51 protein-coding genes and 3 pseudogenes (1 of these 54 only partly in view) are annotated in these 56,400 nt (G+C 71.3%); 28 read left to right on the top strand and 26 right to left on the bottom strand.

The window, feature by feature from the left end:
- On the top strand, positions 1-2,506 hold the 3' portion of the coding sequence (locus GPA10_RS10830; RefSeq protein ID WP_343040653.1) for an nSTAND1 domain-containing NTPase. The gene continues 791 nt to the left of window position 1, outside the view; 2,506 of the gene's 3,297 nt are visible here — the last part of the coding sequence; the start codon falls outside the window, past its left edge; the stop codon is at positions 2,504-2,506.
- 137 nt (positions 2,507-2,643) lie between these two features.
- Here GPA10_RS10830 and GPA10_RS10825 read toward each other — a convergent pair whose 3' ends face one another.
- The 5 genes from GPA10_RS10825 to GPA10_RS10805 all read right to left on the bottom strand — a co-directional run bounded on the left by GPA10_RS10825 (position 2,644) and on the right by GPA10_RS10805 (position 9,461).
- Complete coding sequence (locus tag GPA10_RS10825) at positions 2,644-4,608, bottom strand: pentapeptide repeat-containing protein (protein WP_246259005.1); 1,965 nt, start codon at positions 4,606-4,608, stop codon at positions 2,644-2,646.
- A 49-nt stretch (positions 4,609-4,657) separates the two neighbouring features.
- Positions 4,658-5,353 (bottom strand): HalD/BesD family halogenase, encoded by a 696-nt coding sequence (locus tag GPA10_RS10820; protein ID WP_157165317.1) that lies wholly within the window; start codon positions 5,351-5,353, stop codon positions 4,658-4,660.
- Between the two features lie 304 nt (positions 5,354-5,657).
- Positions 5,658-6,797 (bottom strand): carboxylate-amine ligase, encoded by a 1,140-nt coding sequence (locus GPA10_RS10815; protein WP_157165316.1) that lies wholly within the window; start codon positions 6,795-6,797, stop codon positions 5,658-5,660.
- 97 nt (positions 6,798-6,894) lie between these two features.
- A complete protein-coding gene (locus GPA10_RS10810; protein ID WP_246259004.1) occupies positions 6,895-7,677 on the bottom strand; it encodes a glycoside hydrolase family 113 protein in 783 nt (260 codons plus the stop codon).
- 359 nt (positions 7,678-8,036) lie between these two features.
- Complete coding sequence (locus tag GPA10_RS10805; protein WP_157165315.1) at positions 8,037-9,461, bottom strand: CoA transferase; 1,425 nt, start codon at positions 9,459-9,461, stop codon at positions 8,037-8,039.
- Positions 9,462-9,926: 465 nt separating this feature from the next.
- Here GPA10_RS10805 and GPA10_RS10800 point away from each other — a divergent pair, with 465 nt between their 5' ends.
- Entirely contained in the window at positions 9,927-11,288 is a 1,362-nt protein-coding gene (locus GPA10_RS10800) for a bifunctional o-acetylhomoserine/o-acetylserine sulfhydrylase (protein ID WP_157165314.1), read from the top strand.
- Between the two features lie 5 nt (positions 11,289-11,293).
- The gene (gene metX, locus GPA10_RS10795) at positions 11,294-12,436 is read left to right on the top strand and encodes a homoserine O-acetyltransferase MetX (protein ID WP_425505718.1); all 1,143 of its coding nucleotides are present in this window, start codon (positions 11,294-11,296) and stop codon (positions 12,434-12,436) included.
- Positions 12,437-12,518: 82 nt separating this feature from the next.
- Here metX and GPA10_RS10790 read toward each other — a convergent pair whose 3' ends face one another.
- From GPA10_RS10790 to GPA10_RS43635, 3 genes are all read right to left on the bottom strand, one after another.
- Positions 12,519-13,889, bottom strand: a complete 1,371-nt coding sequence (locus GPA10_RS10790) for an NtaA/DmoA family FMN-dependent monooxygenase (RefSeq protein ID WP_157165313.1) — start codon at positions 13,887-13,889, stop codon at positions 12,519-12,521.
- Positions 13,890-13,910: 21 nt separating this feature from the next.
- A complete protein-coding gene (locus tag GPA10_RS10785; protein WP_343040651.1) occupies positions 13,911-15,146 on the bottom strand; it encodes an LLM class flavin-dependent oxidoreductase in 1,236 nt (411 codons plus the stop codon).
- Positions 15,147-15,223: 77 nt separating this feature from the next.
- The gene (locus tag GPA10_RS43635; RefSeq protein ID WP_343040706.1) at positions 15,224-15,295 is read right to left on the bottom strand and encodes a putative leader peptide; all 72 of its coding nucleotides are present in this window, start codon (positions 15,293-15,295) and stop codon (positions 15,224-15,226) included.
- Positions 15,296-16,076: 781 nt separating this feature from the next.
- On the opposite strand from GPA10_RS43635, the gene GPA10_RS10775 reads away from it, so the two are divergent.
- Together GPA10_RS10775 and GPA10_RS42335 are read left to right on the top strand one after the other, a co-directional pair.
- Positions 16,077-16,481: an SgcJ/EcaC family oxidoreductase gene (locus GPA10_RS10775; RefSeq protein ID WP_343040650.1), complete on the top strand. Its 405-nt coding sequence runs from the start codon at positions 16,077-16,079 to the stop codon at positions 16,479-16,481.
- Between the two features lie 54 nt (positions 16,482-16,535).
- A pseudogene (locus GPA10_RS42335) lies at positions 16,536-16,887 on the top strand (IS982 family transposase); the annotation flags it as partial.
- A gap of 48 nt (positions 16,888-16,935) precedes the next feature.
- Here GPA10_RS42335 and GPA10_RS10770 read toward each other — a convergent pair.
- Positions 16,936-17,736: a bestrophin-like domain gene (locus GPA10_RS10770; protein ID WP_058847065.1), complete on the bottom strand. Its 801-nt coding sequence runs from the start codon at positions 17,734-17,736 to the stop codon at positions 16,936-16,938.
- 3 nt (positions 17,737-17,739) lie between these two features.
- Between GPA10_RS10770 and GPA10_RS10765 the strand changes: the two are divergent.
- Positions 17,740-18,057: pseudogene (locus tag GPA10_RS10765) on the top strand (alpha/beta hydrolase); the annotation flags it as partial.
- Between the two features lie 90 nt (positions 18,058-18,147).
- On the opposite strand, the gene GPA10_RS10760 reads toward GPA10_RS10765, so the two are convergent.
- Positions 18,148-19,326, bottom strand: coding sequence for an FAD-dependent monooxygenase (locus GPA10_RS10760; protein WP_157165311.1), 1,179 nt, complete (start codon positions 19,324-19,326; stop codon positions 18,148-18,150).
- A 178-nt stretch (positions 19,327-19,504) separates the two neighbouring features.
- Here GPA10_RS10760 and GPA10_RS10755 point away from each other — a divergent pair, with 178 nt between their 5' ends.
- A complete protein-coding gene (locus GPA10_RS10755) occupies positions 19,505-19,840 on the top strand; it encodes an ArsR/SmtB family transcription factor (protein WP_058847067.1) in 336 nt (111 codons plus the stop codon).
- 206 nt (positions 19,841-20,046) lie between these two features.
- Here GPA10_RS10755 and GPA10_RS10750 read toward each other — a convergent pair whose 3' ends face one another.
- The 4 genes from GPA10_RS10750 to GPA10_RS10735 form a co-directional block, all read right to left on the bottom strand.
- A complete protein-coding gene (locus GPA10_RS10750; RefSeq protein WP_058847068.1) occupies positions 20,047-20,313 on the bottom strand; it encodes a GlsB/YeaQ/YmgE family stress response membrane protein in 267 nt (88 codons plus the stop codon).
- A gap of 371 nt (positions 20,314-20,684) precedes the next feature.
- Positions 20,685-21,290: a hypothetical protein gene (locus GPA10_RS10745; RefSeq protein ID WP_157165310.1), complete on the bottom strand. Its 606-nt coding sequence runs from the start codon at positions 21,288-21,290 to the stop codon at positions 20,685-20,687.
- Positions 21,291-21,352: 62 nt separating this feature from the next.
- Complete coding sequence (locus GPA10_RS10740; RefSeq protein ID WP_157165309.1) at positions 21,353-22,270, bottom strand: AraC family transcriptional regulator; 918 nt, start codon at positions 22,268-22,270, stop codon at positions 21,353-21,355.
- Positions 22,271-22,334: 64 nt separating this feature from the next.
- Positions 22,335-23,306 (bottom strand): zinc-binding dehydrogenase, encoded by a 972-nt coding sequence (locus tag GPA10_RS10735; protein WP_157165308.1) that lies wholly within the window; start codon positions 23,304-23,306, stop codon positions 22,335-22,337.
- 446 nt (positions 23,307-23,752) lie between these two features.
- On the opposite strand from GPA10_RS10735, the gene gdhA reads away from it, so the two are divergent.
- Positions 23,753-25,111 carry an NADP-specific glutamate dehydrogenase gene (gene gdhA / locus GPA10_RS10730; protein WP_198351564.1) on the top strand — a complete coding sequence of 453 codons (1,359 nt, stop codon included), beginning with the start codon at positions 23,753-23,755 and terminating at the stop codon, positions 25,109-25,111.
- A 70-nt stretch (positions 25,112-25,181) separates the two neighbouring features.
- On the opposite strand, the gene GPA10_RS10725 is transcribed toward gdhA, so the two are convergent.
- Positions 25,182-25,631 (bottom strand): ester cyclase, encoded by a 450-nt coding sequence (locus GPA10_RS10725; protein WP_246259003.1) that lies wholly within the window; start codon positions 25,629-25,631, stop codon positions 25,182-25,184.
- 86 nt (positions 25,632-25,717) lie between these two features.
- Here GPA10_RS10725 and GPA10_RS10720 point away from each other — a divergent pair, with 86 nt between their 5' ends.
- Positions 25,718-26,623, top strand: a complete 906-nt coding sequence (locus GPA10_RS10720; protein ID WP_157165306.1) for a LysR family transcriptional regulator — start codon at positions 25,718-25,720, stop codon at positions 26,621-26,623.
- Between the two features lie 660 nt (positions 26,624-27,283).
- Here GPA10_RS10720 and GPA10_RS10715 read toward each other — a convergent pair.
- The 3 genes from GPA10_RS10715 to GPA10_RS10705 all read right to left on the bottom strand — a co-directional run bounded on the left by GPA10_RS10715 (position 27,284) and on the right by GPA10_RS10705 (position 30,515).
- A complete protein-coding gene (locus tag GPA10_RS10715) occupies positions 27,284-28,012 on the bottom strand; it encodes an amidohydrolase family protein (protein ID WP_157165305.1) in 729 nt (242 codons plus the stop codon).
- 191 nt (positions 28,013-28,203) lie between these two features.
- Entirely contained in the window at positions 28,204-29,634 is a 1,431-nt protein-coding gene (locus GPA10_RS10710; RefSeq protein WP_157165304.1) for an LCP family protein, read from the bottom strand.
- Between the two features lie 122 nt (positions 29,635-29,756).
- Complete coding sequence (locus GPA10_RS10705) at positions 29,757-30,515, bottom strand: DeoR/GlpR family DNA-binding transcription regulator (RefSeq protein ID WP_343040647.1); 759 nt, start codon at positions 30,513-30,515, stop codon at positions 29,757-29,759.
- A 280-nt stretch (positions 30,516-30,795) separates the two neighbouring features.
- Between GPA10_RS10705 and GPA10_RS10700 the strand changes: the two genes are divergently transcribed.
- The 10 genes from GPA10_RS10700 to GPA10_RS43630 all read left to right on the top strand — a co-directional run bounded on the left by GPA10_RS10700 (position 30,796) and on the right by GPA10_RS43630 (position 41,201).
- Positions 30,796-31,614: an endo alpha-1,4 polygalactosaminidase gene (locus GPA10_RS10700; protein WP_157165302.1), complete on the top strand. Its 819-nt coding sequence runs from the start codon at positions 30,796-30,798 to the stop codon at positions 31,612-31,614.
- 124 nt (positions 31,615-31,738) lie between these two features.
- Positions 31,739-33,070 (top strand): ABC transporter substrate-binding protein, encoded by a 1,332-nt coding sequence (locus GPA10_RS10695; protein ID WP_157165301.1) that lies wholly within the window; start codon positions 31,739-31,741, stop codon positions 33,068-33,070.
- Between the two features lie 9 nt (positions 33,071-33,079).
- Positions 33,080-34,033 carry a carbohydrate ABC transporter permease gene (locus tag GPA10_RS10690; RefSeq protein ID WP_157165300.1) on the top strand — a complete coding sequence of 318 codons (954 nt, stop codon included), beginning with the start codon at positions 33,080-33,082 and terminating at the stop codon, positions 34,031-34,033.
- 26 nt (positions 34,034-34,059) lie between these two features.
- Entirely contained in the window at positions 34,060-34,917 is an 858-nt protein-coding gene (locus tag GPA10_RS10685; RefSeq protein WP_425505716.1) for a carbohydrate ABC transporter permease, read from the top strand.
- 104 nt (positions 34,918-35,021) lie between these two features.
- Positions 35,022-35,978, top strand: a complete 957-nt coding sequence (locus GPA10_RS10680) for a carbohydrate kinase family protein (protein WP_157165299.1) — start codon at positions 35,022-35,024, stop codon at positions 35,976-35,978.
- Positions 35,975-37,315 (top strand): alpha-glucosidase/alpha-galactosidase, encoded by a 1,341-nt coding sequence (melA, locus tag GPA10_RS10675; RefSeq protein ID WP_157165298.1) that lies wholly within the window; start codon positions 35,975-35,977, stop codon positions 37,313-37,315. The genes GPA10_RS10680 and melA overlap by 4 nt, the downstream gene beginning before the upstream one ends.
- 127 nt (positions 37,316-37,442) lie before the next feature.
- Complete coding sequence (locus GPA10_RS10670; RefSeq protein WP_157165297.1) at positions 37,443-38,321, top strand: SIS domain-containing protein; 879 nt, start codon at positions 37,443-37,445, stop codon at positions 38,319-38,321.
- Positions 38,322-38,478: 157 nt separating this feature from the next.
- The gene (locus GPA10_RS10665) at positions 38,479-39,369 is read left to right on the top strand and encodes a class II fructose-bisphosphate aldolase (protein ID WP_157165296.1); all 891 of its coding nucleotides are present in this window, start codon (positions 38,479-38,481) and stop codon (positions 39,367-39,369) included.
- A 120-nt stretch (positions 39,370-39,489) separates the two neighbouring features.
- Positions 39,490-40,005: a hypothetical protein gene (locus tag GPA10_RS10660; RefSeq protein ID WP_058847084.1), complete on the top strand. Its 516-nt coding sequence runs from the start codon at positions 39,490-39,492 to the stop codon at positions 40,003-40,005.
- Positions 40,002-41,201 carry a M24 family metallopeptidase gene (locus GPA10_RS43630; protein WP_157165295.1) on the top strand — a complete coding sequence of 400 codons (1,200 nt, stop codon included), beginning with the start codon at positions 40,002-40,004 and terminating at the stop codon, positions 41,199-41,201. Before GPA10_RS10660 ends, GPA10_RS43630 begins: the two co-directional genes overlap by 4 nt.
- A 22-nt stretch (positions 41,202-41,223) precedes the next feature.
- On the opposite strand, the gene GPA10_RS10650 is transcribed toward GPA10_RS43630, so the two are convergent.
- On the bottom strand, positions 41,224-41,847 hold the full coding sequence (locus tag GPA10_RS10650; protein ID WP_157165512.1) for an isochorismatase family protein: 624 nt from the start codon (positions 41,845-41,847) through the stop codon (positions 41,224-41,226).
- A 29-nt stretch (positions 41,848-41,876) separates the two neighbouring features.
- The gene (locus tag GPA10_RS10645) at positions 41,877-42,869 is read right to left on the bottom strand and encodes a GlxA family transcriptional regulator (RefSeq protein WP_157165294.1); all 993 of its coding nucleotides are present in this window, start codon (positions 42,867-42,869) and stop codon (positions 41,877-41,879) included.
- 285 nt (positions 42,870-43,154) lie between these two features.
- Here GPA10_RS10645 and GPA10_RS10640 point away from each other — a divergent pair, with 285 nt between their 5' ends.
- Positions 43,155-44,435, top strand: a complete 1,281-nt coding sequence (locus tag GPA10_RS10640) for a low temperature requirement protein A (RefSeq protein WP_157165293.1) — start codon at positions 43,155-43,157, stop codon at positions 44,433-44,435.
- 87 nt (positions 44,436-44,522) lie between these two features.
- On the opposite strand, the gene GPA10_RS10635 is transcribed toward GPA10_RS10640, so the two are convergent.
- Together GPA10_RS10635 and GPA10_RS10630 are read right to left on the bottom strand one after the other, a co-directional pair.
- Positions 44,523-45,398 (bottom strand): AraC family transcriptional regulator, encoded by an 876-nt coding sequence (locus tag GPA10_RS10635; RefSeq protein ID WP_343040644.1) that lies wholly within the window; start codon positions 45,396-45,398, stop codon positions 44,523-44,525.
- Between the two features lie 179 nt (positions 45,399-45,577).
- A complete protein-coding gene (locus tag GPA10_RS10630) occupies positions 45,578-46,045 on the bottom strand; it encodes a winged helix-turn-helix transcriptional regulator (protein WP_058847089.1) in 468 nt (155 codons plus the stop codon).
- 126 nt (positions 46,046-46,171) lie between these two features.
- Between GPA10_RS10630 and GPA10_RS10625 the strand changes: the two genes are divergently transcribed.
- Positions 46,172-47,413: an MFS transporter gene (locus tag GPA10_RS10625; protein ID WP_157165292.1), complete on the top strand. Its 1,242-nt coding sequence runs from the start codon at positions 46,172-46,174 to the stop codon at positions 47,411-47,413.
- Here GPA10_RS10625 and GPA10_RS10620 read toward each other — a convergent pair.
- Complete coding sequence (locus GPA10_RS10620) at positions 47,383-48,123, bottom strand: SDR family oxidoreductase (RefSeq protein WP_157165291.1); 741 nt, start codon at positions 48,121-48,123, stop codon at positions 47,383-47,385. The two genes, GPA10_RS10625 and GPA10_RS10620, sit on opposite strands and share 31 nt — an antisense overlap.
- A 168-nt stretch (positions 48,124-48,291) precedes the next feature.
- Between GPA10_RS10620 and GPA10_RS10615 the strand changes: the two genes are divergently transcribed.
- The 5 genes from GPA10_RS10615 to ppk2 all read left to right on the top strand — a co-directional run bounded on the left by GPA10_RS10615 (position 48,292) and on the right by ppk2 (position 51,714).
- Complete coding sequence (locus GPA10_RS10615) at positions 48,292-48,786, top strand: RrF2 family transcriptional regulator (RefSeq protein ID WP_058847091.1); 495 nt, start codon at positions 48,292-48,294, stop codon at positions 48,784-48,786.
- Positions 48,787-48,851: 65 nt separating this feature from the next.
- Complete coding sequence (locus tag GPA10_RS10610) at positions 48,852-49,106, top strand: hypothetical protein (protein WP_058847092.1); 255 nt, start codon at positions 48,852-48,854, stop codon at positions 49,104-49,106.
- Positions 49,103-49,975, top strand: a complete 873-nt coding sequence (locus GPA10_RS10605) for an aminoglycoside 6-adenylyltransferase (protein WP_157165290.1) — start codon at positions 49,103-49,105, stop codon at positions 49,973-49,975. The genes GPA10_RS10610 and GPA10_RS10605 overlap by 4 nt, the downstream gene beginning before the upstream one ends.
- Before the next feature lie 187 nt (positions 49,976-50,162).
- Positions 50,163-50,582 (top strand): DoxX family protein, encoded by a 420-nt coding sequence (locus GPA10_RS10600; protein WP_157165289.1) that lies wholly within the window; start codon positions 50,163-50,165, stop codon positions 50,580-50,582.
- 112 nt (positions 50,583-50,694) lie between these two features.
- The gene (ppk2, locus tag GPA10_RS10595; protein WP_079086156.1) at positions 50,695-51,714 is read left to right on the top strand and encodes a polyphosphate kinase 2; all 1,020 of its coding nucleotides are present in this window, start codon (positions 50,695-50,697) and stop codon (positions 51,712-51,714) included.
- Here the strand turns inward: ppk2 and GPA10_RS10590 are convergent.
- A complete protein-coding gene (locus tag GPA10_RS10590; protein WP_157165288.1) occupies positions 51,698-52,945 on the bottom strand; it encodes a glycoside hydrolase family 113 protein in 1,248 nt (415 codons plus the stop codon). The two genes, ppk2 and GPA10_RS10590, sit on opposite strands and share 17 nt — an antisense overlap.
- A gap of 167 nt (positions 52,946-53,112) precedes the next feature.
- Complete coding sequence (locus tag GPA10_RS10585) at positions 53,113-53,844, bottom strand: MgtC/SapB family protein (RefSeq protein ID WP_058847096.1); 732 nt, start codon at positions 53,842-53,844, stop codon at positions 53,113-53,115.
- 538 nt (positions 53,845-54,382) lie between these two features.
- Between GPA10_RS10585 and GPA10_RS10580 the strand changes: the two genes are divergently transcribed.
- Positions 54,383-54,949: a hypothetical protein gene (locus GPA10_RS10580; protein WP_157165287.1), complete on the top strand. Its 567-nt coding sequence runs from the start codon at positions 54,383-54,385 to the stop codon at positions 54,947-54,949.
- Here the strand turns inward: GPA10_RS10580 and GPA10_RS10575 are convergent.
- Entirely contained in the window at positions 54,903-56,051 is a 1,149-nt protein-coding gene (locus GPA10_RS10575) for a hypothetical protein (protein WP_157165286.1), read from the bottom strand. The two genes, GPA10_RS10580 and GPA10_RS10575, sit on opposite strands and share 47 nt — an antisense overlap.
- Before the next feature lie 128 nt (positions 56,052-56,179).
- On the opposite strand from GPA10_RS10575, the pseudogene GPA10_RS43625 reads away from it, so the two are divergent.
- A pseudogene (locus GPA10_RS43625) lies at positions 56,180-56,281 on the top strand (SAM-dependent methyltransferase); the annotation flags it as partial.
- Positions 56,282-56,400: the final 119 nt, after the last annotated feature.

The raw sequence follows: 56,400 nt of genomic DNA, 5'->3' as shown, positions 1-56,400 counted from the left end.
CGGCCCGATGAGCCCGGCCGAACTGAACGACGCGATCGTCCGGCCCGCACAGACAGCAGGACTGATGGTGGAGCGCAAACTGTCTGCCCGGCTCATCGACGAGGTCAAGGACGAACCCGGCAGCTTGCCGCTGCTGTCCCATGTCTTGCTGGAGACCTGGCTGCGACGCCGCGGACGGGTTCTGACGGTGGAGGCATACGAGGCGGCCGGAGGGCTGCACGGAGCGATCGCCCATACCGCCGAGTCTCTCCACACACAGCTGACCGCACCCCAGAGACAGCTGGCCCGGCTGCTGCTGCTCAGGCTCATCACTCCAGGAGAGGGAACTCCGGACACCCGTCGCCCCGCCTCCCGCTCCGAGTTCGGCCTGACCACCGATTCCGGCGACATCGATCAGGTGCTGGACAAGTTGGCCCGCGCCCGCCTGATCACCCTTGACGACGGCACGGTCGACATCGCGCACGAAGCCCTTATCACCGGCTGGCCGCGCCTGCATGGCTGGATCGAGGAAAGCCGCGAACGCCTGCGCTGCCACCGCCGGCTCACCGAAGCCGCCCGCACCTGGCAGGAACTCGACCAGGACCCCGGAGCCCTCTACCGCGGCACCCGCCTCGCCACTACCCAGGAACACTTCCCCCAAGCCCACCATCACCCCGAACTCATCAGCACCGAACGCGCCTTCCTCAACGCCAGCACCACAGCCCGCCACCAGGAACAGCAAGCCGAACACCGCAACACCCGACGACTGCGCCGCTTCGCAGGAGCCGTGTCCGTACTCCTCGTCCTCGCCCTGACCGCCGGAGTGCTGGCCTGGCAGCAGTCCCGGACCAGCGACCGGCAAAGCGACCGAGCCCTCGAAGCGCAGCGCGTAGCACAGTCCAGGCAACTGGCCGCCCGATCCGATGCCCTGCTCACAAGCGATCCGGACCTGGGCTCGCTGCTGGCCATCCACGCCCACCGGACCTCCCCCACACCAGAGGCAGCCTCCAGCCTCTACTCCGCTGCGGGCTTGCCGATACGGCACCGTCTTTCGGGACATGCCGACGAAGTTTCTTCAGTGGTTTTCAGCCCGGATGGAAGGACCCTGGCTACCGGAGGAGACGAAGGGGCCGTACGGCTGTGGAACACGGCGAACGGTAAGGCATACGCCTCTATAACTGCAGCCGAAGGTATGAGTGGCCACGTGGCGTTCAGCCCGGACAGCAAAATAGTGGCCAGCAGTGACGCTGCCAGTGTTGTCCGGCTGTGGGACGTGGCATCGGGCGAGTCACGCTCCGCCCTCACCGGCCACACTGGAGGGATCGCGGAGTTGGAGTTCAGCCCCGACGGTCGGACCCTGGCCACTGGCGGTGGCGATGGGAAAGTTCTCCTGTGGAATGCCGCCAGGGGCACGACCCGCACAGTCCTGAACGGTCACACCGGCAGCGTGACGGGGCTTGTCTTCAGTCCCGACGGTCTGGCCTTGGCCACCGGCGACGACGACAATACGCTGCGCTTATGGGACGTGGCTTCGGGCAAGGCACGCACCCACATCACCGAGCGGACGGATACGGCAGCCTTCAGCCCGGACGGACGAACCATGGCTACTGGCGACTTCGTCGGGGTGGTGCGCCTATGGGACACAGCCTCAGGCACGGTACGGGAGACCCTCCCCGGGCACACCGATATGATCCTGGATCTGGCTTTCGGCCCTGACGGGCGGACTCTTGCCACTGGCAGCGCGGATGAAACGGCCCGTCTTTGGGACATCACAACGCGCGGCGAGCGCACGGTGCGCGCCGGTCACCCCACTGACCATACGACTGTGATCAGCCCGGACGGCCAGACCCTGGCAACCGCCGGCCGGTACGGCGACGAAAGCACGGTGCATCTGTGGGATGCGGCATCGGGCAAGCCCCGTGCCTCCCTCACCGGCCACATCGGAAGGGTGCGCGCCGTAGCGTTCAGCCCCGACGGGAAGACCCTGGCCACCAGCGCCGACGACACAACCGTACGCCTATGGGACACGGGCCATGCCCAAGTCAAGGAAACGCTCACCGGTCTCCCCCGCCCCGTGGCGCTCTTGATGTTCAGCCCCGACGGGCGGACCCTCGCCACCGCCGTATTCGACAAGACCCTGCGCCTGTGGAACACGGCCTCAGGCACACAACGTGCCTCTCTCACCGGCCACACCGGCAACGTGACAGCCACGGCATTCAGCCCCGACGGACGAACCGTGGCAACCACCGCCGACGACAAGTCCCTACGGCTGTGGGACACGGAACTGGGCATCCCCCGCGCCACCTACCCCATCAACAGTGCAGAGGCCACCGCGGTGGCGTTCCATCCGGATGGACGGACGCTGAGCGTCGCAGGGGAAGGCAAGGCACAGCACTGGAGGACCGATCTGCCCACCCTCTCCCGGTCCGTACGCAAGATCTGCAACGCCATCCACCGCAACCTCACCCGCACCGAACGCGCCACCTACCTGCCCGAGAGCCCTGCTCGACCCGCGTGCACCGCGTAGAAGCACCGGGCGTTGACGCGTAGCGATTCGGGCCTTGATGCCTGTGGGAGCAGAATGACGGACCGGCTGGAGCCAGCCGGTCGGTTCTTGTGCAGGATGCGAGATGCCTCGGTTGAGCGTCACAGGTGGTCGATCCCTTATCGCTTCACACGGCCGCGGACGGCGAGAAGTGCCAGGGCGAGCAGGGCGGGTTCGGTCAATCGGGAGGCCATCTCCGTGTAGCGACCGGTGGTGGTCAAGTCCTGGCCGCTGGAGCGGAAGATGACGGAGTTGACGACGACGTCGGCAGCCTTTTGTGCACGGGCGGCGGTGAAGCGGTCGGTGAAGGCTGCGTGCAGCTTCGGGTTCTGCTTGCCGATGACTCTGGCGCCGGGTGGAAAGGCCTCGGCCGGTGTGTCCGGCAGTCCGAAGCCGATCATCAGCACGACGGTGGTGGTCATGGCGGCCAGCAACCAGCCCAAGGCCCGGGAAGCCCGCAGCCCGTAACCGGAGGCCGCCCAGTACAGCCAGAGCAGGAACCGCTCGGCCGGAGGAGTGTCTGTGTCGTGGCGGCGCATTTCCATCTCGCCGTAGTAGAAGTCCGCTGCCCCGGGCTCGTTCTTGCTGTCCTCGAATGCCTTACGCAGTTCTCGGTAGACCGGCGCCAAGGCGGCAGGCTGCAGCGGAGCGTGGCCGGTGGGGGCCGGTGTCCAGCCTTCCCCGGCGCGTCCGCGGGCTGCGCGCCAGTGGTGTTCTTCGACCAGGGTCTGACGGGTGGTGTGCCGCAGGGGCATCACGCCCCGACGGCGGGCCCCCGTCGGGGCAGTGGCCAGGGGACAGCGACCGTGCAGACGCAACTGGTCCAGATGGAAGGTGCCGACGACCCGGCATGTGGTGAGGTCGACATCTCTGAGTGTCAGGTGCGAGGCATCTGTCCCCAGCAGGCCCAGTATCCGCACCGGGCGCCGCGCGATCGCGGACTCGTCCAGTGGCGCACCGTCCCGCCGGGCGAAGGGCAGGGGGTGGGCGGCGACACTCACCGGAGTTTCCAGCACGGCGCCGCTGAGGCCCACTGCCGCGTGCCGCAGTCGCAGCACGGCCGTGGAAGTCCACCGCGTGCGCCAGCATTCCACCCTGCTTGCCGCGATCTCCAACGTCACCGCGCCGGCGAAAACCGCCCGTGAGATGTCCACCGTCCCTCGACATGCCAGCGGTCCGACCATGGAGGCGCGTTCGAAGACCGCACCAGCGAAGTCGGCGGCACCCTGGAAGACCGTCCCGTCGAACCACGCTCCCCGGGAGAACGTCGCACCGCGGAAGCTTGCGTTACCCGTGAACGCGGCCCCGGCGAACCTGGCACTGTCCGCGAACGTGGTTCCGCCGAACCTGGCATCGCCCTTCAAGGCCGCCCCGGCGAACCCTGCGATTCCCTCAAAGGTCGCCCCGGCGAACCCTGTGACACCGTGGAAGACCGCCCCGTCGAACCAGGCGTCGTGGGCAAAGCCCACTCCGCCGAAGTCGGTGACACTGCGGAATGTCGCTCCGCCGAAGGCAGCGTCACCACGGAAGACCGCCCCGTCGAAGGTGGCCGCCGCCTTGAAGGTCACCCATGTGAACCTGGCGCTGTCCGTGAAGGCAGCCCCATCGAACTCGGCGTCGCGTGCGAAGGTCGCTCCTCCGAAGGCGGCCGGGCCGTGGAAGGTTGCCCTGGCGAATCCGGCCTCGCGCTGAAAGGTCGACGTGAACTCGGCAAGGCCCCGGAAGTTCACTCCGTTGAACTCGGCGCGGTCCGTGAAGGTCGCTCCGCCGAACCGAGCGCCGCCATCGAACACCGCCCCGTCAAAACGCGCGGCTCCCAGAGAGGGACGCCCCGTGTCGGGGTTGCGCACGGCACTCAGCAGACGTTCCAGCAAGGCCGCGCTGATAGTGGTACCGCGGTGGTCGAGATCGCTGCCAGGACGCAGGGAGGCCAGGTAGGCACGGAGAGCCATGTCGTCGAGATGCGCCAGACACGACTCATACACGCGCCGCCCTCGACAGCCCACAAGATCCTCGCCCTCCGGCAAGGCGCCATACCCGCAGTACGGGTAGTCAGGGGCCGCAAGCTCCGTGATGGTGGCCATGCCCTCATCGACGCGGTCAGACTGAGGAGGGTTGCCGCGGGGCGAGGATTCAGAAGAGGGCCTGGATGCTTTCGTGGCTGCGTTCGTCTTCAAGGTCGGTCGTGCTGGCGAAGCTGAAGCAGACCATCATGCGCTCGGCCGCGCAGGACAGCGGTGAGACCCGGTGCAGTGCGCTGCCCGCCTTGAGGAGGTAGGCGCTGCCGGCGGCGGGGTGCCTGCGGATCACCGGGCCCGTGGCCACGTACTCCTCGACCCGGGGGTTCTCGGGCTCCCACGGCACGTCCTTGACGTACTCCAGGCTCCCGCCGTGGCCCTCGTCAGGCATTTTGAAGATCCATACCAGCGCCCATGTGTAGTCGTCCCAGTGCCAGCCGTGCACATCGCTCGTCTCGTGCAGCCGCGTGGCGATGTACTGCTCCGGCTCGTAGGGAACCGGCAGGACCTTCTCACCCACGATCTCCTCGAGCGCCGCGCGCATGGCGGGTGAGGCGAAGACCGCAGGGATGACGCTGCTGCCCTGGGCGATGACGTCGCGTGCGAGGGTGTTGAATCTGCGCGGGGTGCCGCCGCTCTGCTCGATGTGCACCTCCCGGCGGTGGCTCTGGTGGTGGAACAGTTCCTCGAGCTCCCGCAGGGTGCTGTGGAAGACGTCGTCCGGCATGAAGGCAGGTATCTCGGCGAAGTCGCTCTGCTGGTAGCTCTGGCGCAGTGCGGGTATCGCGGCGCGGAACGCCTCCGAGGCCACATGGTCCTCAACAGCTTGGTGTACAGGTGCGCTGAGATCTCGCATACCTCCATGAGACAGGTGGTGCCCGTACGCCGCACGGTGAGATGGCCGCGCGGCCGCTACGCCGATCGGGTGAACGCTCGCTCCAGAAGGCGGACGCCCTCTGCGTCTCGTGTTTCTCTCGCCTTCCTCTCGCGCTCGTCTCGCCGTCCTCTCGCACTCGTCTCGCGTTCTGCCGACGTGGGCTCCCCTGGCCGACGTCGCCCACGTACGGCACCCTCGCGGCGCGGGTTCAGGTGCTGCCGCGGGTCTGGTATCGGTGTCAGGGGCGGATGCTCAGGTCGGTGACCACCTGGGGCAGGCCGCCCGCACGGTGCGCCGCGCGTTGGCGGTCTGCGCCGGTGCCGCGGGCGGCCAGGCGGTCGAAGAAGGCGACGACCCTCTCCAGGTCCCCCAGTTCCTGCAGTGCACCGCCGATATGGTCCACCAGCCGCCGGGCGCGTTCAGGTGCCGGCAGCATCGCTCGGGACAGCGCGTCCAGGCCCTGGCCGCTCCAGCCGTCACGCGTGCCGTACCAGTAGGCCCCGCGCAGCAGTTCACCGCCCAGACGCGGCCCGTGGTCGCCCCCTTCCACCAGACGCGTACAGGTCACCACCAGGGCGCGGACGACAGCGGCCACCGCTGCGGAGTCAGCGGGCGCGGCGGGCACGTCCATGCATCTGACTTCCAGGGTCGGCAGGCGCGGGTGCGGGCGGATGTCCCAGAACGGCAGATCGGCGAAGGGCATCGCTCCCGCCGCGGCCAGTGCCGCGGCGGTGCGCCGGTAGTCCTCGAAGGACTCGGCGTACGGCGGCGGCCCCAGAATCGGCAGGCCCAGCCGGATCACCGAGCGCCAGCTCGCGTAGCCGGTGTCGCGCCCGGAGTGGAACGGTGAGTTCGCGGTCATCTCCACCAGCAGCGGCAGCCACGCCCGCAGATGATTGCCGACCCGCACGGCCACGTCCCGGTCCGGCAGGAACACGTGGACGTGCATGGCGCAGACCGCGAAGTCGTCCATCAGCGACCGGTACAGGTCCACACTGGCCCGGTACCGCGGGCCTGCGCTCACCGGGACCGGGAACCCGCCGATCACGGGCGTCGCGGAAGGACACACCCCCAGCCCCTCCTGCGCCGCGCAGGCAGCTACCCCCTGACGCAGCCGCACCAGATGCCCGTGCAGCTCCTCCATGCGCGTGCACGGCGGCGTCCGGATCTCGATCTGCAGACCGGTGAACTCCCCGCTCACCAGATCCCCCAGCACCCGCGCAGCACGGGCGGCCACCCGCGGGCCGGCGTCCACCACGGCACCGCTGCCAGGGTCCACCAGGAAGAGCTCCTCCTCCACCCCCACCGTCGGCGGCCGGCCGCCATTGCCCGCCCGCGCACGCCGCCCGGAACCCGCCCTGCTGCTGGTGTCCTCCATCAGGCCACACTCCCCCGCGCCCGCGGAACCCTCACCGTCAGCTCCGGCAACCGGCCCATCGGAGGTCACCCGGCGGCACCACCCCACGGCTGAAGAATCAGCCGCGTCGGTATCTGGCGGCCATCGTGTGGAAAACCTTCTTCGGCTCCCAGCGTCTCTCGTCGAGCATCCGGACGACGCCGTAGGAGCCGAGGTCCTGCTCCCCGGGTCTGCTGTAGGCGGCGAAGGTGAACCAGAGCGCGGTGTCCACGCCTTCGTCCTCGAAGATGTCCAGCAGTTCGGTCAGGTAGCGCGTCTGCTCGTCCTCGTCCGGGACCGCGCCGTGCGGTACCTGCCAGGCCATGCCACCACGTTCTCCCGCCCCCCGGTACGCACAGGTTCCGTACTCGGTCACCGCGACCGGCTTGCCGTGGACGAGGTGCCCCCGCAGCTCCTGCCGGAAGCTTTCGGCGTTGTAGGCGGCCCGGTAGGCGTCTATGCCGACGAAGTCGAACGCTCCCCAGTCGACGGCCTCCCAGGGGGCCGAGGCGTAGGTGACCTGCCCGCCGAAGTGGCTGCGGACGGTCACGGCTGCCCGGGAGAGGAAGTCGTTGAGGCGTTCTTGCACCGGTCCGAGGGCGGACCACCACTCCATGTCGGCGCCGGCCATGGTCCGCATGCGGTCGCCGTAGGTGTCGCCCGGGAGGAAGCCGCCGCAGAACGCGCTGATCTCGCAGCCGGCGACGAACACCACATCGGCGCCGCCCTCCCGTAGTGCTTCGGCCCGAGCGGCGCAGTCGGCGAAGTACGGGAGCAACTGGTCATGGGGGAGGTCCACGGGAAAGGGGGCGAACCAGACCTCGAGGCCCGCGTCCGCGGCGTGCCGGGCAGCGATGCTCAACCGTTCAGGCTCTCGTCCGGAGACGCGAACGGCGTCACAGCGGAGATCCCCGGAGATCACCGCCATGTCGTGCCGGACCGTCTCAGGGGTGAAGCTCTTGCGGGAGAGTTCTTCCCCCGGGAGGAACCCTGTGTCGTAGTTGATGCCCCGTGCGCGCACTTCCGTCTCCCGTTCAGGTCTTGGCCGGGCAGCCGCCCCGGTGGATGATCCGCCGCTGCGGTGTCGGAGCGAGACCCATGCTATGGGGGCGGGCGCGGCTCCGCCTGGGTCGCTGATCAGCCCCATCGCACAACCGCCGCGGCGTGACGAGCGCGCCGCACTGCCGCGGCGTGACGCCCGCACCGTCCCGGCAGCATTCGTCAGGCGCCGCCCCAGACAGGGGCATCCGTTCCCCAAAGCCCGGACGGGCGGGCCCAGTTCACCGGGCCCCCGTCGTAGGACACCGGTGGCAGCGCGTACCGCAGCCGACCCATGGGGCTGTCGGTCTCGGTCAGCCGACGGTCGGCGTCGAAGCCCTCGTCCTCACCCCCACCCCCACCCTCACCCTCACCCGAAGCGGGTGCCAGCTCGTGGACCAACCAATGCGCGGTCCGTGCCAGGGCCAGGCGGACCAGCCGGGTGCCGCCCGTGCGATGCTGCTCGGTGAGCGCGCGCAGGACACCGGCCGCGAGCAGATAGCCGGTGCCGTGGTCGAGCGCCTGGGCGGGCAGCGTACCGGGCGCGTCCGGTGAGCCCTCCAGCTCGGCGATGCCGGTGGCGACCTGGACCAGGCTGTCGAAGCCGCGCCGCTCGCTCCACGGTCCGTAACGGCCCCACGCGGAGAGCTGGGCGATCACGAGGCCTGGGCGGCGTACGGCGAGCGCCTCGGGCGTCAGCCCGAACCGTTCCAGCGCACCCGGCCGGTAACCGGTGACCACCACGTCCGCCGCTTCGAGCAGTTCCTCGAAGGTCCTGCGGCCGGTGGCCTCTTCCAGGTTCAGAGTGGTCGAGCGCTTGCCCATTCCCGTGTCGTTGTGGGCCTCCTGACTCTCCGGCAGCTGCGGGGCGTCGATCCGCAGCACGTCGGCGCCGAGCAACGCGAGTGTTCGGGTGGCCACCGGCCCCGCCAGTACTCGGGTCAGATCCAGAACGCGCAGCCCCGCGCACGGCAGTGCGGCACCACCGGGCATCATCCGGTACGGGGCATCGTCGATGCGCGCCGCCGTCAGCAGCGGCTGCCCCGCGGTCGCGATCCCCTGCTCGCTCTTCGCCCAGTCCCCGGGGCCGCGTGCCGCGACGGCCAAACCGCCTGCCGCGTACACGGTCTCCTGCACTTCCAGCGCGGTGAGCCCCGCGATCGCCCGCGCCACCGCGCCCACCGCCTCCGCACTGCTCGCGGCGTTCCCCGGCACCCCGAGAGCGTCGAGCAATCGGGCCCGGTGGTGCGGGTAGTTGGCGTGGGTACGAACCCATCCGTCGGTCGCCCGCCAGAACCGGGACAGCGGCGAGAAGGCCGGCCACGCCCGCCCGTCGACCCGCACCAGCCGGTCGCTGAGGAACGCCGTCGTGACCGCCCCGTCATCGACCCGCACGCGGGGCACCGGGCGGCGTCCCATGCGTACGGAAGCGAGCTCGGCGGCCGCGAGCGAGCACACCGCGACGGTGGCCCGCGCCAGCTCCATGACGGGCAGCCGCGCCGGCAGCCCTCCGGACGGACCGCCGTAGGACACCCGGTCGAGCAACGAAGGGTCGGCACCCAGTGCCACCCAAGCCTGCGACGTCCCAGCGGAGATGGGAGAATCCATGCCTACTAATATGGCACCGCGTGCCATCCAAGGAAAGAGGCGCACCCTGCCCCCGTACGAAGCCCCCGCGGAATCAGGGGTGGTGTCAGGGGGGATGTACGCACGTGCGTTCCAGCCGGTGAGACAACTGCCGTGAGACAACTGCCGTGTGCTGGTGCGTGACCATCCCCATATGGTTACCTGACTCCATGACCTTGCTCGTGACCCGTCGCCACGTCGACTACGGGCGCGTCACCACCATGGGTTGTCCTGCCGCGAGCTGAGTCCGCGCTCCGGCACTGACCAGGTCATCTCTTCCCCTCCTCACAGGGCTGACCGCTGACCGCTGCCCGCATTCCCGGGCGCGGCAGGAAGCCCTGCGGTTCTTTCGCGCTTCCCCGTTCCCCGCATCACGGGACAACTCCGCATCACGGCACAACTACGCACCACGGGACAACTCCGCCATCCGCGCAAGGGAGCACCACCATGAGCCAACCCGTCGACTCCGTCACCGCCGGCCACACCCCTGAGGAGCCGTCCGCCCGGCCCGACACCTCGGCCTGGTCGTTCGAGACCAAGCAGGTCCACGCCGGGGCGGTGCCCGACCCGACGACCGGAGCCCGCGCGACGCCGATCTACCAGACGACGTCGTTCGTGTTCCGGGACACCCAGCACGCCGCCGACCTGTTCGCGCTCGCCGAGCCCGGCAACATCTACACCCGTATCCACAACCCCACCCAGGACGTCTTCGAGCAGCGCGTCGCGGCCCTGGAGGGCGGGGTCGCGGCTGTGGCGCTCTCCTCCGGGCAGGCGGCGGAGACCCTGGCGATCCTGACGCTGGCGCGCTCCGGCGATCACATCGTCTCCAGTACGTCGTTGTACGGCGGCACGTACAACCTGTTCCGGCACACGCTGCCGAGGCTCGGCGTCACGGTGTCGTTCGTGGACGACCCGGACGACCTCGACGCGTGGCGGGCGGCGATCCGGCCGGACACCAAGGCCCTGTTCGCGGAGACGCTCGGCAATCCCCGTGGCGACGTGCTCGACGTACGAGGGGTCGCGGACGTGGCGCACGCGGCCGGACTGCCGCTGATCGTGGACAACACCATCCCGACTCCCTATCTGCTGCGGCCCATCGAGCACGGAGCGGACATCGTGGTCCACTCGGCGACCAAGTTCCTCGGCGGGCACGGCACGGCCGTCGCGGGCGTGGTCGTCGACGGCGGAACCTTCGACTTCGGGGCGCACGCCGAGCGGTTCCCGGACTTCACCGAGCCCGACCCCAGCTACCACGGGCTGCGGTACTGGGACGCGCTGGGTCCGGGGGCGTTCGCCGTCAAGCTCCGCGTACAACTGCTGCGCGACCTCGGGCCCGCCCTGTCCCCACACTCCGCATTCCTGCTCCTGCAAGGCGTCGAGACGCTCAGCCTGCGGATCGACCGGCACTCCAGCAACGCACGCGCCCTGGCCGAGTGGCTGGAGCAGCGGGACGAGGTCGCCGCCGTCCACTATCCGGGCCTCAAGTCCAGCAAGTGGTACGAAGCGGGGCGGAAGTACCTGCCGAACGGCGCCGGCGCGGTGGTCTCCTTCGAACTGCGGGACGGTGTCGAGGCGGGCAGGCGGTTCGTGGACGCCGTGGAGCTCTTCAGCCACCTCGCCAACATCGGTGACGTACGCAGCCTCATCATCCACCCGGCGTCGACGACGCACAGCCAGCTCGACGAGGAGCAACTGGCCGCCACCGGCACCTCCCCCGGCCTGGTGCGCCTGTCGGTCGGCATCGAGAACCTCGCCGACCTCAAGGCGGACCTGGAGGCAGGCTTCCGCGCGGCGAAGGCCGCGTCCTGAACACCGTGCTGACACCGTCCGCGGTCCCTCTCCCGCCGGCCTCCGGCGCCTGGCGGGAGGGGGACCCGCCCGGTCGCCGTCAGTGGTACGAGCGCGACGCACCGCTTCCGCTGGAAGCCGGTGGTGAACTTCCGGGCGTGCGGCTGGCGTTCGAGACGTGGGGGCGGCTCGCTCCCGACCGGTCCAACGCGGTCCTCGTCCTGCACGCCCTGACCGGCGACAGCCACGTCGTCGGCCCCGCCGCACCCGGACACCCCACCCCGGGCTGGTGGGACGGGCTCATCGGCGCCGGGCGCGCGCTCGACACGGACCGCTGGTTCGTCGTGGCTCCGAACGTGCTCGGCGGCTGCCAGGGCAGCACGGGACCGGCGTCCCGCACCCCCGAGGGACGCCACTGGGGCGGGGCCTTCCCCCACCTGACGCAACGTGACCAGGTGGCCGCCGAGGCAGGCCTCGCCGACTCCCTGGGCATCGACCGCTGGGCCCTGGTCGTCGGCGGTTCGATGGGGGGCATGCGAGCTCTGGAATGGGCCGTGACGCATCCGTGGCGGACGCGGGCGCTCCTGCTGCTCGCCACGGCGGCCGCGGCGAGCGCGGAGCAGATCGCCTGGGCGAACATCCAGCTCCACGCCATCCGCGGCGACCCCCACTGGCGCGGCGGCGACTACCACGACGCCGGACCCGGACTCGGCCCGCACGCGGGACTCGGCCTGGCCCGTCGTCTCGCCCACGTCACCTACCGCAGCGAACGGGAGCTACAGGGCCGCTTCGGCCGCGCCCCGCAGGGCACGGAGGACCCCTGGCACGGCGGCCGGTACCAGGTGGAGTCCTATCTCGACCACCACGCCGCCAAGCTGGAGCGCCGCTTCGACGCGGGCAGCTACGTCACGCTGGCACAGGCCATGAACAGTCACGACATCGGCCGCGGCCGAGGCGGTACGCGGGCCGCCCTGAGCCGGGTGACGGCCAGGGCCCTCGTGGCGGGCGTCGACTCCGACCGCCTCTATCCGCTGCTCCAGCAGACGGAGCTGGCGGCCGGACTCCCCCACGCGGATCACGTCCGGGTGATCGAGTCCCCGTACGGTCACGACGGCTTCCTCATCGAAGTGGAGCAGGTCGCCGCGCTCGTGGGCGAACTCATCGGCTAGGTCCTTCTCCCCTCCCCCGCTGTCGGCCCCCCGCTGTCGGCGCCCCGCTGTCGGCACGGTGGCGGGGCGGGGGGCCGGAGCGTCACGACACCGCCCGGTCGTCTGCGGAGTCGGGGTGGGCGAGGCCGAGGTGATCGCGGAGGGTCGTGCCCTCGTACTCGGTACGGAACACGCCCTGTTCCTGGAGGAGCGGGACGACCTTGTCGGCGAAGTCGTCCAGGCCGGTGGGTGTGGTGTGCGGGACGAGGATGAAGCCGTCGCTGGCGTCGGCCTGGACGTAGTCGTTGATGGCCTTGGCGATGGTGGCCGGGGAGCCGACGAAGGTCTGGCGGTTGCCGGTGTTGATGACGAGGTCGCGGATGGACCAGTTGTTCGCGGCGGCAAGTTCACGCCACTCGCGGGCAGTGGCCAGCGGGTCGCGGTACATGCGGACCTGGGCGCGGCCCTGGGAGATGTGGTCGGCGCCGACGTCCGGGTCGATGTCGGGCAGCGGGCCCTCGGGGTCGTAGGAGGACAGGTCCCGGTTCCAGACGAACTCCAGGTGCTTGAGGGCGGTGGCGCCACTGACCTGCTGGCGGCGCACCTCCCTGGCCAGTTCCCCGGCCTCTTCGTCCGTGTCGGCGAGGGCGAAGCTCGCAGCGGGCAGGATCAGCAGCTGGTCGGGGCGGCGGCCGTACTTGGCGAGCCGCTTCTTGACGTCCGTGTAGAAGGCTCTGCCCGCCTCCAGGGCGGCGTGCCGGCTGAAGATGGCGTCGGCGGACGCGGCGGCGAACTCACGGCCCTTGTCGGAGTCACCGGCCTGGAAGACGACGGGGCGGCCCTGCGGCGAGCGCGGGACGTTGAACTGGCCGTGGATGTCGAAGTGCTGCCCGCTGTGGACGAAGGAGCCGGCCTTCGCGTCCCGCAGGAAGACGCCGGTGTCCCTGTCGGCGAGGATCTCGTCGCCGTGCCAGGAGTCGAACAGCTCGTTCGCGGTCGCCAGGAACTCCTGTGCCCGGGAGTAGCGCTCCTCCTGCGGGAGGAAGCCGCCGCGGCGGAAGTTCTCACCGGTGAAGGCGTCCCAGGAGGTGACGACGTTCCAGGCGGAGCGGCCGCCGGAGAGGTGGTCGAGGCTCGCGAACTGGCGGGCCACCTCGTAGGGCTCGTTGAAGGTGGAGTTGATGGTGCCGGTCAGGCCTAGGCGCTCGGTGACGGCGGCGAGCGCGGTGAGGACCGTGAAGGTGTCGGGGCGGCCGACGACGTCCAAGTCGTAGATCTCGCCGCCCTGTTCGCGCAGTCGCAGACCCTCGGCGAGGAACAGGAAGTCGAACTTGGCGCGTTCGGCGGTCTGCGCGAAGTGGACGAAGGAGCTGAACTCGATGTGGCTGCCTGCCTTCGGGTCGCTCCACACGGTGGTGTTGTTGACGCCGGGGAAGTGCGCGGCCAGGTGGATCTGCTTCGGCGGCTTGCTCATGGTGGGTGCGGTCCTTCCGGCTCAGGCGGTCGCGGCGTAGCGGTTGGCGGGGCGGGCGAGGCCGAGGAGGCCGCGCAGGGTGTCGGCCTCGTAGGCGGTGCGGAAGACGCCCCGGCGCTGGAGTTCGGGGACCAGGCCGCGGGTGATGCCCGGCAGGTCGTGGCCGACGACGGCGGGCCGCAGCCGGAAGCCGCTCAGTCCCTCGGCCGCCCACTCCTGCAGCAGGTCGGCCAGTCGGGTGGGTGTGCCGGTGAAGATCCGGGCGTCGCTGGTGTATGGCTCCCCGGCGAGGGCGTCGAGGCGTGCGCGGCGGTCCTCCGCGGCGGTCTGTTCGTCGTCCAGGAAGACCACCAGATCCCCGAAGACGTGCAGAGGCCGGCCTGCTCGCCCGGCGGCCTCCTGCTCGGCGCGGATCTCGGCGACGATCGCGCGGGCCTGGTCTGCGTCGTGCGGGGTGGTGTAGCCGATGTCGGCCTGGCGGGCCACGAGCCGGTAGGGGACGGTCTGGTGGGCGAGGGCGGTGACCAGCGGCTGGCCCTGGGGCGGGCGCGGGGTGATGGAGGGGCCCTTGACGCTGAACTGCGCGCCTTCGAAGGCTATGTGGTGCAGCTTGCCCCGGTCGATGAAGCGCCCGGTGGCCACGTCCCGTATCTCGGCGTCGTCCTCCCAGCTGTCCCACAGCCGCCGTACGACTTCCACGTAGTCGGCGGCCTCGTCGAACAGGGGGGTGAGGCGCTCCTGTACGGCAGGGGTCTGGAGTTCCGGCAGGCTGATGGGCGGGAAGGTACGGCGGCCGAAGTGGTCGGCCTCGTTCGGGCTGGCGCTGATCTGGACGCGCAGGCCGGCCCGGCCTGCGCTGACGTAGTCGAGGGTGGCGATCGCCTTGGAGATGTGGAACGGCTCCGTGTACGTCGCTATCACCGTCGGCACCAGGCCGATGTGCCGGGTGAGGGGGGCGACGCGGGAGGCGGTCAGTACGGCGTCGAGACGGCCGCGCACCTGGTCCGTGCGGCTGTCCGGCTCGCCGTACTGCGCGGACTGCGGGCCGAGGCCGTCCTCGAAGGTGACGAAGTCGAGCAGGCCGCGTTCGGCCTCTGCGACCAGATCGGCCCAGTATCCGGCGGTGAACAGGTCCCGGGGGCGCGCGACTTGCTCGCGCCAGGAGGCGGGGTGCCAACCCGTGCCGTCCAGGGCGACGGCGAGGTGCAGGGGGGAAGAGGGACTTGAAGAAGGAGTTGAAGAAGGAGTTGCGGACACGAGGGTGCCTTCCTGGAGGTCCGTAGGGGATCGCCGACCCACGCGAAGCGCGGTGCGGACGGCGTGGGGGAACCGGGTCAGGAACAGGGGCGACAGAGGGCGCCGGCGACGCGCTGGAGGTCGATGTGGGGCCGCCCGTGGAGGCGCACGGCACGCAGGACACATGTCACCCGGCCCACCTCCCAGTCGTCCGCGCCGGTCGCGTCGTCCGCGTCGGCGCGGCACCGATGCCCAGGGTCAGGCCGGCGGTCACCGTACGGGTCCCGATCCGTCGTACCAGCCGCCAGGCGAGGGCCGCGCAGACGTCTCGGCTCGTAGCCGTAGCCCTTGTGCGCGCACCCTTATCGGCGTCCTCAGCGGCGGGCGGAGGGGAGTGCACCGTCTTCATGTGGGGGGTTCCTTCACGACAGGGCCGACGCTGGCACCTCACAGCTGCGTCTGGAAAGCGGCTGTCGGAGGGCGGCAGAAGGCTGCGTACAGAGGAGAGTGGGAGAGCGGGAGGGCGAAATCGCGGGCCGTGGAGCGGCGATCAGCGACAGACCTCGTCGAACTGGTCGGCGCGGCGGCTCACCCAGAACGGGTCGAGCAGCACCGTGTGTGCCGGGCCAGTGGTCTCCATGCCCGGATCAAAGCACACCGGGAAAGACACGTCCACTGCCGGGTGGCTCCGGTGCCGGGTCGGCCCCCGCCCCGGGCGGGGTCGCCGCTCCCGTCTGTGGGTCCCCCGTGGGCTCACGTGCTCCTATGTGTGGGCCTCTATGGGCTCCTGCGGGCTATGGGGGGACCACTGGCTCTTGGGCGCGGAAGGCCTCGTGTCTCACGCAGAGCGGTGGGCCCAGATGATCGATTCCAAGGGGGCAGTGGCCGTGGCAATGTGGGGTGGCCGCCTCTCTTGATCTCAACCGTGCTTGAGGTAGCACCATCGTCCGTGTGAACACGGATTCCACGGCGTACGCCGCAGACATCGAAGCCATAGAGCAGGTCGTTGCAACCGTCGAGCACTCCCAGCAGCACAAGGACCCCGACGAATTCCTCGCCCTCTTCCACCCCGACGCGGTCTGGACCACGCGCCACGGCAAGGTGCTCATCGGCCTCGAAGCGATCTCGGAGTTCACCCGGAAGGTGCTCCCCGCAGCCGGCTGGGACGGCAAGGTCAGCTACGAGGTGGTCCACGTGCTCTTCATCCGCCCCGACGTGGCCGCGGTCAAGGTTCGTCAGCGCTACCTGACCCCGGACGACGAGAGTGAGGGTGCTCCGCTGTACGTGATGACCAAGCAGGACGACGACCGATGGCTGCTGACCGCCTGCCAGAACACGGAGGTCGTCGCCGACTGACCAATTCGGACGGAACGACTGCACGCACGAGGCGAGGGCGTTCAACATCAGTGCGTGACAACAGAGTTGGACACCCTCGCGAGCGCACTCTTGCGAGAACCGATGACCTGCTGAAGGCGTCTGCGCATCTGGCACCGAGGCGACCGACCGTGGGGATCGCCCGCGGCTCACCGACGCCGGACTGGTCACGCTGGCGATGATGCAGGCCATGCCCGGCTTCACCTCCGAGGCCAGGTGGCTCCGGCACGCCCACTCCCACCTGCGGCATCTCTTCCCGTACCTGCCCAAGCAGCCTGGCTACGACAAGCGGCTGCGCAAGGCCGCCGGACTGCTGCGGCGCGTCACCCGGCTGCTGGCCACCGACACCTCCGCCCTGACCGCCGTCGTCTGGCACAACGACCAGAGCGGCCGTCACACGTCCCGGCGGCCGGCAGCCCCAGCAGGGCACGCCGGCTCAGACGGCGCGGCGGTTGCCCTTGTCGTCGCAGGGGATCCGCGCGGCCGGGCTGTGGGCGAGGTAGTCGCGCGTGGCCTGCCGTTCCGCCTCGCTGATCGGTGTCGAGGAGATGTTGATGATGCCGCCGAAGGGCCGGTCGACGTCCCGGATGATGACGAGCATGGTCGTGAGCAGTGCGGTGATCACCGTCAGCGTGATCAGCTGGCCGCGGTTGTTCTTCCGGGGCAGGCAGACACCGAGGGCCAGCACGGTGATGAAGAGAGTGGCGAGCAGGAACCACATGATGACGCCGGGGATGCTCGCGCTCGCCTGGGTGAGGCGTTCCTCGCGCTCCTCGGAGCGCTTGTGGTCGGCCGCGGCGAGCATCCCGAAGACCGGCTTGCCCTCCAGGGTGCGGAACACCTGCCGCAAGTCGGTGGACCACACGCTGGGAGCGGGCGATCCCTTCTCGTCCGACATGGCGGGCCATTCCTGGGTCCGTACGGCGCGGGCGTAGCAGACAGCGTCGGCCTGGGTCCGTGTCCGCTGCGCCTGGGGCGCGTACTCGGCGGTCTCCACGAGCTGGTCCAGGGCCCTGGCCTCGCCGCGCGTGGCAACCTCGGCCTTGCCGTAGGAGCCGTTGGCGGTGACCAGGACGAAGGAGAGCAGCAGGACGGTCATGGTCAGCAGCGGGCCGACGAGGTCCTTGACGGCCATGCCCGTACCGTCGTCCTCGTTGAGCAGCCTCGGCCGCAGGAACCGGTTGGCCGCGAGCCCCGCGAGCAGCGCCACTACTGCGACGACGATGACGAGGACCACGGGGTGGCCGCACCCGCCGCGCGGCTTCCCCGGGCGGCTTCTCCAGGCGGCTTCCCCGGGCGGCGGCCGCCGAGGTACACGGTGTCGCCGCCGAGGTACGCGGTGTCGCGCCTGCCGCCCGGACCGCCTCGCCCAGGCCGCGGCCTCCCGTACGACGGAGCCCGTACGACGGAGCCCGTACGACGGAGAACGCCGCAGCCGCCTACACGGCCCGTACTGCTCGTCCACGACGAACATGACGCGGCCACCCCGCTGTCGGGCGCCGCCGAGCTCCACCGCCGCTTCACCGGATCAGGCATGACCACCGTGGCGGGCGAGGGCGCGCACATCGCCGCCCACACTCCGGGGGGCGCCGGTGAGGCCGCGGGTCATGAGGTCGACCGCCGGACCGCCGCGAGCCGGATGGGGGCATCACTGCGGCGGGGCGGGTTCCGCAGCCGCGGGCGAGTCCGCGGTGGCGGCTTCGCGAGAGGCGGTCCGGTTCGTGCGGGCGACCGCGCGGCCCATCGCGTTGCGCACCGCGAGGCCCGGACGGGTGCGGGGCACCATGAGCCTGGAGAGCAGACCGACGCGTCGCTGCCGCGGATTCACCTCGCGGCGCAGCCGCGACTCGTAGGCGGCGAAGGCGCGGGCGTGGTCACCGGGGTGGGCGGCGAGCTCCTCCGCGAGGGCGTACGCGCCCGCCATCGCCATGCTCGACCCGTCACCCAGCAAGGCTGTCGCCGCCGCCGCGTCCCCGAGCAGTACGACCCGGCCGCGGGACCACGAGGGCACCCGGACGGTGGTCAGGGGGTCGAAGAACGGAGCCGGGTGGTCGAGGAACGCCGCCACGAGTTCCGGTGCCCGCCACCGTACGTCGGCGTAGGCGTCGGCCACGGTCTGCTTGTGCAGGGCGATGTTCTTGCGGTCGTGGGGCGCCGGGTGCGCGGCCCGGAAGGTGAAGATCGCGAGCGGAGTGGTCCGCGAGGGGTGGACGACCAGCATCCGGTCCGGCACGGTCAGCATCGTCATCTCGCTCGGGTCCTCGACGGCGTCGGGTGCCAGCGGCACGGTCGCCCCGTACAGGCCCAGGTCGCCCGTGAACTGCCGCTCGGGGCCGAATACCAGGCGCCGTACGGTGGAGTGCATCCCGTCGGCACCGACGACCAAGTCGAAGCGCCGCGGCGTCGACCGCCGGAAGGTGACGTCGACCCCGGCTGCGTCCTGGTCGAGAGCGGTGACCGTGTCGTCGAACAAGAACTCGGCCTCGGCCCGCGCCGACCGGTGGAGCACCTCGGACAGGTCGGCCCGGGTCACCTCGACCGTCGACGCCCCGTCCGAGGCGAGCGGGAGTCGCAGGATTCGCCTGCCTCGGGGGTCGAGCAGGGTCAGTGACCGATTGCGGGTGGCGAGCCCGCGGAGCTGCGGGAGGACGCCCATGCGGTCGGCCACCGGGATCGCGGGCCCCTTCACGACGATCGCGCTGCCACCTGAGCGCAGTTGCCGGGCGTGTTCGACGACCGTCGGCCGGTAGCCGTTCCGGGAGAGCCAGTACGCGAGTGCGGGCCCCGCAATTCCGGCACCGACTATCAGCACCTCGGGCTTCTTCATGACGATGACCTCTCGGAGTGTCGACGACCAGGCCCCCGGTGAGTGCCGGGGACCCGGTCCCAGGGCGTGGCGGCACGCCCTCCGGCAGCACCGTCGGAGGCGAGGTACGAAATGTTTCGTACCTCAGTGCAGCACATCCTTCAGGTACGATTCAAGTCGTACCTGAAGGGGGTGCCGCGTGACCGGGAAGAACCTGGCAGGGCCGGAGGCCGACGCGCTCGATCTGGGCGCGGTGTTCCGTGCCCTCGCCGACGAGCACCGCCGTTCGGTGCTGACGCAGCTGGCCGCCGATCGCGGCGACAACGAGCGGGGCTGCAACTCGTTCGATCTGCCGATCTCGAAGCAGACCCAGACGCATCACTTCCGCGTCCTGCGCGAGGCAGGTCTCATCGACGAGATCGACTACGGCAACCGCAAGGGGGTCCGCCTGCGACGCGCGGACATCGAGATGAGGTTCCCCGGACTGCTCGCCCTCCTGGAAGCAGAGCCTCCGGGCGATACCGATCCTCGCTGAGGTCGCGCCCCGCGCCCCGCGCCGAGCCCCGCGCCGCGGGGCTCGGCCGCTCGGCCGCTGCGACGACGCGGGCCGCGTGCAGCCGCAGCCGCCGTCGGATCGCGCGAGAGGCAGTCGGACGGCGGTGCCGCCCTGTCCGGTACCACCGCTGGGGCTCTACGCCACCGGGGTGAGCAGCACACGGACGACTGCCACAGCGACGGCGGTCAGCGCGAACGCTGACCGGTGAAGAGTCGGTACAGCAGGAGCACGATCACCGAGCCGACGATCGCGGCGATCCACGTGGAGAGGTGGAAGAAGCCGTTGATGGAGTGCACGCCGAAGATCACCTTGCCGAGCCAGCCTCCGAGCAGTCCGCCGACGATGCCGATGAGCATCGTGACGAGGCAGCCGCCCGGGTCCTTCCCGGGGGTGAGTGCCTTGGCGATGGCTCCCGCGATGAGGCCGATGAGAATCCAGGCGATGATGCCCACGGTGTGTGTCCTTTGCTGAAGATGGTGGTGTGGAGGGGCCGACGGGGTTCCGCCGGGGCCGCCCGCCGACTGCTCCGCGCAGGCGACCGGCGACATACGGATATCCCTGCGTGATCACTCCACACGGGACCAAAGTCCCGTTCCCTCCGACGGACCCACCCGGCTCGCGCCCCGCCGGTCCATCCGGTCGACGGCCGATTCGGTGACGGGCCCGCCTCCCATGGCAGTCGGTCCAGGTTCGCTGTCACACGCCGAGCTCCGGGGGCTCCCCCCTTCGGGAGCCGCACGCCGGCCGAGATACCTGACCAGCGCCGCGCACTGATGCCCAGCCGACAGCGGCAGCTCGGCATCGGCACGGCGGGCGAGGTTTGCTATCCGCGCCAGTCGGGACGCTTGGGCAGGGCTACACGGCGCCGGAACCGCAGGTTGAACGCCTTCCACCCGAACTCGGAGACGAACCTCCGCTGGATGCGCAGCCAGCTCCGCACGCGCCGCTCACGACGGCGGTGCAGTGTTCCGGCCTCCAGGTCGTAGACCCAGATGGTCCGTTCGACGTCCCGGAACTCCACAGCCGCGGGCCGGGACGGCGGCAGGGACCCGGAGCTGTGCTGTTCGCACGGCACGGTGAACGTCACCTGCTTCCCGGCGGGAACGACGTGGGCGAGGTAGTGCCTGCGGTAAACGGCGTTGCTGTCGGGGCCGATCAGCGCGGACAGGTCGAACACGGGCCGGTCGGCCGTGTTGTGCACCCGCAGGAACCTGTACGCCTCCAGGTCCGTGGCGTCGTCGTCGACCTCGTCCCTGTCGAAGATCTCGTGCGCGACGGCCGCCTCGATCCAGCAGGCGACCCGGGCCGCGTCCGTGCGCTGGTCCTTGCGGCGGTCGCGCACGATGATGCCTGCCGTCGCGAGCAAGGAGCCCGTCGTGCCGACGGCGGAGAACCAGGTGGGGACGCTGCCCCAGTCGATGGCAGTCATGTCCTTCACTGTGCCGTGGCGTCGGCCGGAGGGCGGCCCACTTGAGGGCAACCTGAGCCGGGTCACTCGCGAAGCCGGGAGCGGTACGTGCCCGGGGCCGTCCCCCGGGCGCGTCGGAAGGCACGGCTGAAAGCGTGCGGCGAGGCGTAGCCGACCGCGTCGGAGATCGACTCGACCGGCTCGTCGGTATCCCGGAGCCGGACGGATGCCAGGTCGATGCGCCACTGCGTCACGTACGCGCCCGGCGTCTGTCCGAGGGCGGACCGGAAACGTCTGGACAGCGTCGCCCGGGAGACGCTCGTCGCGGCGGCCAGGGTCTGCGTGGTCCAGGGGTGCTGCGGTTGGGCGTGGACACATGCCAGGGCGTCGCGCACGACCGGATCGCGCATCGCTCCCAGCCATGAGCCGGGCTGCTCCTGCGGATGGCGGGCCAGCCAGGCGCGTACGAACTGGACGAGCAGAAGGTCGACGATGCTGTTGATGGCGGCGGTGGTGCCGATCTGCGGCTGTGCGAGCTCAGCAGCGAGGAGTTCGGCGGTCCTTTCGAGCTGCGCGTTCTGGCTGGCTGTGACGTGCATCGGCCGGGCGAGCGAGGTGAGCACCGGTGTGCGCACCTCCGGGTCCTGCTCATAGCGCAGGACGATCACCTCCGTCTGCGCCGGTGGCGAGCCCAGCCGCAGGGTCCGGCCGTCGCCGAAGGCTCGGGCCGCCTCCTCCCGGTCGCAGGAACCCATCGTCACGCCGGCGGCGCCGCCTATTCCGTGTGCGGTGCCCGGCGGCACCAGGACGGCGTCCCCGGCCTGTACCCGGCGAGGTTTCTCGCCTGTGACGTGGAGCCATGCCGTGCCGCGGGAGATCACGTGCAGTGCCGCTCCCGGAGCGGAGTCCAGCCACAGGCCCCAGGTTCCTCCGGCCTCCAGCACGACCCCGAGTGCCCCCCGCGCACCCGAAACACGCAAGACCTCCGCCAGCACGTCCATGGGTCCATCCTCGTCCACCGCCGCGCACCGCCCGCCGGCGACGCATGTGTCCTCGTTCGCGGCTTCAGGCCACGTCAAGAACGATCTTCCCGTGCACCTTCCGCGCGAACAGCGCCTGGACGGCGTCGTCCACGCCCTGCCAGTCGCCGCGCAGTCCGACCGGTGCCCGCAGCCTTCCGGCGGCCATGAGTCCCAGCAGGTCCGTCAACTCCCCGCTGGTCGGCGTCATGTCGCCGTAGGTGGCGACGCTGCGGGGCTCGCCGAAGCCGAACAAGGCCCCCGGCGGGAACGTGGTCTCCTGCCCCGAGGAGTATCCGACCAGGTGGATGGTGCCGCCCTCGGCGAGGGAACTCCACGCCCGAGCCAGCAGCGGCCCGCCGACCGTGTCCAGGACGAGGTCGAACCGGTCCCCGGCCCCGGCCGGGTCGGCCGGGTCGGTCCGGTCGGCCGGGTCGGGCAAGTCGGCCGGGTCGGGCAAGTCGGGCAGGTCGGTCAGGACTCTGTCGGCGCCCAGTTCCCGGAGCCCGGCCCCCCGCTCCGGCGAACCGACGAGCGCCGTCACCCGGGCGCCCGCGAGTGCCGCCAGCTGGACGGCGAAGTGCCCCACGCCCCCACTGGCGCCGGTGATCAGAACGTCGCGCGCCAGCAGGGAACGCGTACGCAGCACCCGCAGTGCGGTGACTCCGGCGATCCCCAGCGCCGCGGCGTCGGCCAGGTCCACGCCCTCGGGGACGGTGCCGAGCGAGGCTGTGCCGACGGCCACACGCTCCGCCCACGCGTGGGGAGCCATTCCCACTGCGACGCGCGTACCCTCGGGCGGCCCCGAGCCGTCGGACGCGGCGCGCACCACGATGCCTGCCGCGTCGTGACCGTGCACAGCGCCGGCAGGCCACTGCTCCACGTAGTTCAGCTCCCCGAAGTTGAGGCAGATGTGCCGTACCTCGACCAAGGCCTCACCGGTGGACGGTACGGGCTCATCGACATCGGCGAACCGGACGGGTCCGGCCTCACTGTGATCGACCACAAGGGCGCGCATATGGGGTGTGCTTCCTTCTCTCGTGGAGGGCATGGACGGCGTGGAGGTGCCTGAACACGCGGCGCGGCAGCAGATCGAGTGCGCGGATGGCGCGCCGCCGCCTTCTTGGACCCTTGAAACCCTACGCAGGACCGGGACAGCGACCAGATCCGTGAGGATCAATCAGTTGACGATCTGTGTCAGTGCCGCTCGCGGCGCGTCGATCCGTGCACTCATGTGCGGGCGTCGCCACAGGGAGGCGCCGCCGCCCTGGGACCGGGTTCCTGGTCTCGCATAGTGGTCACTGTCTGGACCTGAGGGCCAGTCACTGTGTTTACATGCGTGTGATGCTTGCGGTGCGAGCATCCCGCGCGCGGCAACGTCCGAGCGTCCCGACCGCACCGCACCGGAGTGAGCGGCGCCCCTCTGCCGGGTCTCCGGTGCCGGCCGTGCCAGAAAGGGCCCCTTTGACCACGCGACCCGACACGAAGGCAGCGCTCTCGCGGCTGCGTACCGAGATCGAGCACCGCAACCCGGCCCAGCCGGAGTTCCACCAGGCCGTCCGCGAGGTCCTCGAGACCCTGGCGCCGGTCGTCGCGGCTCGCCCCGAGTACGCCGAAGCCGGCCTGATCGAGCGGCTGTGCGAACCGGAGCGGCAGATCGTGTTCCGGGTGCCGTGGCAGGACGACCGTGGTCGCGTACGAGTCAACCGCGGCTTCCGGGTGGAGTTCAACAGCGCGCTCGGCCTGTACAAGGGCGGCCTGCGCTTCCACCCGTCGGTGGACCTCGGTGTCATCAAGTTCCTGGGCTTCGAGCAGATCTTCAAGAACGCGCTGACGGGCCTCGGCATCGGCGGCGGCAAGGGCGGCAGCGACTTCGACCCGCACGGCCGCAGCGACGCGGAAGTCATGCGGTTCTGCCAGTCGTTCATGACGGAGCTGTACCGGCACATCGGCGAGCACACGGACGTACCCGCGGGTGACATCGGTGTCGGCGGCCGGGAGATCGGCTACCTGTTCGGGCAGTACCGGCGCATCACCAACCGCTGGGAGGCGGGCGTCCTCACCGGCAAGGGCCGCGGCTGGGGCGGCTCCCTGGTTCGTCCGGAGGCAACCGGGTACGGGAACGTCCTGTTCACGGCGGCCATGCTGCGTGAGCGCGGCGAGGAGCTCGAAGGGCGGACGGCGGTCGTGTCCGGCTCCGGGAACGTCGCCATCTACACCATCCAGAAACTCGCCGCTCTGGGTGCCAACGCCGTGACCTGTTCGGATTCCTCCGGTTACGTGGTCGACGACAAAGGCATCGACCTGGACCTCCTCAAGCAGGTCAAGGAGGTCGAACGCGCCCGGGTGGACACCTACGCCCAGCGCCGCGGCGCCTCCGCCCGCTTCGTGCCGGGCAGGCGGGTCTGGGAGGTACCGGCGGACATCGCGCTGCCGTCGGCCACGCAGAACGAGCTGGACGGCGGCGACGCCACCGCTCTGATCCGCAACGGCGTGAAGGCGGTCTCGGAGGGCGCCAACATGCCGACGACCCCCGAGGCCGTGCGTCTCTTCCAGGAAGCGGGTGTCTCCTTCGGCCCCGGCAAGGCGGCCAACGCGGGCGGCGTCGCGGTCAGCGCGTTGGAGATGGCGCAGAACCACGCCCGTACGTCGTGGTCGGCGCAGCGCGTCGAGGAGGAACTGACGCACATCATGAACGACATCCACCGCACGTGCCACGAGACCGCCGAGCGCTACGGCGCTCCCGGGAACTACGTCACGGGCGCGAACATCGCCGGCTTCGAGCGGGTGGCGGACGCGATGTCCGCCCAGGGTGTCATCTGACCCGAGGTTCCACCGCGGGTGGAGAACACGTGGGCAGCGGGAGCACACAGGCAGCGAGCAGGGTGGCCCCCTACGCGCGGCGGTCGGCGCCCAGCTGGCGCAGGAGCGCGCGGTCGTCGGTGCGTACCCATTCCTCCACGAGGCGGCCCCGGTCGTCGAAGCGGAAGATGTTGATCAGGTCGAAGACGACACGCTTGCCGTTGGGGGGCAGCGGGCCTGCCGGTGACTGGGTGAACTCGCGGACGAAGGTGCCTTCGATCCAGGTCTGGCAGGCCACGTGACCGCCTTCGGCAACGACGATGCCGCGGCGGATCGACCGGTCGTCGAAAGCCTCGCGCACTGCTGCGAAGTAGGCGCTGAGCCCGTCGAAGTCCGACTCGAAGCCGTCCGGCCCATGGAAGCGGAACCTCTCCGTGTCGAAGTACGTCGCCGCCTCGGCCAAGTCCTCGCCCGACACTTCCAGTTCACCGGCGCGGATCAGCCGCGCCACAAGTTCATCCCGGGTGAATTCATCTGCCATGACTCCACTCTGCCCTTGGTATGTCATGCCGTCCAACGATGGTTCAGCACGCTTTCCATGACGTATCCGCATGCTAGTTTTCCGGCATGGCTGAGTTCACCCTCACCGGCCTGCGCGTCGTCCACCAGGTCGCCACCACCGGATCGTTCACCCGGGCCGCCGAGGCGCTCGGCTACACCCAGTCGGCCGTCTCCCGCCAGGTCGCCGCCGCCGAGGCGGCAGCCGGGGCGCCGCTCTTCGACCGAGGACGACGCGGCGTGGCGCTCACCCCGGCAGGTGCGGTCCTCGTCCGGCGGGCGACGGAGATCCTCGCGGACCTGGCGTCGACCGAGCTGGAACTCGCCGGTCTGCGGGACCGGCTCGCGGGCCGCCTCACGGTCGGCGCCTATCCCACCGCCGCCATGGCGCTGGTCCCGCGCGCGATGGCCCAGGTGATCTCCGGCCATCCGGGGCTCGCCGTGGTCCTGCAGGACGCCGCGACACCCACCCTGCTCCGGCGGGTACGGGCCGGCCGGTTGGACGTGGTGGTCATCGGCGTCGGCCAGGGCCTGCCGGACTACGACCTGCGCGAACTCAGACAGACCACCTTGCTCCAAGGCGACCTCCTGGTCGCCGTTCCGGACACCCACCGGCTCGCGGACCGCGCCGGTGTCACCGTGGCGGACCTGGCCCGGGAACACTGGATCGCCGGGGACGGCGCGCCGGGCGAGCCGCAGTTCGGCGCCTGGCCGACTCTGGTCGACCCCCTCATCGCCTGCACGACGCGGAACTGGTCCACCCGCCTCGGACTTGTCGCAGCCGGGGTGGGCATCACCGTCATCCCCGACCTGGCCCTGCCGGCCCTGCCGGCAGGCGTACGAGCCGTGGCTGTCACCGACGGCCACTGGGCCGGGCGCGCGACCGTCGCCGTCACCCGGCCGCACCCGTCCGCGCAGGCGCAGGTGCTGGTGACCGCCCTGCAGAACCAGGCCGCCCGCCTCCACAACACCTGACGCACACACAGTCGGTCGGGGGGTGTGCGCCCTTCCATCGGGGGTCGTCGTTGGCGTCCATCGGCTCGCGGTAGGCATGTCCCCGCTTGCGGCCACCACGGGTGCGGATGCGATACGCCTGCGCATGGTCAACACCTCCCAGGAGGTGCCGGAGGCACGGCGGGCGGTGCCGTACCTCCGGCAGATGGACGGGCTCAGCTCACGGCACGGGTCCGCGCCGCGAACTCCCCACTCATGGGCACGACTTGTACGGCGAGCTCGTCTTGTACTTCACGCGGGTGTCCTTCAGGTCGGACGACCACGTGTAGGGGAGTCCGAGGACGTCTCGGAGTCCGCGAAGCCTGCGGAGTCTGCGGACCTCGGGGTCTTCGGGGTCTTCGGGGCGTTGTCGGCCTGGGCGGTCGGTGCCGCAAAGGTCAGCCCGGTGCCGAGTGCAAGGGTGGCCGTGGCCAGGGCGAGGCGCTTGTGTCGGTGCTCGCGGGCGGACATCGGGCGGACATGGCGACACGGCAGCCGGTCCTTGCCCGGCCGTGTCGCCATGCCTGCCCGTGAGTTCACGATCACCGACCTGAGCGGAATCGACCTGAGCGGCGTCCGCTGGTCCGAACGCACTACCCGGTGGCCACCGGCCATCGACATAGCGGGGTCGTCGTCGCCTTGTCAGCGGGTGAGCCGGGGGAAGAGGGCCTGTGCGTTTCCGTGGTCGATGGCGGTGCGCTGGGCGTCATCTAGGGGGTAGGCGTCGAGCTGCTGGGTGAAGTAGGCGGACATCTCCGGTGTGGCGTAGGGGAAGTCACTGCCGAACGTGATGTGGGTGGGGTCGGCGAAGGCGAGCAGGGTGGGGAGGGTGTCGGGATTGGCGCTGAGGGCGGTGTCGAAGTAGAAGCGCCGCAGCTCGGTGAGGATCGTCTCGTGGGACATGACGGGCTGGATGTCACTGATCTGCTGGTGGGCTTGCAGCGCGAGGGCGATGCGGCGGGCGGCGTAGGGGAGGAAGCCGCCGCCGTGGGAGAGGATGATGCGGATGCCCGGGTGGCGGGTGGTGGTGCCGGACAGGACGAGGTTCATCGCGGCGCGGGTGGTGTCGAGGAGGAAGTCCGCGGCGTAGGGCGGCAGTCCGGGGACGAGCGGGCCGGGCAGCTCGGCGGGGTGGATGAAGACGGTGGTGCCGCGGCGGCCGAGCTCGGCCATGAGGGGTTCGAAGGCCGGGTCGCCGAGGTAGGTGCCGTGCTGGTTGGCGAGCAGCACGATGCCGTCGGCGCCGAGCTCGTCCAGGGCACGGGCAGCCTCGTCGAATGCGCCCTCGATATCGGGCAGCGTGAGGGTGGCAAAGAAACCGTAGCGGTCGGGGTAGTCCGCACCCCCTCCAAGAACGCCAACTGCGCGCATTCCGCGAGCTCTCCCCCGACCACCGCGCCGTGGCCACCGAACTCACCCGCCGGCTCAGCGAGCTGGTCGACGAGAAGTGAGGACCTGCCGCCTGCCCGGGAGGGGGTATGCCGCCACCGCACCCGGCCACTGCACGTGGCCACTGCACGTGGCCACCGCACCCGGCCACCGCACCCGGCCACCGCACCCGGTCACCGCACCCGGTCGAAGTCCTCGCCTATCGTCACCGTCACCACTCCCGGTGTCGCGTCGTCGTCCCGGACGGCGTGCGTGCCCGGCAGCCGGGAGGCGACCTGCGCGGCGGCCGCCTTCATCCCGTCGGGGTAGGCGACCCGCGTCGCGCGGGCGGGCGACGGCGCGTTGCCGGTCCCGGTGACGGCGTAGCCCGCCTCGCGCAACTGCTTCGCGGCCTCCGCGGCCCGCCCCGCGCCGCCCGTCCCGTTCAGCACTCGTATGCGGACGGACGAGGCGTACACGGGATTCTTGGCCGCGACCTTCAGCTTCTTCACGCCGGCCCCGTCCACTTCCTTGTCCTTGGCCAGGGCCGCGAACAGCTCGGTGGCCTGCGGGAACTGCCACACCACGTTCGCCCGGTCGGTGGGGACGTCGGCCTCGCGCGGGTAGTTCGGGACGGTCAGGAAGGCGAGCCGGTCGCGCGGGATGCCCTTCAGCTCGGACGCGAGCCCGTACAGGGGCTTGATCCCGGCGAGCGAGCTGTCCGTGGTGAGCGACTTGGTGGCCGACTGAAGGAAGCCGTACAGCGCCTTGGGGTTGGTGAGTTCGGACTGCGCCTTCTCGGCGAGCGCCTCCATGAACTCCTGCTGGCGGCCGATGCGCCCGATGTCCGAACCGTCACCGACGCTGTAGCGGGTGCGGACGTAGCCGAGCGCCTTCTCGTTCCTGACGACCTGGCAGCCCGCTTCCAGGTCCAGGTGGGCCTTCTTGTCGTGGATCGGCTCCTTCGGGCACACCTCGATGCCGCCGAGGGCGTCGACCATGCCCTTGAAGCCCTCGAAGTCCAGAGAGAGGAAGTGGTCCACGCGCAGCCCGGTGCTGCTCTCCACGGTCTTGATCGTGCAGGCCGCGGCGCTCGCCACGTCCCCCGTGCTGCCGCCGAGCGAGAACGCTTCGTTGATCTTGAAGCGGTGGACGGCGGAGCGGCTGCCGTCGCCCTTGTCGCAGGCCGGTATCTCCACCCACGAGTCCCGCGGGAAGGACACCACCGTGGCCCACTCCCGGTCGGCCGGGATGTGCAGCAGCATCAGCGTGTCCGACTGCATGGTCTCCAGGCCCTTGCCGTACTTGGCGTTGGCGCCCTCCCGGGTGTCCGAGCCGACGACGAGGATGTTCTTCGAGCCGGGACTGAGGTTGGCGGGTCGGTCGCCGCCCAGTTTGGCGTCGATGTCGGCGGCGTGGATGTTCCCGTCGAGATCGTGGTAGATCCACGCTCCGGCACCCGCGATCATCAGGAGCAGGACCCCGGCCGAGCCGAGCACCCACCGCAGCGGACGCCGCTTCCTGGCCGCCGGCCCCGACCTCCTCGCCCGCCCCGTCGCCTTCGGCGCTCCCGCCCGCCGCGCCGGCCCCTCGTGGCCCTGCGAGCCGCCCCGGTGTCGTCCCATCCGCCCTCCACATCAGCCACTGGGGCGCGCCCGATCCCGCCCGAGGACCGCACTCTACACGCGTGTAGAAGTTCAGCCTCCGGCAGCGCCTCCAGTGGATCGGAGAGCGGATGGCCGACCCGTCAGACGACGGTGACCCGCACCCCCACCGAGGCGATCGCCGACAGCTCCGCCTCGGGGGCCTGGCCGTCCGTGATGAGGGTGTCCACGTCGGCCGCCGGGCAGATCTTCGCGAACGTGGTCCGGCCGATCTTGGAGTGGTCGGCGACCACGACTGAGCGTCCGCTGTGGAAGGCGAACGCGCGGTCGGTGGCGGCCTCCAACTGGTCGTGGGTCGTGCAGCCGTGGGCCGCGCTGATGCCGTCCACGCCGAGGAAGGCGATGTCGGTGTGGTGGTCGGCGAGGGTCTTCTCGGCGATGGGGCCGATCAGTTCGTAGCTCTCGCTGCGGGCGGTGCCGCCGATCACGATCAGCGTGATGGCCGGGCGCAGGACGAGGGCCGCCGCGATGTTGACCGCGTTGGTGACGATGGTGACCGGACCCCGGTCGGCGAGCAGCCGGGCCACTTCCGTGGTGGTGGTGCCCCCGGTCAGGCCCACCACGGCGCCGTCGGGCACGAGGTCGGCGGCGGCCTGGGCGATGGCCTGTTTCTGCGGGGAGCGCTGATCCGCGCGGTGCTGAAGCGGCAGCTCGATGCTCAGACCGCCGACCACCGCGCCGCCGTGCGTGCGCTCCAGGAGGCGCTGCTCGCTCAGATGCTGCAGATCGCGGCGCACCGTGGCCTGTGAGACCCCGAGCAGCCGGGACAGCTGGGTCACGTCGGCACTGCCCTGCGCGGCGACGTGGTCGAGTATCCGCACATGGCGGTCGCTTCTCAGCACGCGGTGAGCATAACCCTGCCGAGCAGATTCGCTCATGGATCGCGCAGAGATCGCGCAATATTGCGCGTGGTTGTGAGTGAGTTGACGGCTGTTCTCTCAATTCCGATCCCTTGACATGGCTGAACGCGCTCGCTTTACTCCCTGGCAACGCCGATGTCGAGCACTCGGCGCAGAGGTACGCCTAGCCGGTAGTTGGCCTCGGCCATGAGCCCGGACTGAGTCGCCAGGACCGCTCTCGGTCCGAGGCGGGGACGTGCCCTCCGACAGCTGGAGCTCACCGATGAGCCTCAATCGTGTTGTGCGCGGGAGTACGGCCGCGGCCGTGGCCTGTACGGCCGCCGCGGCGGCCGGTCTGCTCGTACCGTCGACGGCGTCGGCCCGCGCGGCCGGTCCCGCGCTGCCCCCGGCCCACGCCGGCTTCGACTACCAGATCGGCGGCGCCTACACCCCGCCGTCCGGCGTCAAGGTCGTCAGCCGGGACCACAAGGCCGCCCCCGCGCCCGGCCTGTACAACCTCTGCTACGTCAACGCCTTCCAGGCACAGCCCGGCGCGGAGAAGGACTGGGACGCCGACCTGCTCCTGCGGGACAGGAACGGCAAGGTCGTCCACGACGACACCTGGGGCGAGGCCGTCCTCGACATCCGCACGGCCGACAAGCGCAAGCGGATCGCCGCCAAGGTCAACGGCTGGATCGACGGCTGCGCGAACAAGGGGTTCCAGGCCGTCGAGCCGGACAACTACGACACCTACACCCGCTTCTCCTCGTATCTGAAGGCGAGCCACGCCAAGTCCTTTGTCTCGCTGCTCTCCGCGCACGCCCACAAGAAGGGCCTGGCCATCGCGCAGAAGAACACGCCGGGCCTGGCCGCGGCGCACAAGGAGACCGGGCTCGACTTCGCCGTCGCCGAGGAGTGCGGCGAGTGGGACGAGTGCGGCAAGTACACGGCCGCGTACGGCGATCGCGTCATCGTCATCGAGTACTCGGCCGCGGGCCTGCGCAAGGCCTGCTCGGGCTGGGGCGACCGGCTGAGCGTCGTCCGTCGTGACGTCGGCGTCTCGCCCGTCGGCAGCAGTAAGTACCTCCGCAGGACCTGCTGACACCGCCGCCGGGTTCCGGGCCGCCGGAACCCGGCCACCACCCCACCCAGCCCTCTTCACCCCTGCCGGATCCCCTCGTACACCCCCGGGACCGGCGGGTCGCGCGTCCCTCCTGGAGGTTGTGATGACTGCAGTACCCGGTGCGCCAGGCGCGCCGTCGCGACGCAGCGTGCTGCGCGCCGGCGGTGCCGGAGCGCTCGTGGCGGCCGGTGGCGCGCTGGCCGCCGGCTGCGGCACGGGGTCCGCCGACGGCGTCGGCGCCGACGGACGCGTCACCATCCAGATGTGGCACGGGCAGACGGACATCGCCGCGAAGGTCGTCAAGGGTCTCGTCGCCGAGTTCGAGCGCGGCCATCCGGACATCCATGTGGACCTGGGCGGCGGCGTGCTCGCGGACTCCATGCTGCAGAAGGTCACCGCGGCCCTCGCGTCCGGTTCCTACCCCGACATCGCCTACGTCTTCGGCTCCGACCTGGCCAGCGTGGCGCGCAGCCCGCAGGTCGTCGACCTGACCGACCACGTGCGCGGGGGCGGGACGCCGTGGCGGAACTACTGGGCACCGGCCCGGGAGGCCGTGACCATCAACGGCCGGGTCCGCGCCGTGCCCGCCCTTCTGGACTGCCTGGCCGTGGTCTGCAACAAGAAGGTGTTCGCCGACGCCGGGGTCGACCTGCCGGAGGCGGGCTGGACCTGGGACGAGTTCACCGACACCGCGCGCCGCCTCACCGACAAGGCCAAGGGCCGGTTCGGCACCGGCTGGCCCGGCACCGGCGACGAGGACACCGTGTGGCGGCTGTGGCCGATGGTGTGGGACCTGGGCGGTGAGGTGATCGCCGAGGACGGAAAGCACATCGGTTTCACCAAGGCGGGCGTACGCGCCCTGGAGGTCGTCGAGAAGCTGGCGCGCGACCGAAGCGTCTACATCGACCCCAAGCCCGGCAGCGAGCAGATGTACCAGGTCTTCCTGTCCGGCCGGATGGGGATGGTGATGACCGCGCCGTGGCAGCTGCCGGACATCCAGCAGGCCGAGATGGACTACCACGTGGTGCCGCTGCCCAGCTTCAGCGGCCGCCCCGTCACCATCTCGGGTCCCGACACCTGGACCCTGTTCGACAACGGCGAGGCCCGCTCCGAGGCCGCGAAGACCTTCGTCAGCTGGCTGATCCAGCCCGCCCAGGACAACCAGTGGGACGTCCGGGCCGGCAGCCTCCCGCTGAGCCGCCGCAGCGAGGACCGCCCCGCCTGGCGCAAGCACGCCGAGCGCACCCCGGGCCTGACGGTGTTCACCGAAGCGGTCCCCTCCGCCCGGGTGCGCCCGGTGCACCCCGCCTACCCGCGCGTCTCCCGCTCGCTCGGCCAGGCCATCGTCTCCGTGCTGCTCGGCCGCGCGAGCCCGGCCGACGCGGTGCGCTCCTGCGCCGACGAGTCCAACGCCGCCCTGCTGATACCGCGTTGAGGACGTGACATGCCCCGACTTCCCACCCCGCTGACCATGCCGCAGGACGGCTCCCACGCGCGTGCCCTGCGCCGTCGGCGCCGCGGCGAGGCCGCCACCGCCTGGGCGTTCGTCTCCCCCGCGGTCCTGGTCATCCTCGGCCTGAGCGTCCTGCCCGTCGTCTGGTCGCTGCTGCTGTCCTTCCAGGCCAACGACCTCGTCACGCCCAGCCGCTGGGTGGGCCTCGACAACTACCGGGCCCTGCGCGAGGACCCGAACTTCCACCAGGCGGTCAAGAACACCGTCGTCTACACCGTGCTCTACGTACCCCTGAGCATCGCCTTCGGGCTCGCCCTCGCCCTCGTACTGAACCGGCGCATCCGCTTCGTCGGTCTCTACCGGACCTTGTTCTTCGTGCCGTTCGTCATCTCCGCCACGGCGCAGGGCGTGCTGTTCTCCTTCATCCTCGACCCGGAGTTCGGCGCGGCCAACTCCGTCCTGCACCATCTGGGCATCTCGCCGCAGGGCTTCCTCACCGACCCGTCACAGGCACTGTTCGTCCTGGTCGCCATCACCCTGTGGAGCGGTACGGGGCTGTGCACCGTCATCTATCTGGCCGCGCTCCAGGACGTGGACCAGTCCCTGATCGAGGCGGCCCGCCTGGACGGCGCGGGGCGCTTCCAACTCCTTCGGCACGTGACGCTGCCCGCCCTGTCGCCGGTGAGCGTGTTCCTGCTCCTGTGGCAGACCATCCAGGCCCTCCAGGTCTTCGACCTCGTGTACGTCACCACCAAGGGCGGACCGCTCGGCTCCACCACCGTGATCGTCTACTTCATCTGGGAGCAGGCCTTCAAGGAGTTCACCGCCGGATACGGCGCCGCGGCCGCCTACGTCCTCGCGGTGGCGCTCCTCGTCCTGGCCGTCGTGATGCGCGCGCTGCGCAGCCGCGACCGCACCCCTCGTACGAAAGCAGCCGCCCCGTGACCGTGACTACGACACGCTCCTCGCCCGTGACCTCCCGTCCGGCCGCGGTGCCCGCCTCGCGACGCCGCCGCCATCTGCCGTTCATCGCCTGGCATCTGCTGCTCGCGCCGCTTGCCCTGCTGTTCGCGGTGCCCCTGCTGTGGCTGCTACTCAGCTCGGTGATGTCCAACGCGGAGATCAACCGCTTCCCGCCCGCGCTGTGGCCCTCGCAGATCGACCTCGGCGGGTACAGCTACGTCCTCGGCAACGCCATGTTCCCGCGCTGGCTGCTCAACTCGGTGATCGTCTCCGCGGTCGCGGTGACCTCGAACCTCGTGTTCGGCTCGCTCGGCGGCTACGCGTTCGCCCGGATGCGGTTCGCGGGCTCCCGGGTGCTGCTCGTGCTGATGCTGGCGACGATGGCGGTCCCCTTCCAGCTCACGATGATCCCCACCTTCCTGGTGATGAAGAAGCTCGGGCTCATCGACACCCTCGGCGCGCTGATCGTGCCCTCGCTGGTCACACCGTTCGCGGTGTTCCTGCTGCGGCAGTTCTTCCTGTCGCTGCCCAGGGAACTGGAGGAGGCCGCCTGGATCGACGGCTGCTCACGGCTGCGGGTGCTGTGGTCGATCGTGCTTCCGCTGGCCCGGCCCGCGCTCGCCACCGTCGCGGTCCTGACCTTCCTGACCACGTGGAACGACCTGACCTGGCCACTGATCGCCATCAACCACGACACCCAGTACACGCTGCAGCTGGGCCTGACCACGTTCCAGGGGCAGCACCACACCCGCTGGTCCGCCGTGATGGCCGGCAATGTGCTCACCGTGCTTCCGGTGCTCGTCGCGTTCCTGTTCGCGCAGAAGGCGTTCATCCGGTCGGTGACCTCCAGCGGCCTCAAGGGCTGACCGGCCCCGACCGTTCCTCCACGCCCCTTCCTCCACGCTCCCTTCGTCCACTTCCCCATCGTCTCTCCACGCTCCCGCTTTTCCGTACGACCCGAAGGACCGCGATGCCGCCCGCCTACGACCTGCTCGTCATCGGGGACGCCAACCCCGATGTCGTCCTCGGCCCGCTCACCGACCCGCTCGCGTTCGGCCAGCGCGAGCAGCTCATCGACTCCGGCTCCCTCGTCCTCGGGGGATCCGCCGCGATCATGGCGTGCGGTGCCGCGCGCCTCGGTCTGAAGGTGGCGTTCGCCGGCCTCGTGGGGGACGACGACGCCGGCCGCTACGTCCGGGACGCCCTCGCCGACCGCGGCGTCGACACCCACGCCCTGACCCTCGACCCCGACCTGTCCACCCCCCTGACCGTCGTGCTCACCCGCGGCGACGACCGCGCCGTCCTCACCGCGCCCGGCAGCCTCACCGCCACCTCCGGCCGCGACGTGCCCGACGACCTGCTGACCCGCAGCCGACACGTGCACTGCGCGTCCTACTTCCTCCAGCCCCGCCTCGCCGCGGATCTGCCGGGCCTGCTGCGCACGGCCCGCGCCCACGACGCCACCACCTCCCTCGACACCCAGGACGTCCCGACCGGGGCCTGGGACCGGGCCGCCCTCGACGCGGTGCTCGCCGAGACCGACATCCTGCTGCCCAACGCCCAGGAGGCCCTGTGTCTGGCGGGCCCCGGGACCCCGTCCCCTCAGCACGCCGCCGAACTCCTCGCCGCCCGCGTCCCGCTGGTGGTCGTCAAGAACGGTGCCGAGGGCGCCCTGTGCCACGACGGCCGGACCCTCGCCACCGCACCCGCCCCGACCCTCACTCCCCAGGACACCGTCGGCGCCGGAGACAGCTTCGACGCCGGCTTCGTCGCCGCCACCCTGCACGGTCGACCGCCGCACGAAGCACTGCGGTTCGCAGCCGTGTGCGGCGCCCTCTCCACGAGGGCCCCCGGCGGTACCGCAGCCCAGCCCACGTGGGACGAAGTCCTCGCCCACACCACCCTCAGCGGAGCACACGTCTCATGACCCACCCCAAGATCGCCTTCATCGGCGCCGGCAGCGTCGTCTTCACCCAGGGCCTGCTCGCCGACCTCTTCGCCTTCCCCGAGCTGAAGCACGCCCACATAGCGCTGCACGACATCGACGCCGAACGGCTCGCCACCGCCGAGGCCGCGGCCCGCTTCATCGCGCGGGAACGCGACGCCGACGCCCGCGTCACCGCGCACAGCGACCGCCGCGCGGCCCTGACCGACGCCGACTTCGTCATCAACATCGTGCAGATCGGCATGGGTGAGGCCACCCGCACCGACTTCGACGTCCCCGCCCGGTACGGGCTGCGCCAGACCATCGGCGACACCCTGGGCGTCGGCGGCATCTTCCGCGCCCTGCGCACCTTCCCGTTCCTCAAGCAGCTCGGCGAGGACATCGCGGAGGTGTGCCCCGACGCGTGGCTGCTCAACTACACCAACCCGATGGCCATGAACGTCCAGTACCTCACGCAGGCCACCGGTCTGACGCGGGTCGTCGGCCTGTGCCACTCCGTGTACTGGACCATGCAGGACCTGGCCAAGCTGGTGGACGTCCCCTACGAGGAGATCACCTACCGGGCGGCCGGCGTCAACCACCAGGCCTGGGTGCTGCGCTTCGAGCACCAGGGGCAGGACCTCTACCCGCGCCTGGACGCGCTCGTCGCCGGGGACGAGCAGCTGCGGCGCCGCGTGCGCGTGGACATGTACCGGCGGCTCGGCTACTACCCGACCGAGACCAGCGAGCACTCCTCCGAGTACGTGCCCTGGTACCTGCACCACGACAGCGAGATCGACCGGCTGCGGCTGCCGGTCGGCGCCTACCTCGACATCGTCGAGGAGAACGTCGCCGAGTACCACAGGACCCGCGAGGCCCTGGCCGCGAACGCCCCGCTCACCGTCGAGGGCACCATGGAGTACGCGCCGCAGATCATCCACAGCATGGTCACCGGCACCCCCCGCACCGTCTACGGCAACGTCCCCAACGGCGGCCTCATCGACAACCTCCCCGCGCACGGCGTGGTCGAGGTGCCCTGCCTCGTCGACGCGTCCGGCATCCAGCCCACCCGCGCCGGCACGCTGCCGCCGCAGCTCGCCGCCCTCAACCGCACCTACCTCAGCATGAACGACCTGGTCGTGCGCGCCGCGCTCGACGACGAGCCGCGCCACATCCGGCACGCCGCCATGACCGACCCGGCCACCGCGGCCACGCTCACCGTGGACCGGATCTGGCAACTGTGCGACGACATGGTGCGGGCCCACGGGGAGCTGCTCCAGCCGTCGCTGCGCGTCACCCTGGCCGACCCCGCGCCGTCGGGCACCGCGAGCGGCTCCTGACCCGCCCGCGCAAGAACCCGTGCGGAAGACCACGTACAGAAGACCACGTACAGACAGAAGACCCCGCACGGAACCCCGCACGGAACCCCGCACGAAAACCCTCACGAAGAACGGGAAACAGCACCTCATGTCACTCACGAGCCAGGAGATCGCCAGCCAGCCGCAGTGCTGGGACGACGTACTGGACCAGCTGTCCGCGCACGCCCCCGCGCTGCCCGCCAAGGGTGAGCACGTCGCCGTGATCGGCTGCGGCACATCGTGGTTCATGGCCCAGGCCTACGCTCATCTGCGCGAGGACAGCGGGCACGGGCCGACCGACGCCTTCCCCGCGTCGGCGGCCCGGCTGCACCGCCGCTACGACCGGATCATCGCCCTGACCCGCTCCGGCACCACCACCGAGATCCTCACCGCCCTCGCCTCGGCCGACCCCACGACGCGGATCACCACGATCACCGCGGTGGCGGACTCCCCCGCCGCGAAGGCGGCCCACGACGTGGTCGTGCTCGCCGGAGCCGACGAGCAGTCCGTCGTCCAGACCCGCTATCCCACCACCCAACTGATACTGCTCCTCGCCCACTTGGGGCACTCCGTCGAGCAGGCCCGGCAGGACCTCGTCACCGCCCTGGAGGCGCCGCTCGACCCGGAGCTCCTGCAGGCGGAGCAGATCACGTTCCTCGGCGACGGCTGGCACGCGGGGCTCGCCCACGAGGCCGCGCTCAAGGTGCGCGAGGCGGCGGCGCGCTGGACCGAGTCGTACCTGGTCATGGAGTACCGGCACGGGCCCATCGCGGTGGCGGGGCCCGGCCGGGCCGTGTGGAGTCTGTCCCCGCTGCCCGCCGAACTCGCCGACCGCGTCGAGGCCACCGGCGCCCATCTGCGCCGGGCCCAGCTCGACCCCGTCGCCGAACTCGTACTCGCCCAGCGGGTCGCCGTGCGGCTCGCGGAGGACGCGGGGCGCGACCCCGACCGGCCCGCGCACCTGACGCGGTCCGTCGTCCTCGCCTAGCGGCCCTCGCCCGGCGGCAGAGCGCTCGCTCAAGACTCCCGGCCCGTCGTCCGCACACGACGGGCCGGGTCCCGACTCCGCCGCCGAGAACGCCCCGCGCCCACCACGCCCGGCACCCACCCGGGCCACGCCGACCCCTGGAACTGGAACGCACGCCATGCCCCTGGTCACCCCGCACGACATGCTCCGCACCACGACCGCCGCGGTCGGCGCCTTCAACGGCGCCCTCATCGAGCAGTTGGAAGCCGTTCTGACCGGAGCCGAACAGGCCCGGCTGCCCGTGATCCTCCAGATCAGCGAGAACGCGGTCGCCCACCACGGCGCCCTGGCCCCGCTCACCGCGGCCGCCCGCTCCGCCGCCACGGCCGCCGCCGTGCCCGTCGCCCTCCACCTGGACCACGCGACACGCCCCGACCTCGTCGAGGAGGCCGTCGCGCTCGGCTTCACCTCCGTGATGTACGACGGCGCCCATCTCCCCTGGGAGGAGAACGTCGCCCGCACCCGCTCCATCGCGGACCTCTGCCGCTCCCGGGGCGTGTTCGTCGAGGCCGAACTCGGTGAGATCGGCGGCAAGAACGGCGCGCACGCCCCCGGGGTGCGCACGGACCCCGACGAGGCGGCCCGCTTCGTGGCCGACACCGGCGTCGACGCCCTCGCCGTCGCCGTCGGCACGTCCCACCACATGACCGAGCGCACCGCCCGTATCGACCTCGACCTCGTCCGCGCGCTGCGCGCCGCCGTGCGGGTGCCGCTGGTCCTGCACGGTTCGTCCGGCGCCGACGACGCGACGCTGGCCGCCGCCGCGGCCGCCGGCATCCGGAAGGTCAACATCTCGACGCACCTCAACACCGTCTTCACCGCGGCCGTGCGCGCCGTCCTCGACGCCGACCCCGCCGTCGTCGACCCGCGCCGCTACGTCGGTCCGGGCCGGGAGGCGATGGCCGTCGAGGTCGCCCGCCTGCTGCGCCTGTTCGCCGCGGCGGAGCCCGCCATGTCCGGGAGCCAGCCCTGTATGCCCGGGAGCCAGCCCTGTATGTCCGGGACCTAGCCCTGTGTGAACTCTGTGAGCTGTGTGATCCGTCCGTGCTGCTCGGGCCCTGTATGCCGATTCTCGCCATGCGGGGCCCGTAGGATTTCGGCCGTACACCGCACAGCCAGGAGCCGCCGAATGTCCGCCCAGGAGAAGCCCCGCCTGCTGGTCTCCTTCGACCAGTACGTCCCCCTCGTGTCCGCCGAACGGACCGGCGCGCTGTGGAAGCTGGCGGAGGAGCGCAGACAGCTCGACGCCAACCTGCTCCGGCTGCCCCCGGAGGGCGGTGTGGCGGAGCACGTGGAGGATTCCCTCGACGTCCTCCTGGTGGTGGTCGCGGGCGACGGCTTCCTGGACGGCGACGACCAGGAGCTCGCGCTGACGTCCGGGGCGGTGGCGTGGCTGCCGCGCGGATCCCGGCGCGGGCTGCGGGCCGGTCCGCAGGGTCTCGTCTATCTGACGGTGCACGGGCGCCGCCCCGGCATGAGCATCACCGGTGCCGCGGCGCTGCTGCGCGCGGACATTCAGGAGGGGGGCGAGGCTGCGTGCGCCCTGGACCGGGTGTGCCCCGAGTGCGGCAAGATGCGCGCCGAGGCCTCTGCGCCCTTCTGCGGTTGGTGCGGTGAGCGGTTGGCCCCGGAGGGCGGCCGGTGAGTGACGAGCCGGACCTCTCCTTCGAAGGGCCGGACTTCCCCCCGGAGGAGTACGAGCAGCGCCGGGACGCCGTCCGTGCTGCCATGGACCGGCGCGGACTCGCGGCGCTCCTGGTCACCGCGCCGGAGGACGTCCACCACCTGAGCGGCCTCGACCACCAGGGGCACTTCGCCGTGACGGGGCTTGTGCTGCCCCTGCACGGCAGCCCCGTACTGGTCGAGCGGGCCATGGAGGCCCCGACCGCGGCGGCCCAGACGCACGGTGTGGGCCACCACGGCTACGGGGACGCCACCGATCCGGCCGACGCGCTGCTCGACGTACTCCGCGGCGTACTCGGCAAAAGCGGCGGAGGCGGCGGAACCGGCGGGCTCGCGCGGACGGCGCCGACCGTCGGCTACCAGGCCGCCTCGTTCAACCTCCCGCCCGCCGTCTGGGACCGTCTGCGCACCTCGGACGCGGCCCGCTGGAGCCCTTGTGACGACCTGCTGAGCGGCCTGCGGCACGTCCACACCGAGCGGGAGATCGCCCGCATCCGCAGCGCGGCACGGCTGTCCGACACGGCCATGGCGGCCGGTCTCGCCGCGGCCGTCGCGGGCGCGCGGGAGAACGAGATCGCCGCGACGGTCCACGACGCCATGCTACGGGCGGGCGGCGACCTGCCCGCGTTCGCGCCCCTCGTCCGCAGCACCGAACGGCTGCGGCAGGAGCATCTGACCTGGTCACGGCGCCGACTCGGCCCGCGCGACGCAGTGTTCCTCGAACTGTCGGCGGCCCGCGGCCGCTACCACGCGCCGCTCGCGCGGCTGCACCACCTCGACCGGCGTGACGCGGCGCGCAACGCACGCGCGCGCGACGCCTCCCGTTCGGCGATGGCCGCCCTGTGCGGGGCACTGCGCCCCGGCGCCACCGCCGAACAGGTCTTCCGCACCTGGTGCGCGGTGATCGAGGAGGCGCGCGGCGGACCGTACGAGCGGCACCACTGCGGCTATCTCGTCGACGTCGGCTTTCCGCCCGGCTGGATGGGCGGCTCCCGTACGCTCCGCCCCGGCGACGCCATGGAGGTGCGGTCCGGCATGACCTTCCACGTCCAGTCGTGGGTCATGGACGACGACTTGGGCACCCACGCGTTCTCGGACACGGCCCTGGTCACCGACGGGGGCTGCGAGATCCTCACGCGTACGCCGCACACGGACTGAACCCCCGCCGGGCCGCGGGCGCTCAGGCGCGCAGGGCGTCGGCGTTCGGGACGACGGTGCCGAACAGGTCCGTGACGGTGGTCAGGGCCGCCGTCCTGAGATCCGCCGCGGGCAGGACCGTGCCGTCCGGGGAGCCGAGGGTGCGGGTGGCGGTGGTGTCCGCGACGACGGTGGGCCGGTAGCCGCGGTTGAAGGCGCCCTGGGCGGTGAAGGTCACGCACATGTGCGTCATGAACCCGGCGAGGACGAGGTCGCGGCCGCTGCCCGGTGCGAAGCCGCGGTCGCTGAGCACCTGCTCCAGGTCGGTGGCGTGGAAGGAGTCGGGGAACTGCTTGACCACGACCGGTTCCCCGTCCACCGGGGCCACCTCGTCGCTGATGGCGCCTATGTGGGCACGGATGTCGTACGGGGTGTTCTCGCCGCCGTCGTTGATGATGTGGACGACCGTGGTGCAGGCGGCGCGAGCGCGCTCCAGGAGGCGGGCGCCCGCCGCGACGGCCTCCTCGGCGCCCTCCAGGGCCATGACGCCGGTGCGGTAGGTGTTCTGGTAGTCGATCAGGATCAGGGCGGACTCGCTCAGCCGGGGCGGCTCGTTGTCCAGGCCGATCACGTCGCGCAGGGTGGTGGAGGCGTGGTTCGTGCTCATCATGGGCCTTTCATGGGGAAGGGAACGTTTCAGGCGGTCTGGGTGCGGAAGCGGCGGCGGTAGGCCGCCGGGGTGGTGGCGAGCTGCCGTCGGAACGCCCGGTGCAGGGTCTCCACCGAGCCGAGGCCCGAGGCGCCTGCGACCTCGTCGAGCGGGTCTTCGGTGCTCTCCAGGAGGCGCCGGGCGACCTCGATCCGGGCCGCCTCGACGTACGCGGCCGGGCTGGTGCCCGTCTCCTGGGTGAAGACACGGGCGAAGTGCCGCTCGCTCAGGCACATCCGGGCGGCCATGGCACCGGTGGACAGGTCGCCGTCGAGGTGGTCGGCGATCCACCGGCGCAGCTCGTCGATGTCCCTGCGGTTGGTCGCCGTGCGGCGCAGCGGGACGGAGAACTGGCTCTGGCCGCCCTGCCGTTTGAGGTAGACGACCAGTTGCCGGGCCACCGTCAGCGCGGTCTCCTCGCCCTGGTCCTCGGCGACCAGGGCGAGGGCGAGGTCCAGGCAGGCGCTGATGCCGGCCCCGGTCCACAGCCGACCGCGGTCGGTGCGGACGAAGATGGGGTCCGGGTCGACCGTGACGTCGGGGTGGTCGGCGGCCAGCTGGGCGGCGGTCGACCAGTGCGTGGTCGCCGTCTTCCCGTCCAGGAGCCCCGCCGCGGCCAGGACGTGCGCCCCCACGCACACCGACGCCACCCGCCGGGCGTGCGGCGCGGTCGCCTTCACCCAGGCCACGACGTCGGGGTCGATCCGGGCCACGGGCCCCTCCCCGGTCATGTCGACGGCGCCCGGCACCAGCAGGGTGTCCACCTGGTCGCCGACGTCGTCGAAGGACACGTCGGTGAGCAGCCGCACGCCCGCCGACGTCCTGACCGCGCCCACGGCCGGTCCGGCGAGGACCACCCGGTAGCGGGCGCGGCCCGCGGTCTCCCGGTTGGCCAGGGCGAAGACCTCTGCGGGTCCGGTGACGTCGAGGAGGTCGACATCGGGGAAGACCGCGATGACGACCCGGTGCGGAGGGGGCATGCCTCCATGCTGGTCGGCGCGGCGGATGGCCGCAATGACGATTCCCTGTCACATCCGGACACGCGGTCGCCCCGAAGGGATGGCGCGGAGGGCCGGTTGGCCAGTCACCCCGGCCGGATGGCCCGGAGGGCCGGTTGCCCAGTCGGCCCGGACGGCCGGATAGCCAGTCGGCCCGGACGACCCGGACGGCCCACACAGCCACACAGCCGGACATCCGGAGGCAGACGCACCTCCCCGAACCGCCCTCGACTTGCGACTGCAACCGTATGCGTCATCATTCTGCGCATGAGCCACCCCGACCCCACCGGCCCCGCGGACCAGGGCGGCATCGCCCACCGCCGGATGCCCATGACCGGCCGCGACCCGCGGGAGCACGGTCGGGTGTCCACGCCCCTGGAGTTGTTGTTCGACCTGACCTTCGTGGTCGCGGTCGGCACCGCGGCCTCCCAGTTCGCCGAGATGGTCGCGGAGGGGCACCCCGGCAAGGCGGTCGTGGCGTTCGCCCTCGCGATGTTCGCGATCAGTGTCGCGTGGATCAGCTTCAGCTGGTTCGCCTCGGCGTTCGGCACCGACGACTGGCTCTACCGGGCGCTGACGATGGTGCAGATGATGGGCGTCGTCGTGTTCGCGCTCGGCCTGCCTGCGATGTTCCACTCCGTCGAGGAGGGCGGCAGCCTCGAACTGCGCGCGATGGTCATCGGGTACGTCGTGATGCGGATCGCGATGGTGCTCCAGTGGTGGCGAGCCGCCCGCGAGTCGCCGTCGTTCCACGCCGTGGGGACGGCCAACATCCGCTGGACCGTGATCGCCCAGGCCGGCTGGATCGTGGTCGGCTTCGCACACCTGCCGCTGGTGGCCGTGTTCGTGGCCTTCGTCGTCCTCGCGGTCCTCGAACTGGTCCTGCCGGTCCTCACCCAGGGCAGCGCGGGCGGCACGCCCTGGCATCCGCACCATGTCGCGGAGCGGTACGGCCTGTTCGCCATCATCACGCTCGGCGAGGGCGTGGTCGGCACCGTCGCCTCCTCGGGCGACCTCCTGGGCGGCGGGGACGGCACGCACTGGACCGGGAACGCGATCGCCGTCGTCGTCGCCGGGGTCGGGCTGACCTTCGGGATGTGGTGGGTGTACTTCACGACGCCCTTAGGCGACATCCTCGTACACCGCCGCGGCCGCGGCTATCTCTTCGGCTACGGGCACATCCCGCTGTTCATGGGGATCGCCGCCGCGGGCGCCGGACTGCATGTGGCCGGGCTGCACCTGGAGCACCACACGAGGATCGGCGAGGTCGCCGTGGTGCTGTCCCTGGCGCTGCCGGTGGGGGTGTACCTGCTGATGGTCTATCTGCTGCACACGCTGCTGCTGTCCGCGGCGGACCGCTTCCACCTGCTGCTCATCTCGCTCACACTCGCGGTCCTCGCCGTGGCGGTGCTGCTGTCCGCCGCGGGCGTCGCCACCGCGGTGTGTCTGCTCGTGGTGATGCTCGCTCCGTTCGTCACAGTGATCGGGTACGAGACCGTCGGCCACCGGCACCAGCGGCGGATGCTGCGGGACCTGGCCGCGCGCTGAGAGAAGCCCCGTCCGGCCCGCCCGCGGCGGGGCGCGGGCCACCCGCCCGGCCCGCGCGGCGGACGGGCGGCCCGCGCCCCTTGGCCCTTACCCCTTTGCGGCCGTGTCCCGCTCGACCGGCAGCCACAGTTCGGCGTCGGCCTCGGCACCACCCGGAGCCATGCGGGTGCGCAGGATCTCCGGCCCCGGCCTGCTGCGGTAGGGGTTGGACGGGAACCACTCGGTGAACACGTCGCGCCACAGCTCCTGGATGGCCCCCGGTACCGGTCCTGACGTGGTGAAGACCGCCCACGTACCGGCCGGGACCGGCAGGGCGGTCATGCCCTCGGGGGCTGCGGCCGACGTGATCACGCCCTGGTAGTAGTCGAGTTCCGTGCCCTCGGCGCGGCTGGGGTCCAGGTCGTCGCAGACGGCGACGACGCCCCGGGGCTCCTGGTCCGACAGCTTCTCCAAGCGCTCCCGGGTTTCGGTCCCGATGCCGCGGACGAAGTCGATGATGGCCTGGTTGGGCCCCCTGTGCACGAGTGGCACCCGGGTCTTCAGGCCCACGACCGTGAAGGCCGTCCTGTTCTCGACGCGGTATCGCATGCTGCTGCTCCCTTCGACGGTGAGTCGGAAGGTCAGCCGGGCCTGGGACACGAGTGCGGTACCGGTGCGGCGGGCCTCGCCGGGGCCGACGCCGTGCATGGCGCGGAACGCCCGCGCGAACGCCTCGCCCGAGCCGTATCCATAGCGCACCGCGATGTCCAGGAGCGATTCGTGCCCCGCGAGCACCGCGGCACCGGCGACGGTGAGCCGACGGCGCCGGATGTACTCCGACAGCGGAATCCCCGCGAGCGCGGAGAACATCCGGCGCAGGTGGTACTCCGACGTGGCCGCGCGGCGCGCCAGTTCGGCCACGTCGACGACCTGGTCGAGGTGGTCCTCGATGTGCTCCATGGTCTGGTTGAGACGGTCCAGCACGCCCGGCCTCCTTCCTTCTTGACGCTCATCACGCTAGGCAGCGCGTGCGGTGCCCGACCCGACATCCTGTGCCCGTTCCGGTCGGGTGCGCCGCACCACCGCGCACCTGCCGCTCGGGCGGTCGGGCCGGGGCGCGTGAGGTCGACGAGCCCGCCCGAGCCGAGCGGCGGGGCCGCACCCTATGACGGGTCCGTCGTGACGGGCTCCACCTTGACGACGACGGTGTCGTCCGGGGTCACGTCGCGGCCGTCCCCGGCCCGGACCCGCAGCGGGCCGAGGGGGCGTCCGTCGCGGCGGTCCACCAGGCGGGAGTGCGGTTCGCCGGGGCGGAAGGAGTGCGCCTCGCCCCACTGCCGGAGCGCGACGACGACCGGGAAGAGGTCCCGGCCCCTGGGGGTCAGGACGTACTCCCGGTAGGCGCTGCCGTCGGAGGCGGGGACCTGGTCGAGGATGCCGCCCGCGACGAGGGCGCGCAGCCGGGTGGTGAGGATGTTCTTCGCGACTCCGAGGCTGCGCTGGAACTCGCCGAAGCGCCGCTTGCCGTCGAAGGCGTCGCGCACGATCAGGAGGGACCACCAGTCCCCCACGGCGTCGACCGAGCGGGCCACCGGGCACTCGCTGTCGTCGAAGCTGGTCCGCTTCACCACGGCGCAGCCACCTTCCTTCCCGACCTCGCCTCGGCGGTTCCGCCGCCATTTGGTTGCATCATGCTACCAGCCTGGCCTACGGTCACCCGGTAGCAACTTGCAACCAATTCGAGGGGCGGGGTACGGATGGCTGTGGACTGCCGGGTGTCACGGGAGTCGTCGACGGGGACCGGCGCCGGCCGCCAGGCGCCCTCGCGCGGAACGGTGCTGCTGTTCGCCCTCGCGAGCGGGTCGGCCGTGGCGAACGTGTACTTCGCCCAGCCCCTGCTCGCCACCCTCGGCCGGAGCTTCGGCGTCGGGCAGGGCGCGGTCGGCGCCGTGGTGACGGTCACGCAGATCGGTTACGGGCTCGGCCTGTTCCTGCTCGTGCCGCTCGGCGACAAGCTGGACCGCAGGAAGCTCATCACCGCGCAGTCGGCGCTGCTCGCGGCCGTCCTCGTGGCGCTGGGAACAGCGAGCGGCGTCCCCGTGCTGTTCGCGTCGGCCGCCGCCGTGGGCTTCCTCGCCGTCGTCACGCAGTCCCTGGTCGCGTACGCGGCGGCCCTCGCCGGTCCCGAGCGGCGCGGAACGGTCGTGGGCCAGGTCACGAGCGGCGTCGTCCTCGGCATCCTGTTGGCCCGCACCGTCTCGGGGCTGCTCTCCGACCTCGCGGGCTGGCGCTCCGTCTACCTGGGTTCGGCGGCGGTGACCCTGCTCCTCGCGGGAGCCCTGCACCGTGCGCTGCCGCAGGACGGCGCGGTGCGCGCCCGCGTCCCCTACCGCGTCCTGCTGCGCTCCACGGTCGCGCTGTTCCTGCGCGAACCGGTCCCGCGGACCCGAGCGGTGTACGCGCTGCTCGTCTTCGCCGCGTTCAGCACGCTGTGGAGCTGCGTGGCGCTGCCGCTGAGCGAGGCGCCGTACGCGTTGTCGCACACGGCCATCGGCGCGTTCGGCCTGGTCGGCGCGGCCGGGGCGCTCGCGGCCGCACCGGCCGGACGGCTGCACGACCGCGGCCACGCCCGCGCGACCACGGGCGCGGCCCTCGCCCTCCTCGTCCTCTCCTGGATCCCTCTCGCCCTCACCGGCCGCTCCCTGTGGGCGCTGGCCGCCGGTGCGGTCGTCCTCGACCTGGCCGTGCAGGCCGTCCACGTCACGAACCAGAGCGTCATCTACGCCCACCGGCCCGACGCGGGAAGCCGTGTGATCGGCGGCTACATGATGTTCTACTCCGCGGGCAGCGCCCTCGGAGCGCTCGCTTCGACGAGCCTGTACGCGGCGGCGGGGTGGGGCGCGGTGTGCGTCCTCGGTGCGGGGTTCAGCCTGCTGGCGCTCGCGCTGTGGGGCCTGACCGCCTTCCGTCAGCGGGGCGTGGCGAGCCAGTCCTCGTAGCGGGTGGGGGCCAGGCGGGCGCCGGGGCCCGCGATCAGGACGTCGCCCTCGACGGCGGCGAACATGCCGGCCTTGTCGTCGGTGACGACGGCGCGGTCGTCCTTGCGGGCCGCCAGCGTGCGGCGGCCCAGCTCGTCGAGGGGGAGGACGTCGGGCCCCGCGACCTCCAGGGTGCCGTTGAGCGGCGGGGCGGTGGCGACGTCGGCGAGCGCCCCGACCACTTCGGCGGTCGCGACGGGCTGGACGCGGGTGGCCGGGAGGCGGACCGTGCCGGCGTCGGCGGTCCAGGACAGGACGGCGTCCATGAACTCGAAGAACTGGGTGGCGCGCACGATCGAGTACGGCGTGGCCCCCTGCTTCAGGAGGTCCTCCTGGAGGGTCTTGGCGCGGTAGTAGTCGAGCTGCGGCACCTGGTCGACGCCGACGATGGAGAGGGCGACCTGGTGGCGGACCCCGGCGCGCTCCCCGGCGGACAGCAGGTGACCCGAGGTGGTGCGGAAGAAGTCCAGCGACGCTTCGTCGAAGGTGGGCGAGTTGGTGACGTTGACGACCGTGTCCGCACCGGCGAGCGCCTCGTCGAGCCCCGCGCCGGTGAGCAGGTCGACCCCGGTCGACAGGGAAGCGGGGACCACCTCGTGGCCCGCGGCACCGAACCGCGAGACGAGCTGGGAACCGATCAGTCCGGTGGCGCCGATGACCGTGATCTTCATGATCGTGCCCTTCCGTCCGTGAACCGAGTGCCGCCGTCGTCGCCGTTTCCACCGTTGCCGCCGGCGGTTCCGCCGTTGCCGCTGATGGCCGCCGACGGGCGCTAACTCGGATATTCGATGTCCGAGATATTACGCGGATATCCTGTGTCCGAGTCAATGGGAGGGCGCATGAAACTGTCCGGTGGCGTGGAGTGGGCCCTGCACTGCTGCGTGGTGCTCACCGCGGCGACCGATCCGGTCCCGGCCGCCCGACTCGCACAGCTGCACGACGTCTCGTCCAGCTATCTGGCCAAGCAGATGCAGGCACTGTCCCGGGCGGGCCTGGTCGAGTCGGTCCAGGGCAAGAGCGGCGGCTACGTCCTGACACGGGCCGCCGCCGACATCACGGTCCTGGACGTGGTGCAGGCGGTCGACGGGGCGAGCCCGGCGTTCGCGTGCACGGAGATCCGCCGGCGCGGCCCCTTCGGAACCCCGCCCCAGGACTGCACGAAGCCGTGCCCCATCGCCCGCGCGATGGCCACGGCCGACGCCGCCTGGCGAGCCTCCCTGGCTGCCGTCTCCGTCGCCGACCTCGTCGACGCCGTGGAGCAGGACAGCGGCCCCGACGCGCTGCCGAACATCGGGGCGTGGCTCAACCCGGGCGCCGACACGGTCGGCGGCTGAGCACCCGCACCCTCCGCGTGCGGCGACTTTGCGCAGAAAATCGAACATACGATCTACTGGCCCGCATGGACCGGCACACCTTCCCCCCTGACCTGCTGGCATACCAGACGGCCTGGTACGTCACCTACGGACAGCTGGCCTCGGCGCCCGCCGAGAGCGGTGGCGCGGCGCGACGGCGTCGGCTGCTGCGGTTGTCGCGGGTCATCGCCGCCCATCCGTACTGGCAGACGCGCGCGGGAACCCCGGCCGCCCGGGTCGCCCTCAAGGAACTGGCGTACGCACAGGCCACGGAAGGGGGGTCCAGTAGCCTGGCGCCATGATCACTGACTCAGGGGCCGCCGGCCCGGCGGGCGGCGAGGGCGGCATCGCCGGGCGCGTGTCGGCCTGGGCCCGGAGCCGCCCCGACGTCCGGGCCGTGCTGCGCACCGGTTCGCGGGCGCGCGACGACGGCACCGTGGACGCCTTCTCCGACCACGACATCGAGCTCTACACCACCGACGTCGCGCGGTACGAGGACGACGGGACGTGGGTCGAGGAGTTCGGCCCCGTGGTGGTCCAAGTGGGCCTTGAGGGGCCGTGGGAGAACCCGGCCCGCCTGGTGCTCTTCGAGGACGGCACCAAGGCCGACTTCCAGGTGGTGCCGGTGGAGCGCCTGGCGCTGCTCGCCGACGAAGGGCTCGACGACCTGCACCAGCGCGGGTACGAGGTCCTGTGGGAGCGCGAGGGCGCAACCGCCGCGCTGCCGCCGGCCTCGGGGACCGTACAGGCGGAGCTGCCCGACGCCGAGGAGTTCGACGAGCTCTGCGCGGAGTTCTGGTTCGAGATCGCCCACCTGCCGCGCTGCCTGGCGCGCGGCGAGCTGTGGGTGGCCAAGTCCCGGGACTGGACCACCAAGGAACTCCTGGAGTCCATGATCGAGTGGCACGCACTGAGCCTCAGGGGAGCCGGTCACGACGTCTGGTACGGCGGTACCCGCATGCAGCGGTGGACCGACCCCGACACGTGGGAGAGCCTGCCGCAGATCTTCGGCGGCTTCGCCGCGGACGACGCGCTGCGCGCCGCGCGGGCCACCGCCGACCTCTTCTCCCGTCTGGCCCGCGAGGTCGCCGACGTCCACGGCTTCTCGTACCCGGAGAAGGCCGAGAGCGTCATCCGGCCCACTCTCGACGAGATCCCGGCGACGGGCTGAGAGCGTGGGCGGCGGGTACGCACCGGCGCGGGGCCACCGGCCACGGGCGGTGCATCCGGTGTGCGCCGGCTGCACCCCGGGACGGCTCCCCCTTCCCTCCGCTACCCATTAGTAACTACGGTGGCGGAGTTCCGGTACAACCCCCGGTAACCCCTCGGGTCCCGCCCGCCTCGCTGAAGGAGTCCCCATGGCCCTCGACCCCGCCCGCTCCCTGGCCCGCGTCCTGGGCGGCATGGGAGCGCTGCACTTCCTCGCGCCCGAGCCCTTCGACAAGATTGTGCCGCGGCAGCTGCCGGGCAGGGCCCGCGCCTACACGTACGCGAGCGGCGTCGCCGAACTCGCGGTGGCCGCCGCCCTGGCCTGCCCGCGCACCCGTCGGGCCGGCGGCCTCGCCGCGGCCGGGCTTGTCGCGGCGGTGTTCCCCGCGAACGTGCAGATGGCGTACGACTGGCGGCACCGCCCCAAGCCGCTCAAGGCCCTCGCCTACGGGCGGCTGCCGCTACAGGTCCCGCTCCTCGCGTGGGCGCTGCTCGCGGCGCGGCAGGGCGCCAGGGAACAGGCGGCGCTCCCGACGCCGGGGAGCACCGGGTCCGGTCCCCGCGGCTGACGGAAGTCGGGGCGTTCTCGCCTCTCGCCCAACGCCCCCGGCCGGGGATAATTTCAACAGTCGGGGGAACCGGTGGTCGCACCGCCGACAACGGGCCGAGGAGGCGTACGCCATGGGGACTGGACCCGGCAATCCGCAGGACGACGGGCAGCGGAAGGTCCGCCTCGACGGGCAGCGGGCCGCCGACGACCTGGGGCTCCTCGACGAGCTCTCCGTGGACTGGTCGAGGCCCGAGCAGCCCATCCTCCTCGACCGCCGCGGACGCCCCCTCGACACCTGGCGGGAGAACTACCCGTACGACCACAAGCTGCGCCGCAAGGAGTACGAGCGCGCCAAGCGCGTGCTCCAGATCGAACTGCTCAAGCTCCAGAAGTGGGTCAGGGAGACCGGCCAGCGGATCGTCGTGATCTGCGAGGGCCGGGACGCCGCCGGCAAGGGCGGCACGATCAAACGTTTCACCGAACGCCTCAACCCCCGTGGGGCGCGGGTCGTGGCGCTCGACAAGCCCACCGAGCGGGAGAGCGGCCAGTGGTACTTCCAGCGCTATGTGACGCAGTTGCCGTCGGCCGGTGAGATCGTCTTCTTCGACCGCTCCTGGTACAACCGCGCCGGCGTCGAACGCGTCATGGGCTTCTGCACGCCCGAGCAGCACCGGCACTTCCTCGCCCAGGCTCCCGTGTTCGAGGAGATGCTGGTGCGGGACGGCGTGCTCCTGGTGAAGTTCTGGTTCTCGGTGTCGCGCAGCGAGCAGCGCACCCGGTTCGCCATCCGCCAGGTCGACCCGGTGCGGCAGTGGAAGCTGTCACCGACGGACATCGCCTCCCTCGACCTGTGGGACGCCTACACCGCCGCGAAGATCGACATGTTCCGGGCCACGGACACGGTGTCCGCGCCCTGGACGGTGGTGAAGACCAACGACAAGCGGCGCGGACGCCTCGAGGCGATGCGGCACCTGCTGGCGCGCTGCGACTACCCCGCCAAGGACAAGGACGACGCGGGCAGCCCCGACCCGCTCATCGTCGGCGCCGCGGACACCCTGCTGGAGCCCGGCGAGGAACTCACCGACCTCTCCCCCACGCCCTTGGCCAACCACTCCAAGGGGCCCGGGGTGCACCCTACGGACGCGGCGTAGGGCCCCCGGCCGTGCCACCGCCGCCCGCGCGGGCCGCGAAGTGCCGCGCCACGGCGTGGAACGACTCCTTCGGCTCCCAGTACCACCGGGACGTCGGATCGTCCTCCGTCCGCCACCGGGGCTTGACCAGGCCGTAGCTCGCGATGTCGAGGTCGTGGCGGCGTTCGCGCCGGTGCGGGGCGTCCGGGGTGACGAACTGGTACACCATCGCCGCGTGCAGGTCCATCCGCTCGTACACGTCCAGGACCTCGGTCAGGTACTGAGCCTGGACGCGCTCGCTGCGCCGCACCCCGGGGCGGATCTCCGGCTCGGGCTTGTCGTAGTCGACGACGTCCCAGCCCATGCCGCCCGCCTGGGGCGCGCCCTCGAAGGTGCAGGTGCCGCACTCCGTGATCGCGACGGGCTTGCCCCACGCGCGGTAGGGCGCGAGCTCCTTCACATATCCCTGAGGGTCGGCGAAGTACGCGTAGTAGTTGACGCTGACGAGGTCGAACAGGTCCCAGTCGACCTTGTCGCCGAAGGCGGCACCGTAGGTCAGCGGGCCGTGGAACACCCGGCGGCCCGTCCGCGCGGCCAGCGGGACCAGGCGGTCGAGCTTGCGCTGCGCCTCTTCGGGGTTCCAGTTGCCCGCCAGCATGTTCTGCACGCGCTCCACCGCGTTGTCGCCCGGGACGATGCCCGGTACGAACAGGATGAACTCGCACCCCACGCTCAAGTACACCCGCGCACCCTGCTTGCGCAACCGTTCCGCCTCGCGCCCCGTCTCCGCCAGATGGTCGAGGATCTGCCGCTCGGGGAGGTCGGCCAGGCGTGGCTGGAGCCAGACGTGCAGTCCGCGCTCGGCCGCCTCGGCGGCGGTGGCGGCCAGGCGCTCCACGCCGGTGCCGAAGGCGACGACCGAGTTCGCGTGCAGGTCGTGCGCGACGACCCGCAGATCGGACCGCATCCGGGCCCGGTCCCAGCCCGTGTGCGGCGTCTCCCCGTCCTGGCACTCGTACATCACGCCGCGGTACGTCAGCCCGCGCGCGGCCCGCCCGGCGGTCGCGGCCCCTTCCCCCGCCGCCAGCGCACCCGCCGCCCGCGCCCCCGCCGCGGCCTGCCCGGACAGCGCCGTGCCCACCAGCGCACCGGCGCCGACCGCGGCGGCCCCGGCCAGGAAGCTCCCCCGCGTCAAACTCTCCCGCGCCGGCGACGCGTTCCGCACCCTCGACGTGTTCCGCACCCTCTGCATCCGCCACTCCCACCGTGTTCGTCCGGCAGCCATCAGCCGTCAACAGGACGTCTCCAGAATCGACTTCGGTCCCGGGGCGGATCATCGGCCATCGGTCTTCGCCGCCGTGACCAAAGTCGCGGCCGGACCGCGCGGCAACGGACTTCCGGCCGCGTGGCGTGAGACCTTCACTCGTCGTCGTTCGCGGCCGTCAGCTCCACATCGATCACTCCCTCGTTGTCGAACAGATCGGACGTCAGCCGGCCGGTGTCGTCGGCGCCCTCCAGTTCCAGCAGCACGCGTGCCGCCGGATCGGTGCGGCCGGGCAGCCGGTCGACCTTGACCTGGAGGATGCGGAAACCGCTGCGCGTACAGGTCTGCATGAGGCGGGGCAGCAGGGCCGTGCCGGTGCGGTACGTCATGCGCAGTTCGAAGACGGCGTCGTTCGAACGCGGCAGCAGACGCGAGGCGAGCAGCGGATAGCCCCGGACGACGACGAAGTGCAGGGCCGTGACGACCACGGCGAGCACGGGCAGACCGCCCCCGCAGGCCATGCCCACCGCGCAGGTGAGCCAGATCGTCGCCGCGGTGGTCAGTCCCCGTACCGCGTCACGGCGTACGAAGATCAGACCGCCGCCGATGAACCCGATGCCGGAGACGATCTGCGCGGCCACCCGGGACGGGTCGAAGGACACGTTGTCCAGGCCGAGGACGTTGGTGAACCCGTGCTGGGACACCTCCATCATCAAGGCGCTCGCGATGCCCACGAGGGTGTGGGTGCGCAGTCCCGCGCTCTTCTGCTGCGCCGCGCGCTCCCAGCCGATGAGGCTGGAGAGCACCAGGGCGAGGCCGAGTTCGGACAGCTGCCGCAGCCCCTGTCCGTTGCCCACGTCCCACAGCGGAAACTCCTGACCCGTCATGCGCACCTCCTGTCCGACCTCGCCCCTGCCCCGGGAGGAAGCGGACATGCGTGCCTGCGAGGTGCGTACCAACAGAATTTGCCGCATGTTACCGGCCTTCGGCGCGTTGTCAGGGGCGGCCACGGGGGGACACCGGTCCGGGTTCCGTCCCGGCTCGCTTCCCGCGGCCGCCCCTCTCCCCCCGTGCCGGGCCGTGGCCCGCCGCAGCGACCTGCCGGAGCAGGACGCGAGTCCGAGGTTGCGCCTTTCTCATCCTGGGGCGGGGCGGGGGCTCCCGGTATCCCGAATTTCAGGGACAGCGTCCGGCCCCGCCGTTGTGCAGGGGCGCCCTGCCTCATTTACGGTGCCGCGGCCGGGTCTTCGCCGCTTCTGGTCCTCGCGTGTGCGCCTGTGTGGTTGCGTGCCGTGGAGCGGTCGTTCTCTAGGGATGTGTGCGATGTCTGATGTGTGTCTGGATGCTGCTCGCCGTGTGTGTGCGGTGGCTGCCGGTGGTCCGCTTCTGCCTGGTACGTCGGTGGTCGAGGTGAGGACACGGGGCGTGCGGGCCGTGCTCGCTGTGCGGCTCGACGCCGCGGAGGTGGAGCGCCGGGCGGGCGGGGGCGGCGCGCCGCTGCTGGACGTCGGTGCGCTGGAGGCCCTGTTGCAGTTACCGGCCGGCCTGCCGGTTCCGGCCACATCCCTCACGGCGCGGGAGCGTGCGCGGCTGCGCGGGTGCCCGGACAGTGCGCTGGAGCGGAGCGACGGATACCTGACGCGCCGTCTGGTGCGGCCGCTGGAGGTCGATGTGGCGCTGGCGCGGACGGCGAGGCCGGTGCGGGGCGCGCTGCTGCGGGCGGGCCGTTTCGGTGCGTATGCGACGTCGGCTGTGTGGTTGGAGGGCGCTGCGGACGGCGCGGAGCTGTTGGTGATGGAGGCCGGCGTGTACGGCCTCGGCGTGGTGTGTTCTCTGCCGGACGAGGCACCGGAGCTGCTGGTGGCGCCTCGGCCGTCGTCCCGGTTCGGGCACACCTCGGCCGGGTGGCTGTTCGCCGAGCAGGTGTACGCACAGTTGCTCGGGGCTAGTCGGGATCTCCTGCCCACACGTCGAGCCAGCGCGGGGTCGTGAGGGCGCCGGGGTCGGACACTTCCTCGCGAAGCTGTTGATGCGCCTCGCGGGCGTCGTGGCAGAGCCGCTGCCAGACACCGCGCCGGTCGGAGCCGGCCATGGTGCGCTGGAGGCTGTCGGCCCAGGGCAGCCAGGTGGCGATGTTGTGGCGGTTGGCTTCCTCCTGGTCGCTCTGGTTGTGGTCGAAGCGGATCAGGCTGCGGCCCTCGCAGACCGAGCAGTGGCAGAGCGGGGCGGGCAGCCTGCCGTACAGGTCCCGCAGTCTGTCGGCCTTGAAGTAGTCCATGAGCTGCGGGTGCAGGACCATCGTCGTGACGTTGCCGCCCTTGGGCGCGGGTGGCGGTACGCTGTCCGGCTTGCGGACGTGCCGCAGAGCGGTCTGCATGCCGATCGAGGCGAAGAGAGCTCCGTGCGCGTAGGCGTCGAGGCCGGCGAGGTCGGTGCGGAGGAGAGCGACGCGCTCCAGGCTGTCGATCAAGTAACGCAGCGCGGTGACGCTCCCTCTGGCGGCGAGGGGGTTCCGTGCGGCGCCGAGGGCGATGCCCTTGATGTGGGGCAGGCCGGCGAGCTGGGCGATCAGAAATTCGAGGTCGCCGGGCTCGCGCAGCCATCTGTGGTCGAGCGGCAGGGTGAGGACGGTCCGCCGGGCGTCCAGGTCTCGTGCGGTCTCGACAGCGGCGGCCACCGCGCGGCGGTCCCCGGCACCGATGTACCGGGTGGGGGTGAGGCCGGCCGCGGCACCGTTGCTCAGTTGCCCTTGCTGGTTGTGGCGGAGCTCTTCCGCCTCGTCCTCCTCGAACAGGGACTGCTGGCCGTTGCGGTGCAGGCTGTCGAGCTGGAAGGGCGCGTCCGCGGTGGCGTAGGCGCCGTAGCTGTCGGGGTCGACGAGTTGCAGTCGCCCGCCGGGCGCCTGCCGGTGGAAAGTACCGGCGGCCGCGAGTGACCCGGCGCCGCAGAGGATGACGCCGTCGTGCTCCCGCACGGACAGCGCGGGGCTCGTACCGTTTCTCGCGGCGGCCCTGGTGTGCACGAGGATCTTGTCCTGCAGCACCGTCCATGCGGGCTCTGTTCGGTGTAAGTGATCGCCGGTTCGCTCTGTCATCCGGCCCTCCCCCGGTCACGGATCGCGATGTACCCGCTTCAAAGAGTGCAAGCGTCAAGAATCGGCGGCAAGGGGGCGTACCGGCGCCGCGCGCGGCCGGGAGGAGTCGTCAGGCATGGTGGGTGCTTGTGACTGCTGACTGGGAGTGGGACGAGACGCTGTTCGCGGGCAGTGCCGCGTACTACCGGCGGGGGCGGTTGCCGTACGCGCCGGGGCTTGTGGAGGCCCTAGGTCGTGTCTTCAATTGATCTCGTGTGCTGGATCATGGTCGGGTGATACGTCGCCATGAACTGTCCGATGCCGAGTGGGAGTTCGTCCGGCCGCTGCTGCCTGTGTCCTTGCGGGGGCG

It is taken from the genome of Streptomyces typhae, from assembly GCF_009755605.1.
Classification (GTDB): domain Bacteria; phylum Actinomycetota; class Actinomycetes; order Streptomycetales; family Streptomycetaceae; genus Streptomyces; species Streptomyces typhae.
The sequence above is the reverse complement of the archived record's forward strand: the minus strand, read 5'-3'. Positions and strand labels throughout refer to the sequence as shown.

Bases quoted from the DNA above. Each gene is read 5' to 3' on its own strand.
- GPA10_RS10825 (WP_246259005.1), bottom strand. From the start codon at position 4,608: ATGGCCACCATCACGGAGCTTGCGGCCCCTGACTACCCGTACTGCGGG.
- GPA10_RS10815 (WP_157165316.1), bottom strand. From the start codon at position 6,797: ATGGAGGACACCAGCAGCAGGGCGGGTTCCGGGCGGCGTGCGCGGGCG.
- GPA10_RS10805 (WP_157165315.1), bottom strand. From the start codon at position 9,461: ATGGATTCTCCCATCTCCGCTGGGACGTCGCAGGCTTGGGTGGCACTG.
- GPA10_RS10800 (WP_157165314.1), top strand. From the start codon at position 9,927: ATGAGCCAACCCGTCGACTCCGTCACCGCCGGCCACACCCCTGAGGAG.
- GPA10_RS10790 (WP_157165313.1), bottom strand. From the start codon at position 13,889: ATGAGCAAGCCGCCGAAGCAGATCCACCTGGCCGCGCACTTCCCCGGC.
- GPA10_RS10760 (WP_157165311.1), bottom strand. From the start codon at position 19,326: ATGAAGAAGCCCGAGGTGCTGATAGTCGGTGCCGGAATTGCGGGGCCC.
- GPA10_RS10745 (WP_157165310.1), bottom strand. From the start codon at position 21,290: ATGACTGCCATCGACTGGGGCAGCGTCCCCACCTGGTTCTCCGCCGTC.
- GPA10_RS10740 (WP_157165309.1), bottom strand. From the start codon at position 22,270: ATGGACGTGCTGGCGGAGGTCTTGCGTGTTTCGGGTGCGCGGGGGGCA.
- GPA10_RS10735 (WP_157165308.1), bottom strand. From the start codon at position 23,306: ATGCGCGCCCTTGTGGTCGATCACAGTGAGGCCGGACCCGTCCGGTTC.
- GPA10_RS10725 (WP_246259003.1), bottom strand. From the start codon at position 25,631: ATGGCAGATGAATTCACCCGGGATGAACTTGTGGCGCGGCTGATCCGC.
- GPA10_RS10720 (WP_157165306.1), top strand. From the start codon at position 25,718: ATGGCTGAGTTCACCCTCACCGGCCTGCGCGTCGTCCACCAGGTCGCC.
- GPA10_RS10715 (WP_157165305.1), bottom strand. From the start codon at position 28,012: ATGCGCGCAGTTGGCGTTCTTGGAGGGGGTGCGGACTACCCCGACCGC.
- GPA10_RS10710 (WP_157165304.1), bottom strand. From the start codon at position 29,634: ATGGGACGACACCGGGGCGGCTCGCAGGGCCACGAGGGGCCGGCGCGG.
- GPA10_RS10700 (WP_157165302.1), top strand. From the start codon at position 30,796: ATGAGCCTCAATCGTGTTGTGCGCGGGAGTACGGCCGCGGCCGTGGCC.
- GPA10_RS10695 (WP_157165301.1), top strand. From the start codon at position 31,739: ATGACTGCAGTACCCGGTGCGCCAGGCGCGCCGTCGCGACGCAGCGTG.
- GPA10_RS10690 (WP_157165300.1), top strand. From the start codon at position 33,080: ATGCCCCGACTTCCCACCCCGCTGACCATGCCGCAGGACGGCTCCCAC.
- GPA10_RS10680 (WP_157165299.1), top strand. From the start codon at position 35,022: ATGCCGCCCGCCTACGACCTGCTCGTCATCGGGGACGCCAACCCCGAT.
- melA (WP_157165298.1), top strand. From the start codon at position 35,975: ATGACCCACCCCAAGATCGCCTTCATCGGCGCCGGCAGCGTCGTCTTC.
- GPA10_RS10670 (WP_157165297.1), top strand. From the start codon at position 37,443: ATGTCACTCACGAGCCAGGAGATCGCCAGCCAGCCGCAGTGCTGGGAC.
- GPA10_RS10665 (WP_157165296.1), top strand. From the start codon at position 38,479: ATGCCCCTGGTCACCCCGCACGACATGCTCCGCACCACGACCGCCGCG.
- GPA10_RS10660 (WP_058847084.1), top strand. From the start codon at position 39,490: ATGTCCGCCCAGGAGAAGCCCCGCCTGCTGGTCTCCTTCGACCAGTAC.
- GPA10_RS10650 (WP_157165512.1), bottom strand. From the start codon at position 41,847: ATGAGCACGAACCACGCCTCCACCACCCTGCGCGACGTGATCGGCCTG.
- GPA10_RS10645 (WP_157165294.1), bottom strand. From the start codon at position 42,869: ATGCCCCCTCCGCACCGGGTCGTCATCGCGGTCTTCCCCGATGTCGAC.
- GPA10_RS10640 (WP_157165293.1), top strand. From the start codon at position 43,155: ATGAGCCACCCCGACCCCACCGGCCCCGCGGACCAGGGCGGCATCGCC.
- GPA10_RS10625 (WP_157165292.1), top strand. From the start codon at position 46,172: ATGGCTGTGGACTGCCGGGTGTCACGGGAGTCGTCGACGGGGACCGGC.
- GPA10_RS10620 (WP_157165291.1), bottom strand. From the start codon at position 48,123: ATGAAGATCACGGTCATCGGCGCCACCGGACTGATCGGTTCCCAGCTC.
- GPA10_RS10615 (WP_058847091.1), top strand. From the start codon at position 48,292: ATGAAACTGTCCGGTGGCGTGGAGTGGGCCCTGCACTGCTGCGTGGTG.
- GPA10_RS10610 (WP_058847092.1), top strand. From the start codon at position 48,852: ATGGACCGGCACACCTTCCCCCCTGACCTGCTGGCATACCAGACGGCC.
- GPA10_RS10605 (WP_157165290.1), top strand. From the start codon at position 49,103: ATGATCACTGACTCAGGGGCCGCCGGCCCGGCGGGCGGCGAGGGCGGC.
- GPA10_RS10600 (WP_157165289.1), top strand. From the start codon at position 50,163: ATGGCCCTCGACCCCGCCCGCTCCCTGGCCCGCGTCCTGGGCGGCATG.
- ppk2 (WP_079086156.1), top strand. From the start codon at position 50,695: ATGGGGACTGGACCCGGCAATCCGCAGGACGACGGGCAGCGGAAGGTC.
- GPA10_RS10590 (WP_157165288.1), bottom strand. From the start codon at position 52,945: ATGCAGAGGGTGCGGAACACGTCGAGGGTGCGGAACGCGTCGCCGGCG.
- GPA10_RS10585 (WP_058847096.1), bottom strand. From the start codon at position 53,844: ATGACGGGTCAGGAGTTTCCGCTGTGGGACGTGGGCAACGGACAGGGG.
- GPA10_RS10575 (WP_157165286.1), bottom strand. From the start codon at position 56,051: ATGACAGAGCGAACCGGCGATCACTTACACCGAACAGAGCCCGCATGG.